The following is a 56,544-nucleotide window of genomic DNA, read 5'->3' on the forward strand; positions in this document are numbered from 1 at the left end:
TTCGTTCTGGATGCGCTCGAACAGGCGCTGTACGCGCGCCAACCGGGCGACGATGGGACCTTGATACACCACTCCGATAGGGGGGCTCAATACGTCAGCATTCGGTATAGCGAACGTTTGGCCGAGGCGGGTATCGAGCCGTCCGTCGGCAGCCGTGGCGACAGCTACGATAACGCGCTGGCTGAAACGATCAACGGTCTCTACAAGACGGAACTGATTCATCGGCGCGCTCCTTGGAAAACGAGGGAATCCGTCGAACTGGCAACGCTGGAATGGGTCGCCTGGTACAACCATCATCGGCTGATGGAACCGCTCGGCTATATCCCGCCCGCCGAGGCTGAGGCAAACTACTACAGGCAACTCAGAAATGCTGCTGAAGTGCCTGCATTAACTTAAACCAACCGGCCTCCACGATTCCCGGTGCGGTTCAGAGAGCTTGGGACCAAACTCTGAGGTGTTCAGATGAGCTGGGAGAAAAATGAACAAATACCGCTCGGATTGCCAGAGCAGGTCAATGGACTTGCGACTGCGCCCTCGGACCGGGGCGACGAAACGCAGGAGCGATTTCGCTATCAATGGGCCATTGGCGTGTCGCTACTCGCGCAAAGCCTCACGGGCGAACGTGCGATCCGTGCTCTGTGGTGCGAGCATCATGAAGACTACCTGCTGGAGTTGCCGACCGGACGCTACATCGCAGTCCAGGTCAAGACGGATAGCCGCGAAAATGCGCACTGGCGTTGGAGCGACGATGCGCTAGTCAACTCCGTTGCACGATTCTGTGCTTTCGAGAAAATGCATGGAGCCGAGATCGACAACTACGAATTTGTCTCGAATGCAGCGCCCTATGTGCCGGCGGCGACTGCCAAAAGACCAGACTCACTTGCGGCAAGCCCTGGCCGCCTCATTCAGTGCTGTTCCCGGGCGTCGACCCATTCTGAATTAGAAGAACCGTACATCGCGGCCTTCTCTGCACTTGTCGCGAAGACCGGCGGTGATGCGGCCGCACTGTTCCAAGTCCTGCGGAAGCTCAAATTCGCGCTGGGGCCAGTCCTGCGCGGGTATGACGACACGTTAGCCGCTTCGATCGTTCCAAAGCTACCTGGCTGCGCGGGTCTAACAATGATCTCGTGTTGCCGGCTAAGGGACGAACTGATAGGACTCGTTCAAGCCGCTTGTAGGTTGCGATTCGACTGGATAGACGGCGCTATTGCTTACCTCGCTACAAACGGCCGGCCCGAAGCTGCTATTCGAGGCAAATGCATAACTCCTGAGGCGGCAGCCGAATTGATGATTCGAGTACGGCAGCCAACCTTCCGGTTTGTGAGCAGTGGCGCAGGCATCGATATCGGTGCCACGGTTGGTCGAACGGAAGTGCTCAACAGAAAAATGCGCAATGCCTATTTAGGCAGTCAATTCGAGCCATTACGCATGCGCATGGATGCCGCGGACCAACGCTTGATGGAGCGGGCCTTGTTGGAGCCCGATGGCTTTGATGCCATCGCCAACCAGCTTGTCAGTACCGTACTTGTCGAATGCAAAGATGTCGAGGCAATGACCTTCGACCATGCAGACGAGAAAACGCGTGGACTCGCGATTTACAAGCAAATCTTGCAGCGTATGGAAACCCTTGCGAAAGAGGAACCCGAGCGCGTGTGCCGCGAGCCCAAAGACACGCTGATGGGCATCGCCGGAATGCTTTCGGGCGAATGCAAGTTTGCATGGGGCTCCCCTCTCGAAGAGGAGGCCCCAGATGGCACTTGAACTCGCCCGCGCCCTTGCCGCAAGCGAGCGAGACGACAACCTCCACATGGCTCGCCTGCTGCTGTTGATGGCCTCGCACGCGGGCGACAAAGCTCGGCCCGTCGAGGGGCTAACGAAGCTCGCGAAGCTCGACTTCCTACTGCGCTACCCCAATTGCCTAGAGCGCGCGCTGACGTCCGCCGGAAAGAACCCCGCGAAGGCTGAGGTAGCCGATTTCGAACGAACGACTATCGAAAGCAAGATGGTTCGGTTCCGATACGGCCCATGGGATCACAGATATCGCAGATGGGTCGCGTTGATGGCGGCCCGGGGGCTCGTAGCAGTAGAGGTCAAAGGCAGGACCGTTCATCTTTGGCTTACGCCAGAAGGGCAAGCCGTGGCCACAGCTCTCGCTGACCAACAGCCGCTCGGGGATCTTGCCACCCGGGCGAAACTTGTAACGACGAACTTCGGCAGTCGAAGCGGGACAAATTTGAAAAACTTCATCTATGCCACCTTCCCTGAACTGACCGACATGAAGTGGGGAGAGGAAATCGCTATATGAAACTATCATTAAAGACACTGCATCTTTCCCTCCATAAATCGGTAGAGAGAATCGATCTACCGAAAATCGTCTATTTCTTCGGCCCAATCGGGTCCGGTAAATCTAGCATTGGTCGCCTCATCGACTTTTGCCTTGGCGGCAATCACGCCTGGACGCCTGCCCTGCAAGCGGAAATGGTCTCAGCGGGTTTGGAAATGTCGGTCTGCGATGTCCCGGTGACATTGCATCGTGACAGGGATTCCAATCAGGTGATGGTGTCGTGGCAAGAAGCCGATGAAACACTTCAGGTTTTGATTCCAGCACGAACAGGGACGAACGAAGTTCTGCCGAGCTCCGGGGTCACGATATTGTCGGACCTGCTATTTCACCTTGCAAAAGAGGAGCCGCCGTACGTGCGCCGGCGGAAGGGAACACCGGAAGAGCGGCTTGAGCGTTTGAGCTTTCGGGACTTATTTCGCTTTTGCTACCTCGACCAAGAGGGGATGGACAACGACCTGTTCAGACTAGACTCAGACAACTACGCGATTCGTGCAAAAAGCGTCGATGCGTTGCGATATGTGCTCGGCTATCGCACAGAACAGGTAGCCGAATTAGAGTCGCGCCTTCAGGACGTCCGCGAGCGGCGCTTAGCGCTGTCGTCCGGCGCGCAGGCGCTCGCAAAAGCATTGATGGATGCCGGTCTCGACGACATCACAACCTATGATGCGAAGCTTGAGTCGATCAAGGCCGAGATCGACCGTGCGCGCGCCGCCGCGCGAGCCGCCAGAGAGCAACGTTCGCCGGCCCCGCACGCCGCCGAGGAACTACGGGATCACGCGCGGCGCCTTGCACAAGAACAGATTGCACTGGAGCAAGCCTCTTCCGATATCGATCTCCGTATTAGAGAGCTTGAGCGTCACGCCAACGAACTGCAGATGCTTTCCGTTCGTTTTCAACGAACGGCGTCTGCGCGGATGGTACTTGGGGGCGTTGATTTTTCCTCGTGCCCGCGATGCACGCAAGTCCTTCCGAGCCGTGAACCCGGCCTCTGTTCAGTTTGCGGACAACGGGAGCACATCACCGAAGCAGCGGGTTCGCTCCGCGAGTCAGTCATCGACGAAGACCTCCGCGCTCGTCAAACCGAACTGAAGGAAACGCTATTGCGTATGCACGCGCAAAAGCGAGCTGTTCAGCTCCGTGCTGCCGAGATAGCGGCGGAGCGCAGCGCAGCGGATCGTTCGCTGGAAATCAGGCTCAAAGAATACGATTCGGCCTTCCTCTCTCAAGCATTGCAGCATGAGCGCAATATCGCGACCTTGGAGCAGCGACTTGATGCAATGTTGAAATATCGAAAGCTGCCGGACGTGCTGCAAGAGCAACGGGCCCAGGCGGAGTCATTGAAGATTGACGAAGCTGCGCTACGGGTCGAACTTGAGTCCGCAAAGAAGTCAGCTTTTAACGATAGAAAGAACATTGCGTTGCTGAGCGAATTGTTCCTTGACTGCTTGGTACGGGCCAAGTTTCCCGATGTCAGGGCTGACTACCGAGTGGAGATCGACCCTGCGACGTTCTACCCGCGTATTCCTTTAGGTCCGGGCGAAGCGCTCGTGGTGCTTTCCTTCGACAACGCGGGAAGCGGCGGGATGAAGGCGTTATTTAAGACCTGCTACGCCCTTGCGTTGCATCGACTCTGCGCCCGAATAGGGGACGCCAGGTTGCCGCCTGTGCTCCTGATCGATACGCCGACAAAAAACGTTAGCTCGGTCGAGAACCCCGAAGTCATTGCAGCATTCTTCCGATTGGTCTACGAGCTTGCCGCCGGGGAGTTGGCCCAAACGCAGATCGTCATCATTGACAACGAATTTAACGCCGTGCCTGACGACGTCAACCTTCAGATAAGCAGTCGGCACCTCATCAATGGTGACCCTAACAACCCGCCACTAATTCCCTATCTGGTCGGAGACTTTTCGTAGCGCCGCGCATGTGGACAGCGCAATCTCGACCGTGCCGCGTTAATCGCGTCCACATAGGGGTATCTATCACGGGGGCTTCGCGCGAACGCCGACTGCGAACGCAGGCGCAAGCCCATGCCGGCACGGCGCAAGCCGCGCCCGCTACGTTATTGCATCCCCGCCTGCCCCACATCCTTCGCCGCATGCCAGACGCGATACCGCACCTCAAACCCTTCCGGCACATACACGACCAACGGCAACCGGCTGTTGTACCGCAGCAGCTGACCATCGCCGCGCACCTGCACGAAGCGTTGCTGCGGCGCTTGAGCGGGGCATGCCATCAGCGTCGACGCCGGCCCCTTCACGTCGGTGAGCCGATAGTAGGTATAGCCCCAGCCCTTCACGTCCTCGGCGGTAAGCTCGCCGCCGAACCACTGCTGGTTGCAGTCGGTCGGCAGTGTCTTGCCGATCATCAACTCGACGCGCGCGTCGGCCTCGTTGTCGAGCGCGGGCAGCGCGATCACCGCGCGCTGCTGGCCGGCGGCCGGTTGCGGGAACATCTTGATCGACTCGGCCGACACGGCAGGCGCCGATGCCGGCCCCGCCGCCCACGCACCGGCGGTCGTCACGCAAAAGGCGGCCAAAGCGGCCCGGATCGCGTATTTCATCGATGTGCTCCTGTCTGACGAATAGGCTCCCGATGCTAACACTTTCACCTCAAGACCTTACGGCACCGTAATTTCGCGACACAATTGCAAACAGCCGCCGATCTCCGCCCGCGGTATTCATAGCGGAACCAACGGAGATCATCATGCTGAAGCTCATTGCCACCGCCAGCGTCGCCACGCTGCTCGCCGGTTGCGTCGTCGCCCCGGACGCCGGATACAGCTACGGGCAGCCGTACTATTCCGATCCCGGCTATGCCTACGGGCCGGCCTACGGCGCCGCGCCGGTCTACGGCACCGTCAATATCTGGGGCGGCGGCGGCGACTGGGATCGCGGACACCGCGACAACCGCCACTGGGACCGCGACCGTGGCGGCTGGGGCAACCGTGGCGGCTGGGGCCGCGGCGGCGGACGCCGGGGCGACTGGAACGACGGCGGACGCGGTCCGGGCGACGGCGGCGGCCACCGCCACTGATCGTCGCGCCGCGCAATTGCAACCGTTTGTATCCTCACACCGGCCGCCCGCGCTCCTCCGGCCCCCCATCAAATGACGAAAGGCCCTCGCATCGTGCGAGGGCCTTTCGCCTTCCGTGACGTGATGCTGCACGCGGCGCCCCGCTCGGCGCCGCGTGCAGCGGTGAAATCGCTCACCATCCGCCCGGCTGCGCATACCCGCCCGACACCGGCGCGCCGCACACATACGCGCGCTGATACCGGTCGTAGCAATAGTTCGGTCCGTCGTCCTGATACTGCGCCTGCTGATAGGCCGGATAAGCGGGCTGCTGATACGCCGGCGCCTGATAGTAGGTCGGCGGCTGGTAAGCCGGCGCCTGATACGCGACGGGCGGATTCATCGCCGACGTCACGATCGCCCCGAGCACCGCGCCGCCGATCAACGCGCCGATCACTGCACCGCCGTCGCGGCCGTGCGCGGAGGCCGGCCCCGCCGCGACGAGCGAACCGGCGAGCACACATACTGCGGCAATCTTCTTCATGATGGACTCCCACGCGAAGTGGTACTGAATGCGATGCATTGTGGCTGCGCCCGCCCGTAATAGATGCAGCAAGTGGTAACGCGCGATTACCGGGCACGCGCCCAGCGAAACGCTGCGCTGCCGTGCTACGATTTTCGGCATACAGGAGACGCCCCGCATGCAGCCCGAAACCGCCCGCCGTTTCGATACCGAATTCGCGCCGCGCATCGCGCACGCGATCGCCGCTTTCTTCGCCGAACACGTGCACGCCGACGTCGTCCCGTATGGCGGCCACGGCCAACCGACCCGCGTACACATCAGCAGCGCACCGCACGAGCACGTCAGCGGCTTCGCCTATCCGCTGAACCTCGAACTGACCTGGGACACCGACGAAATCGAACGGCTGATGGAGCCCGACGGCGCGGCGCGCTTCGAACATTACCTGAGCGCGCTGCCGAAGAAGCTGAATGCCTGGGAAAGCGCACGCGACATCGATCTCGCGTCGCGCACGCAGGCGGAACCGCTGGTACGGCTCGGCGGGCTCGACTTCGAAGGCTGAGTGCGCGCGCCGGCAAGCGGCTCGGTACGCCGGCGTCGCGCAACGCGGCCCGGTGATACACTCGACCGGCCCCGCTTCGGCGCCGTCGTGCCGGCCGGGTCATTCCCCATCGCCAGCGCCCGCGAGCATGGTTGCGCACGCAACCGGCGCCCGGGCGCGCGGACAACCACGCTTTCGCTCCCGACATGAACGCCGATACCGGCCTGCCGCTTCCGCAACGCTACTGGGCGATCGTCTGCGTCGCACTGGGCATCACGCTCGCCGTGCTCGACGGCGCGATCGCGAACGTCGCGCTGCCGACGATCGCGCGCGACCTGCACGCCTCCGACGCCGCATCGATCTGGATCGTCAACGCCTATCAGCTCGCCGTCACGATCACGCTGCTGCCGCTCGCATCGCTCGGCGAGCGCATCGGCTATCGCCGCGTCTACATCTCCGGGCTGGCGGTTTTCACCGCGGCGTCGCTCGGCTGCGCGCTGTCCGGCTCGCTGCCGACGCTCGCCGTGATGCGCGTGATCCAGGGCTTCGGCGCGGCCGGCATCATGAGCGTGAACGCGGCGCTCGTGCGGATGATCTACCCGTCGTCGATGCTCGGACGCGGGCTCTCGATCAACGCGATGGTGGTCGCGCTGTCGTCGGCGATCGGGCCGACGGTCGCCTCCGCAATCCTGTCGTTCGCGTCGTGGCCGTGGCTGTTCGCGGTCAACGTGCCGATCGGCATCGCGGCAGTGTTCGGCAGCGTGCGCGCGCTGCCGGCGAACCCGCTGCACGACGCACCGTACGACTTCGCGAGCGCGCTGATGAACGCGTGCGTGTTCGGGCTGCTGATCATGGCCGTCGACGGGCTCGGCCACGGCGAAAGCCGCGCATACGTCGCGGCCGAACTCGCGGTCGCGCTCGGCATCGGCTACTTCTTCGTGAAGCGCCAGTTGTCGCAGCCGGCGCCGCTGCTGCCGGTCGACCTGATGCGCATTCCGATGTTCGCGCTGTCGATCGGCACGTCGGTCGCATCCTTCACGTCGCAGATGCTCGCGTTCGTCGCGCTGCCATTCTGGCTGCAGCATTCGCTCGGCTTCTCGCAGGTCGAAACCGGGTTGTACATGACGCCGTGGCCGCTCGTGATCGTGTTCGCCGCGCCGCTCGCGGGCGTGCTGTCCGATCGCTACTCGGCCGGCATCCTCGGCGGCATCGGGCTCGCGCTGTTCGCGGCCGGCCTGCTGTCGCTGGCGACGATCGGCGCGCATCCTGGCACCGTCGACATCGTGTGGCGGATGGCGCTGTGCGGCGCGGGCTTCGGGCTGTTCCAGTCGCCGAACAATCGCGCGATGCTGTCGTCGGCGCCGCGCGAGCGCAGCGGCGGCGCAGGCGGGATGCTCAGTACCGCACGGCTGACCGGCCAGACGCTCGGCGCCGCGCTGGTCGCATTGATTTTCGGCGTGGCGCCGCAGCACGGGCCGACCATCGCGCTCTATGCCGCGGCGGCCTTCGCAGCCGTCGCCTCGGTGGTCAGCACGCTACGCATCGCGTCGCCGCGGGCCGATACCGCGGCGTGACGCCGCCGCTCGCCGCTCGCGCCGCTCACGCGGCGTCGAGCGCGTCCATCACGAACCGCACGCGCGCCTTCACGCTCGCGCGCGGCAGCTCGATCGGCCGATAGCCATACGCCGTATAGCACGCAACCATCACGTCGAAGGTACGCACGGCCTCGTCGAAATCCTGCCGCCGTTCGGCGTCCTGCGTGTAGATCTCGCGCCACGGCGGCGCGACGAACACGCGCCGGTGATAGCGAAACCGCCGCGCCGCGGCCTCCGCGTGCGCGGGCACCTCGAGGCCCGTCAGCCGCAGGTAGCCGAGCACGTCCGGCACGCCGCGATCGAAGAACACCGGCCCGCGTGCGCGTCGCGCCAGCTCGTACGAACGCAGTTCCCAGTTCAGCATCAACTCGGCGAACGCGGCGCGGTCGCGCCACGGCAGCGCCGGGCCGTCGATCGCCATCTGGTCGCGAATCACGCCGCGCCCGGCCTCGTGCGAGCGCGCGAAGCCGCTGCGCTCCAGCGCATCGAGCAAGGTCGTCTTGCCGGAGCCCGGGCCGCCCGTGACGACGAAGAAGCGCGCGCACGCCTGGTCGAGGCTTTCGCCGTCGACGCGCTCAAACATGCGCGGTCCGCCGGCCCGCGCGCTGGGTGACCGAGGCGGCGGCGGCGACGCTGCGCAGATCGGCGACGAACGTGTCGCGCCACACCGACAGGTCGTTGTTGCGCAACTGGGCGAGGTTCTCCTCATGGCGCGCCTGCCGCTCGGCGAGCGGCATCGCCAGCGCGCGGGCGAGCGCATCGGCCATCTGCGCGTGGTCGTACGGATTGACGAGCAGCGCGCCGCCCAGCTCGGCGGCCGCGCCGGCGAATTCCGACAGCACGAGTACGCCGGGATCGGCCGGGTCCTGCGATGCGACGTATTCCTTCGCGACCAGATTCATCCCGTCGCGCAGCGGCGTCACGTAGCCGACCTGCGACATCCGGAAGAACGCCATCAGCAGATTGCGTTCGTACTTGCGGTTCAGATACTGGATCGGCGTCCAGTCGAGTTGCGCGAAGCGGCCGTTGATGCGGCCGGCCTCGCGTTCGAGCGTCTCGCGAATGCGCTGGTAGGTCTGCACGTCCGAGCGCGTCGGCGGCGCGATCTGCACGAACGACACACGCCCTTGCCAGTCCGGCGCGCCGGCGAGCATACGCTCGAACGACTGGAAACGTTCGACCAGCCCCTTCGAATAGTCGAGACGGTCGACGCTCATCACGAGCTTGCGGCCGCCGAGCGCGTCGCGCAGCATCTTCACCGGCTTGCGCCCGCCGTACTGGACGGCCGCCTCGGCAATCGCGTCCGGATACACGCCGATCGGATAGGCCGCGACCTTCACGACCCGGCCGTGCGCATGCAGCATCCCGTCGTCGCTCGCCGTGCCGATCCCGCGCCGCTCGATGTAGTCGGTGAACGCGCGCTTGTCGGCGTCGGTCTGGAACCCCGCGATGTCGTACGCGCACATGAACTTCACGAGCTCGTCGTGCGGCGGCACGACGCGCAGCATGTCGGGCGACGGAAACGGGATGTGCAGGAAGAAGCCGATCGGGTTCTTCACGCCGAGCTCGCGCAGGCAATGCGCGAACGGCAGCAGATGATAGTCGTGCACCCAGATCAGATCGTCGGGCCGCAACAGCGCGGCGAGTTGCCGGGCGAGCATCGCGTTCACGCGCAGATAGCCCGCGTACTCCTGCCGGTCGAAGCGCGCGAGATCGCTTCGGTAGTGGAATACCGGCCACAGCGTCGCGTTCGAGAAGCCGCGATAGTACTGATCGTAGTCGCGCCGGGTGAGGCCGAGCGTCGCATACGTGACGTTGCCGTCGCGCCGCACCGCGGGCGCGGCGTCGGGCGTCCCGACGATCTCGCCGTTCCAGCCGAACCACACGCCGCCGGTTTGCTTCAGCGCGTCCATCACGCCGACCGCCAGGCCGCCGGCGCTCGGGCGCGTGTCCTCGCCGGCGGCGACACGGTTCGATACCACGATCAATCTGCTCATGCGACTTCCCTCCTCGATTCGATAGGTCGCCGCGCAGCGCAAGCCGCGGCGGACGCGGGCCGCCCGCAGGCGGACGCGCGGCGATTCAGTTGCGGGAAATGCCGGGAACTACGGCAGTGGAATGCGCCGACGAAATCAAGCGTCCTGCTCGTGGCCGAGGTCGCGCTGATAGTCGAGCCCTTCCGGGCGGGCGCCGCCCTGGTTGTGATCGCCGTCGGTGGGTGCATCGTCGGGCGCGCCGGCCGGCGGCGCCGCTGGCCCGTCCGGCGGCGGCGGGGGCTCGGCGCCCGTATCGGACGACCGAGGTGAAAACCGTTTCGAACGGTGCATGGCTGGGTGTCTCATGGTCGGCGCGGCTCGAAGCCGTCGTTGAAACATTCCACAGACAATGAGTCTAGGTCGCTTCATTGCGAGCGAAGGTAACAATTACCTTCAATTTGTAACGATTCGACCCTGCGCCGGCGGCCTGTCCGACAATAGCGCCGCGCGTCCGCGCGCGAGCCGTCGCACGGCGATTTGTCAAAGCTTTGCAGTTTTCGTATGACAATTGCGAAACAATGATGCGGCACGGGACGCGCATGCGGCGCCGCCCATCCAGACAGGACTTGCACTCAGGGATGAAGATTCGTTTCGAACCGCGGCGCCCGGTCATGCCGGCGCGCGTCGCACTGGCCGCGCTCGCCGCGGCCGCACTACTGTCCGGCTGCAACTCGCTGTACAGCGAGGGCGCGACGGCCAGCGCCGGTATCGCGGGCGCCGCAATCGCGTCCAAGGTCACCAACAACGCGGCCGTCGCGACGGGCATCGGCCTCGGCGCCGTGGCCGGCGCGCGTGCGGGCGTGCAGTACACGCAGCGCGTCGCGCACCGCTACACGCAGGAGCAGATCGCGAAGGCTGCCGGCCCGCTCGAGGTCGGCGGCGTCGCGCCATGGTCGACGCACCATTCGTTTCCGATCGAAGACGACGAACAAGGCCGCGTGACGGTCAGCCGGATGATCAGCGTCGGCCCGCTCGACTGCAAGGAGATCGTGTTCGCCGTCGACACGCCGGCCAAGGCCGACAAGACTGCGCAATCGGCGTTCTACGTCGCCACGATCTGCCGCGACGGGCCGGTGTGGAAATGGGCGTCGGCGGAGCCCGCCACCGGACGCTGGGGCGCGCTGCAATGAGCGTCCCGATCCGTATCGCGGCGCTCGGCCTGCTGTGCGCGGCGGCGAGCGCGGCGTTGTCGGGCTGCGGCTCGGTCGGCGCGGCGAGCGGCGCGCTCGCCGGTGCGGCCACGGGCCTCGTGACCGCGAACCCGGCCGTCGGCATCGGTGTCGGCATCGCGGTGCAGGCGGCGACCGACGAAGCCGTCAATCGCACGATGAAACAGCTTCACCAGAACCAGCAGGACGCGATCGCGAACGCGGCCGGCAGCCTGGCCGTCGGCGAAGCGAAGCCGTGGAAGGTCAGCAACACGCTGCCGCTCGAGAACGGCGAAGGCGAAGTGCGCGTGACGCGCGCCTATTCGACGGCGCTCGCGCTGTGCAAGGAGTTCGCGTTCTCGGTGAAGGATGGCGACAAGGCCGACTGGTATTTCGCGAACGCGTGCCAGCAAGGCAAGCAATGGAAATGGGCGTCGGCCGAACCGGCCGTGGACCGCTGGGGCGCGCTGCAGTGATGTTGCGCGGCGCGGCGGTCGGACGCCGCCGCGCTGCGGTGTGCCGGGCCGCGCGGCCCGGCCTGGCGAATCAGGACTCGACGTCCTCGAGACTGAAGATTTCGGTCTGGTCGTTGTACGAGAAGATCTCGCCGTAACGCCCCCAGTCGATCACCGCGTCGAGCGTTTCCTCGGCCGCGCCGTCGGACAGGAAATCCTCCAGCTCCTGCTCGAAGCGCACGCGCGGCGCGCGATGGCCCGGGCGCTCGTTCAGCACCTTCTTGATCCGCGCGGCGAGCGGCACGTGCTTGAGCAAATGATCGGCGAACATCAGCTTGCGTTCCTGCGTGCCGAACTCGGCGAACACGCGGCCCGGCGGCGTCAGGAACACGTCGCCTTCGCGCACGTCGGCAAAGCCCAGGTACTGCAGCACTTCGGCGATCGGGAACAGATCGTCGACCTCCAGATGCAGCGTGCGCGCGATTTCGGGCATGTCGGCGCGGCCGTGGTACGGCGCCATCGCCAGCGTTTCGATCAGACCGGCCATCAGGTTGGTCGACACCTGCGGCAGCCAGCTGCCGAGCTCGAGCCCCTTCTTGGTCGCCTCGCCGGTCTGGCGCGCGGTCATCTTCGCGTAGATGTCGTCGACCAGCTTGCGGAACGCCGGGTCCAGCCGGTTGCGCGGATGCTTGAACGGCACCTTGATCTCCGCGATCACGCGCCCCGGATTCGACGACAGTACCAGAATCCGGTCGCACATGAACACCGCTTCCTCGATGTTGTGCGTGACGATCAGCACCGACTTGATCGGCATGCGGCCTTGCGTCCACAGGTCCAGCAGGTCGGTACGCAGCGTCTCGGCGGTCAGCACGTCGAGCGCGGAGAACGGCTCGTCCATCAGCAGGATGGTCGGATCGACGACGAGCGCGCGCGCGAAGCCCACACGCTGACGCATGCCGCCCGACAGCTCGCGCGGGTACGCGTTCTCGAAGCCGTCCAGGCCGATCAGGTCGATCGCGGCCAGCGCGCGCTCGCGGCGCTCGCGCGCGCCCACGCCGAGCGCTTCGAGGCCGGCTTCGACGTTCTGCAGCACGGTGAGCCACGGGAACAGCGCGAAGGTCTGGAACACCATCGCGACGCCCTCGGCCGGTCCGGTCAGCGGCTTGCCGAGATAGGTCACTTCGCCGCCGGTCGGCTCGATCAGCCCGGCGATGATCCGCAGCAACGTGGACTTGCCCGAGCCCGAACGGCCGAGCAGCCCGACGATTTCGCCTTCGCGCAGCGACAGGTTCGCGTCGTCGAGCACGAGCAATTCGCCCTGCGTCTTGTTGAAGCCGCGGCTCACGTGGTCGACGCGCAGGATTTCGGCGCCGGGCCGCGGCGGCTGAAGCGGCTGGGACGTCTGGACGGGGGCGTTTACAGCATTCGGATTGTGCATCGCGTTTCGCTCTCAATCGGTCTCAGTCGAGCCGCAGCTTCGCTTCGGCAAAGGCATACAGCGGGCGCCACAGCAGGCGGTTGAACAGGGTAACGAACAGGGACATCACGGCGATACCCAGGATGATCTTCGGAAAGTCGCCCGCGGCGGTGGTCTGCGCGATGTACGCGCCGAGGCCGTGCGCCTCGATCCTCGTCGTGCCCCACTGCACCGCTTCGGACACGATGCTCGCGTTCCACGCGCCGCCCGAGGCCGTGATCGCGCCCGTCACGTAGTACGGGAAGATGCCGGGCAGAATGGCCTGGCGCCACCACTGCCAGCCGCGGATGCGGAAATTCGTCGCGGCTTCGCGATAGTCGTTCGGATAGGACGTCGCGCCCGCGATCACGTTGAACAGGATATACCACTGCGTGCCGAGCACGATCAGCGGCGACAGCCAGATGTCGGGGTTCAGGTGAAAGCGCGCGATCACGATCACGAACACCGGGAACAGCAGGTTGGCCGGGAACGCGGCGAGGAATTGCGCGAGCGGCTGCAGCTTCTCGGCGAGCTTCGGGCGCAGCCCGACCAGCACGCCGATCGGCACCCACACCACCGACGCGATCGAGATCAGCACGACCACCCGCAGCAGCGTGATGAGCCCGAGCACGATCACGTGGCCGACCTCGGCCAGCGTGACGCCGGTCGCCACGAAGCTGACGACGCGCCACACGATGTACACGGTGGCGAGCACCACGAGCACGGCCCACGCGATGTCGACGGTGCGCGACGCCTTCTTCTCGACTTTCGGCAGCGAGAAGCGCATCGCGCCGGACACCGGCAGGCGCAGCGGAATCCGCGCGGCCTTCGCGAAGAACCAGCCGGCCGGCACCAGCAGCTGGTGGATCAGACGCGTGCGGCGCACGAGGTCGAGCAGCCAGGATTGCGGCGCGTCGCCCGACGCGGTGTTCTCCATCCGGAACTTGTCGGCCCACGCGATCAGCGGCCGGAACAGCAACTGGTCGTAAGCGAGGATCACGACGGTCATCGTCAGGATCACCCAGCCGATCGCGCCGAGGTTCTTGTCCGAGATCGCCTGCGCGAGATACGCGCCGATACCGGGCAGCGTGATCGTCTGGTTGCCGACGGTGATCGCCTCCGACGCGACGACGAAGAACCAGCCGCCCGACATCGACATCATCATGTTCCAGATCAGCCCCGGCATCGAGAACGGCACCTCGAGCTTCCAGAAGCGCTGCCACGACGTCAGATGGAAGCCGCGCGAGACTTCGTCGAGGTCGCGCGGCACGGTGCGCAGCGACTGATAGAAGCTGAACGTCATGTTCCACGCCTGGCTCGTGAAGATCGCGAAGATCGCGGCGAGCTCCGCGCCGAGCACGCGGCTCGGGAACAGCGCGAGGAAGAACGTGACCGTAAACGAGATGAAGCCGAGCACCGGCACCGACTGCAGGATGTCGAGGATCGGAATCAGCACCATGCCCGCGCGCCGGCTCTTCGCGGCCAGCGTGCCGTAGATGAGCGTGAACGCGAGCGACGCGACCATCGCGGCGAGCATCCGCAGCGTGGTGCGCAACGCGTATTCGGGCAGGTTCGACGGGTCGAGCGAGATCTTCTGCGTCTGCAGCGTCGCGATCGGCGCCATCGTTTCGTGGAAGCCGACGACCGCCATCGCGATCAGACAGATGATCAGCGGGAACGCGATGAAGTCCCATCGGTTCGGCAAGACGCGCCACGCGGACGCGTTGGCGGTCCGGTTCGGATTGAAGAATCCGACGTCCATCAGGCGCCCTCCCCGGTAAGGCCGAACGAAGCCGGCAGACGATGTTGATTCATGGCAAAGCGCACGGGCGCGGTAATTCGACGCGGTAATTCGATTGATTCACGATCTCACGCCGGCGCGATGCGCCGTGCGTGCACGCTGCGCCCCGGCGGAGCCGAGTCGGGCCGCGACGGCACGACACTACACCAACCTGTATTTCAGGTACAACCGTGCGGGAGCGGCACGGCGCCGCGCGGGCAGCGCACGGTGCGTGCCCGGCGCGCACGCGGCGCCGTATGCGGCGGCCCCGCGGCGCGAGGCAGCGCGGCCGCAGTCTTTCAGCCAGCATGCAGGCCCGAATTATGCCGTGATCCGGGCCGGGCGGGAACCCGCCCGCCGCACTCGGCCGCAAACAGCGTCGGGCGTCACGGGCGATCGCGACGAAGCGGGTATGATCGGGGCTGGCCCCCGGGCGTCGGTCGACCGACCGCTGCCGGGGATCGACCGACCAGCGGGAGGAAGGGAATGGCAGGAAACTTGGTGATCGTCTGCCGCGATCAGGACGCCGATGCGTTCTACGAGCTGATGCAGGAATACGGGTCGTTCCAGACCCGGCTGTCGTCGACGGCGTGGTACCTGAACATGAACGTCGTGCCGGAATCGCTGCAGGAGGAAATCCTGGAGCGCCTCGGCCGCTATACGACCGTCTATATCTTCGAGGCCACGAGCGTGACCTACAACACGATCGACAGCAACGCCGCCGAAACGCTCGGCTCACTGTTCGGCGAATGATGCCGCGCGGCGCCTGCCGGGCAGGCGCCGCATCGGGTGCTTACGCGCCTGGTGCGCGCAGATCGTCCTTCGGCACCGCGTCGAACGGGAACGTCATCGCCACGCGCAGGCCGCCCTCCGGGCGGTTGCCGATCTCGCACGCTCCACCCAGCCTCAGCACGAGCCGCTCGACGATCGCGAGCCCGAGCCCGCTGTGGCCGTTCCCGCCGCGCGCCGGGTCCAGCCGCACGAACGGCCGCGTCGCAACCGCGAGGTCGCGCGGCGCGATCCCGCCGCCGCTGTCGCTGACCGACAACAGATACCCCGCCTGAGTCCGCGCCGTCTCGATCAATACGGGCGGCGCACCATACGCATGCGCATTGTCGAGCAGGTTCGACAGAATCCGGTCGAGCGTCGCGGTCGGCAGCAGGAAGCCTGCGCCGGCCGTCAGACGGGTCTGGACTGGCGGTGCGTTCGGCGCGACCGCGCGATAGCTGCGCGCCATCCGCTCGCATGCCTCGTCGACCGGCACGGGCTCGCTGCGGTCCGCGCCGCCGTGCGCGAACACCAGGAACTGATCGACGACGTGCGACATCGAGTCGACATCGCGCACCACGCCGTCGCGCAGCCGCGCGTCGTCCATCATTTCCGCGCGCAGGCGCATCCGCGCGAGCGGCGTGCGCAGATCGTGCGCGACGCCGGCCAGCATCACCGCGCGGTCGTTCTCCGCCTGCGACACCTGTTCCACCATCTGATTGAAGCCGTGCGTGAGCTGGCGCAGCTCGCGCGGGCCGCGCTCGCGCAGCGGCGGCACCGGCTGGCCGCGGCCGAAGCGTGCGACCGCACGCGCCAGCGAACGCAGCGGCTGCTGCAGCTGCCACGCGGCGAACAGCGCGGCGATCACGCCGGCCGAGAAGATCGTGCCGAGCCACAGCAGCATGCGGTCGAGCGAGCGCGGCGGGCGCAACGGCTGCACCGGCACGACGATCCAGTTGCGGTCGGTCGGCTCCTTGACCCACAGCACCGGCGGATGGCCCGGCGCGCCGATCTCGACCTGCGTGCCGCGCGGCATCCGCTCGCTCACGTCGTCGCGGAAACGCTTGAGCGGCACCGGCAGATTCGAATCGTCGGTCTTCGGCACGTCGGGGCTGTCGGGCGCCACCAGCCGCACGCGCGACGGCAGCGGCTGGTCGGGCGTGCGCTGGATGTGCTGGCGCACTGCATCGACGAGGAACGCGGCCTCCTCGACCGCATAACGCGTCTGCATCTGGCTGCGTTCGAGCCGGATCGCGAAGAACCACGCGAAGTGCGACAACAGCAGCACGCCGATCACGAGCAGCGCGAGCCGCCCGAACAGCGAATCAATGGGTTTGCGCATGGGCCTCGCCGTCGGGCACGAACACGTAGCCGCGCCCGCGGACGGTCTGGATGAAACGCGGCGTCGACGGATCCGTTTCGAGGATGCGCCGCAGGCGCCACACCTGGACGTCGATGCCGCGGTCGGTGCCGTCGTACTCGGGCCCGTGCAGCAGCTCGAGCAGCCGCTCGCGCGTGAGCGTGCGCAGCGCATGGTTCACGAAGATCTTGAGCAGCGCGAATTCGCTGCTCGACAGCGTGGCCGGCTTGCCGTCGACCGACAGCGTGCGCGCCTGGAAGTCGAGCACGAAGCGGCCGAAGGCGAACGGCTCGCGCTGTTCGGGCGCCGCCGCCGACGGCGTCGCGCGGCGCCGGCGCAGCACCGCCTGCACGCGCGCGAGCAGTTCGCGCGGGTTGAACGGCTTGCCGAGGTAGTCGTCGGCGCCGAGCTCGAGGCCGACGATGCGATCGACGTCGTCCGCGCGTGCGGTGAGCATGATCACGGGGATGTCGTCGCCGGCCGCCCGCAGCTGGCGCAGCGCGGTCAGCCCGTCCACGCCGGGCATCATCAGGTCCAGCACGATCAGGTCGGGGCGCTCGCGCTCGAGGCGCTTTTCGAGCGTCGCCGCGTCGTGCAGCACGGACACTTCCATCCCCTGCCGCACGAGATAGTCGCGCAGCAGGTCTCGGAGTTCTTGGTCGTCGTCGACGATGAGGATCTGGGTAGTCATGGCCGCAAGTTTAGCGCGCGAGCGCGGCATGAAAGAACGGGACAAACGCGCGAAAGGGTTACTGCGGGTTACCGCGCAAGCCAACTGTAATGCGCGGTAACCCGCCAACCTCCCCGCGTAACACCGGCCTGCGGACGCCCCGCTAACCTGCGTCTTACCGGATGCGGCACGCGGGCCACCCCGCGCATCGCATCGCCGGACCCGTTCGATTCAAGGAGTTTCCGAAATGTACAAGACTTCCCGCGCGGCCCTCGCAGCCGCCACCGTGCTCGCTCTCGCCTTCGGCACTGCGCATGCCGCGCCGCCCGCCGACATGCCGCCGCCCGGTGGCCCCGGCATGCACATGATGCATGGCGGTCACGACGGCGGCCCGTTCGGCGCGATCATGAAGCTGCACGATCAACTCAAGCTCAACGCGTCGCAGGAACAGCAGTGGCAAGCGGCCGTCAACACGATGAAGCAGAACCACGAGGCGATGCGCAAGAGCCACGAGCAATTGCGCGAGCAGTTCAGCGCGCAGCAGAACCAGCCGATTCTCGACCTGAACGCGATGCACGCGGCCCGCCAGCAGGCCGAGCAGCAGAACGCGCAGCTGCGCGAGCAGAGCGCCGCCGCATGGCTCGCCTTCTACAACGGGCTGAACGACCAGCAGAAGACCACCGTCAGCACGGCGCTCAAGCAGCAATTCGCGCGGATGGAGCAGCGTCACGAGAAGATGAAGGAGCGCTGGGAGCAGCACCGCGCGGCGAAGGCCGCGTCGGCACCGGCGCAGTAAGCCGGCCCGCAGTAAGTCGGCCGCTCGCCGGCGGCATTGCAGGAGACGCGTGGCTTCGTGCCCGCGTCTCCTGTTTCATTTCAGGCAGCGTCGAACCGGCCAAGTCCGAACGCGTCTCGGTCCGGAGCGGGCTTCGCGCGCGTTTCGCCCGCCCTGCCCGCACCGCCGTCGCCTTCCTTGCCCCGGGGTTTACGTGGAGCCCACGAGCGCCGCAATCGAATCGTTGCACTGACGAGCCCAATCGACGCGCTGCTCGTTATCAATACATCGATTGCCGCAACAGCCGGTTCGAAGAATCAGTCGATCGAGCCGGATTGCCGTTTTCCGGCTTTCGCGTTCGGGTAAAATACCGCCCTTTTGGCGTTCGCCCGTGCGGCGAGCGCCGATGTCAGCGCGCCGAAACACGAATTTTGGCCGTCTAGAATACGCCGCGGCGCCCGGCACGACCACCGGCCGCGAGCGTCACCCGGAAGTGAGCGACAAAAGGATGGAAATGAAGAAGGCCGCCCTGTGCGCCGCCCTCGCCCTCGTGGCGGGAAGCGCCTTCGCGAAAGAGTGGAAGACCGTGCGGATCGGTGTCGATGCCAGCTACCCGCCGTTCGAGTCGACCGCGCCGAGCGGCGAGATCGTCGGTTTCGACGTCGACCTCACGAAGGAAATCTGCAAGCGGATCAACGTGAAGTGCGTGTGGGTCGCGCAGGATCTCGACGGGATCATTCCGGCGCTGAAGGCGAAGAAGTACGACGTGATCGTGTCGTCGCTGACCGTCACCGACAAGCGCCGCGAGCAGATCGACTTCTCGGACAAGGTCTACGACGCGCCCGCGCGAATGATCGCGAAGGCCGGCTCGCCGCTGCAGCCGACGGTCGCATCGCTGAAGGGCAAGCGCGTCGGCGTCGAACAGGGTTCGACGCAGGAAAGCTACGCGAAGGCGTACTGGGAACCGCAAGGCGTGACGGTCATTCCTTACCAGAACCAGGACCAGGTCTATACCGACCTCGGCTCGGGCCGCCTCGACGCGACGCTGCAGGACGAGCTGCAGGCCGACTACGGTTTCCTGCGCACGCCGCGCGGCAAGGGCTTCGCGTTCGCCGGGCCGGAAGTGAAGGATCCGAAGACGATCGGCGACGGCACCGCGATCGGCCTGCGCAAGCAGGACACCGACCTGAAGCTGAAGATCAACAACGCGCTGGCCGACATGCACAAGGACGGCACCTTCGACCGGCTGTCGCACAAGTATTTTTCGTTCAGCGTCTATTCGGCTCGCTGAGCCCGGACAATGACGGGAAGCGGATGCGGGGGCGGCCCCGCATCCGCGCAACACAGGCTGTCGACCACGCGCCGCCCGCCTCCGCCGCCTGCCGCCCGTCATGGGTCGCGGCAGGCCGGCCCGGCATCGCTGCCGGGGCGGACGGTCATGATATGCACGGGGCGTTCCGCGCAGCTTGGCGGGCGCGTCTTTCGCGGCGCACGACGTGCGCCTTCTGGGACCACACCAGGGACCACATATGTTTCTACAAGGTTACGGCCCGCTGATCCTCGCGGGCACCTGGCAAACCATCAAACTGTCGGTGCTGTCGCTCGCGCTGTCGTTCCTGCTGGGCTTGCTCGGCGCGGGCGCGAAGCTGTCGCGCAACCGCCTGACGAACGGCATCGGCACCGTCTACACGACGCTGATTCGCGGCGTCCCCGACCTCGTGCTGATGCTGCTGCTGTTCTACAGCCTGCAGATCTGGCTGAACATGGCGACCGACGCGCTCGGCTGGGACCAGATCGACATCGATCCGTTTCTCGCCGGCGTGCTGGTGCTCGGCTTCATCTACGGCGCCTACTTCACCGAGACCTTCCGCGGCGCGTTCCTGTCGGTGCCGCGCGGCCAGCTCGAGGCCGGCAGCGCGTACGGGATGACGAACTGGCAGGTGTTCACGCGGATCATGTTCCCGCAGATGATGCGCTTCGCGTTGCCGGGCATCGGCAACAACTGGCAGGTGCTCGTGAAATCGACGGCGCTCGTGTCGATCATCGGCCTCGCCGACGTCGTCAAGGCGTCGCAGGACGCCGGCAAGGGCACGCTGCGGTTCTTCTTCTTCACGCTGATCGCCGGCGCGGTGTATCTCGCGATCACGACGATGTCGAACTTCGTGCTGATGTGGCTCGAAAAGCGCTACTCGACCGGTGTCCGCAAGGCTGACCTATGATCGAACTCATCCAAGAATACTGGCGCAACTACCTCTATACCGACGGCTTCCGCACCACCGGCGTCGCGATCACGCTGTGGCTGCTGGTCGTGTCGATCGGCCTCGGCTTCTGCCTGTCGGTGCCGCTCGCGGTCGCCCGCGTGTCGAAGCGCAAGTGGCTGTCGGGCGCGGTGTGGCTCTACACCTACGTGTTCCGCGGCACGCCGCTGTACGTGCAGCTGCTGCTCTGCTACACGGGCCTCTACAGCCTGCAGATCGTGCGCGGCACGCCGCTGCTCGATGCGTTCTTCCGCGACGGGATGCGCTGCACGCTGCTCGCGTTCACGCTGAACACCTGCGCGTACACCACGGAGATCTTCGCCGGCGCGATCAAGGCGACGTCGTACGGCGAGATCGAAGCGGCGCGCGCGTACGGGATGTCCACCTTCACGATGTACCGTCGCGTGATCCTGCCGTCGGCGCTGCGGCGCGCGCTGCCGCTGTACAGCAACGAAGTGATCCTGATGCTGCACGCCACCACCGTCGCGTTCACCGCGACCGTGCCGGACATCCTGAAGATCGCGCGCGACGTCAACTCGGCGACCTACATGTCGTTCCATGCATTCGGCATCGCCGCCCTGCTCTATCTCGTGATCTCGTTCACGCTCGTGTGGCTGTTCCGCCAGGCCGAGCGCCGCTGGCTCGCGTATCTGCGCCCGCAAGGCAAGTAAGTTTTCGCAGGACTATTGATGAATTCCCAGACTCAGAAGCTTTTCGTCGACGATCTGCACAAGCGGTACGGCGACAACGAGGTGCTCAAGGGCGTGTCGCTGAAGGCGAACTCCGGCGACGTGATCAGCGTGATCGGCTCGTCCGGCTCCGGCAAGAGCACGATGCTGCGCTGTATCAACTTCCTCGAGCAGCCGAACGCGGGCCGCATCGTCGTCGACGGCGAGGAAGTGCGCACCACGCCCGACAAGACCGGCGCGCTGCGCGCGGCCGATGCGAAGCAGCTGCAGCGCGTGCGCACCAAGCTGGCGATGGTGTTCCAGCACTTCAACCTGTGGTCGCACATGAACGTGCTCGAGAACGTGATGGAAGCGCCCGTGAACGTGCTCGGCATCCCGAAGAAGGAAGCCGAGGACCGCGCGCGCGAATACCTCGAGAAGGTCGGCCTCGCGCCGCGCGTCGAGAAGCAGTATCCGTCGCATCTGTCGGGCGGCCAGCAGCAGCGCGTCGCGATCGCGCGCGCGCTCGCGATGCATCCGGACGTGATGCTGTTCGACGAGCCGACCTCGGCGCTCGATCCGGAGCTCGTCGGCGAAGTGCTGAAGGTGATGCAGAAGCTCGCCGAGGAAGGCCGCACGATGATCGTCGTCACGCACGAGATGGGTTTCGCGCGCAACGTGTCGAACCACGTGATGTTCCTGCATCAGGGGCGCGTCGAGGAACAAGGCGTGCCGGCCGACGTGTTCGCCAACCCGAAGAGCGAGCGACTGCGCGCGTTCCTGTCGGGCAGCCTCAAGTAAGCCCGCCACGCGCGGCGTAAACTCGAAGCGGGCGCCCACGCGGCGCCCGTTTTTGCGTTTACGCGGCGTCGACCGGCGCGCCGTCGGCGAACGCGCGCAGCGCGTCGCCTGCGAGGCGGTAGCGCACCCATTCGTCCTGCGGCGCCGCGCCGACGCTCTCGTAGAAACGGATCGCCGGCTCGTTCCAGTCGAGCACGCTCCATTCGAACCGCCCGCAGCCGGTGTCCACGGCGATCCGCGCGAGCGCCTTGAGCAGCCGCCGGCCGGCGCCCGCGCCGCGAAAGCGCGGCGACACGTACAAGTCCTCCAGATACAGCCCCTGCCGGCCGAGCCACGTCGAGTACGAGAAGAAATACACGGCGAAGCCGGCCGGCTCGCCGTCGACGTCGCAGATCAGCGCACGCGCGGGCGAGCCTTCGCCGAACAGGCTGCGCTCGAGCGACGCGGGCGTCGCGACCACTTCATGCTCGGCCTTCTCGTAGACGGCCAGTTCGGTGATGAAACGCAGGATTTGCGGCACGTCGGCGACGGTCGCGGAACGGATGTCGATTTGCACGGCGGGGAGCCCTCCTTCGGCCCGGATTGACGGCGGATTGCAGCGAGCGCGCGGTTGCACGTGGCGCTGCGCGTAGCGACATGCTACGGTCGCGGCACTGCTGCAGGAAGTGCAGTTTCTTCATCCGGATCTGAACATGATGCATCCCGACCTGCGCCGTCTCGATCTGAACCTGCTGCTCGCGTTCGACGCGCTGTACCGCCACCGCTCGGTCGCCGCTGCCGCGCACGAACTCGCGATGAGCCCGTCGGCGCTGAGCCACGCGCTCGCGCGGCTGCGCGACGCGATCGGCGACGCGCTGTTCGTGCGGCTCGGCAACGAGATGCAGCCGACCGTGCGCGCCGACGATATCGCCGGCTGGGCCGCCGAGGCGCTCGACACGATGTCGAAGGGGCTCGCCCGCGCGCGTCGCTTCGATCCCGCGGAGAGTGACCGCACGTTCGTGCTCGCCGCCAGCGACTACACGGCGTTCGCCGTGCTGCCGGCGCTGCTCGCGCGCATCGAGCGCGTCGCACCGCATCTGCGCTTCCGCATCGTTCACTCCGACCGCAAGATCGCGACCGACGAGCTGGCGGCAGGCCGGATCGACTTCGCGCTCGGCTATCACGAGGAATCGTCCGCCGCCGCGCCGGGCATCGACGACTTCGACTGGCTCTCCGACGACTACGTGGTGATCGCAAGCGCGACGCACCCGGACGTGGGCAGCCGGCTGACGCTCGATCAGTACCTCGCAGCCCGCCACGTGGTCGTCACGCCGTGGAACGAGCCGCGCGGCGTGGTCGACTACGTGCTCGACCGGCTCGGCCTTGCCCGGCAGGTGGCTATGCAGTTGCCGAGCGTGCTGGCCGCGCCGTTCGTGATCGCCGGGTCGACGCTGCTGATGACGGTGCCGAACCGCGCCGCGCAGGTGCTGCAGCACGCGGCGCCGATCCGCATCTACGCCGCGCCGTTCGACATCCCGCGCTACACGGTGAAGATCTACTCGCACGCGAAGCACGCGCGCACCGACGCGCATCGCTGGCTTCGCGCGCAACTGCTCGCCGCGCGGCCGGCGCCCGACTGACCCGACACGCACCCAAGCCCCCGCCTCGCGCGCCGCCGACGGGCGCCGACGGCCGTGCGCGGCCGCGTCGACACGACGTCGAAGCGCCGCCAACTTATTACGAATTACTTACCAATCCTGCCTTCCCGCCGCTTACGCCGACACCCGCTGCGTCGTCAATAGTGGCAATCCTTGACCCATGTCTGGAGAATCCATGTATCCCTTGCAGGACAAGGGTTTTCCGGCGATCGACGGTAGTCCTTGCCACCGTGACGACCCGTGTTGCATGGCAATTTGGCGACATGCGCTAGTCAAACAACGATTTCCATCGCCACAAAATTGTATTTTTGCTAAATTAGTAACCAAAGTAGCAAAACGAAGTTCGTGAAATGTAGTTTAGCTTCACGACACAACAAGGAGACCCCGCAAGCCCACCCGGCCGCGCGGGACCGCTCAACGGTTTTCCGTCTGCTTGCCCGCGTGCGGCGCCGAACCGGCCTTGCACGAGGTCTCCCTGGTTATCCCGCTTTTCGCTTTTGCCCGGCGCTCGCTGCAACGGGCATCTCGTGCAGTCTGGGTTGACTTTTTGACAGGGTATGGAGGAGATGATGAAGAAAGCTTTGGTCGCGGCCGCGCTGATGGCTGCTGGGGTGGTGACGGCGCACGCGCAGAGCAGCGTGACGCTGTATGGTCGCCTGGATGCCGGCATTGAGTACCTGAACGGCCTTCAGAACGGCCACCAAGTGCGCGCGGAAAGCGGCGACTGGGGCACGAGCCTGTGGGGCTTGAAGGGTAGCGAGGACATCGGCGGCGGCAACAAGGTCCTGTTCCACCTCGAAGGCGCGTTCAACACGATGAACGGCGGCCTGGGCACGAGCGGCTCGATCTGGGATCGTTTCGCGACGGTCGGGATCTCGAACGATCGCTACGGTACGCTGCTGTTGGGTCGCGAACTCGCGATCGCGAACGGCGTGTGGGACTTCGACCCGTTCGGCCAGTCGGCCTGGTCGACGGCATCGCTGGTGCGCGGCCGCAACTGGAACAAGACCAGCAACAACGTGTCGTACCAGTCGCCGTCGCTCTACGGCCTCGACTTCTACGGCCAGTTCTCGTTCTCGAACTCGACCAGCTTCAACGGCAACACGACGGCCGGCCAACCGGGTCGTGCAATGGGCGGTCAGGTCACCTACACGAACTCGCTGTTCCAGTTGCGCGGCATCTACGACGAAACGCGCGACAGCAACGGCCGCTTCTCGGACGTGTTCAACTACTCGCGTGAATACTTCGCGGGCGTAAACGTGTTCCTCGGCCAGTTCAAGGTTCAGGCGGCCTACCAGGCATCGCGCGCCGACGGCAGCGGCGGCCCGGCAGTGAACGCCGGCGTGACGGGTACGCAACAGGTGTGGGGCGGCGTGACGTGGCAGGCCACGCCGGCAGCGGCGCTGATCGCGGCCGTGTATCACGTGAACGCGAACCACGGCGGCGGCAACGCGAACATCTACACGATCGGCGGTTCGTACAACATCTCGAAGCGCACGCTGTTCGACCTGCAGGCCGCGACGGTGCGCAACAGCTCGACGGCCAACTTCGGTCTGAACGCGAACGGTGCAGGCACCGCCGTGTCGACCGGCAACCCGCATCCGGGCGGCAGCCAGACCGGCGTCTACGCCGGCATCCAGCACCTGTTCTGATCGGGCGCCGTCAAAGAACGAATCGACAACACTTTCCACGCTGCTGCGAGAGGCGCGTATCGGTGCGGTACCCAACCGGGTATCCGCACCGTTTTTTATTGGGCGGCCCGCAATCGTGCGCCCCGCTGCGCGGTACGACCGCGCGGGCCGGCGGCGACGCTCAGACCGCCGCTTCGTTCTCTTCGCCGGTGCGGATGCGGATCACGCGTTCGACGTCGGACACGAAGATCTTGCCGTCGCCGATCTTGCCCGTGCGCGCGGCGCCGATCACCGCATCGATCACCTGATCGACCTGCGCTTCCGCGACGACCACCTCGATCTTCATCTTCGGCAGGAAGTCGACGACGTATTCGGCGCCGCGGTACAGCTCGGTGTGGCCCTTCTGGCGGCCGAAGCCCTTCACTTCCGTCACCGTCAGGCCGGTGAGGCCCACTTCGGCGAGCGCTTCGCGGACTTCGTCCAGCTTGAACGGCTTGATGATGGCGGTGATGCGTTTCATGATGGTTGTCCCTCAATGCTCGTTTGGATGCAGAATCGCGATCCCGAATCGCGATCCCGATTGTAAGCGCTAGTAAGCGCTAATCAGGGCTAAGCCGGGCGCCGGTCAGTCGACCCGCTCGGTGAAGCGCGACGTGATCGGATAGCGCCAGTCGCGTCCGAATGCCCGGTGCGTGACGCGAATGCCGATCGGCGCCTGGCGGCGCTTGTATTCATTGATCTTGATGAGCCGCGTCACCCGCGCGACGTCGGCCTCGGCGTAGCCGGCCGCGACGATCTCGCCGAGCGGCCGGTCCTCTTCCATGTACATCCGCATGATCGCGTCCAGCACGTCGTACGGCGGCAGGCTGTCCTGGTCGGTCTGGTTCTCGCGCAGCTCGGCCGACGGCGCGCGCGTCAGGATCCGTTCGGGGATCACGTCGCGCGTGCCGTAATCGGGCGTCGCGTTGCGGTAGCGGCACAGCTGGTACACCTGCGTCTTCGCGATGTCCTTGATCACCGCGAAGCCGCCGGCCATGTCGCCGTACAGCGTGCAGTAGCCGACCGCCATCTCGCTCTTGTTGCCGGTCGTCAGCACGATCGAGCCGAACTTGTTCGACAGCGCCATCAGCAGCGTGCCGCGAATGCGCGCCTGGATGTTCTCCTCCGTCGCGTCCTCCGCGCGGCCGGCGAACTCGCCCGCGAGCGCCGCGCGGAACGCGTCGAACATCGGCGCGATCGCAATCTCGTCGTAGCGCACGCCCACGCGCCGCGCCATCTCCGCCGCGTCGGTCGTCGAAATGTCGGCCGTGTAGCGCGACGGCATCATCACCGCGCGCACGCGCTCGGGGCCGAGCGCATCGCACGCGACGGCCAGCACCAGCGCCGAATCGACGCCGCCCGACAGCCCGATCAGCACGCCGGGAAAACCGTTCTTGCCGATGTAGTCGCGCACGCCGGTCACGAGCGCGCGATAAACCTGCGCGTCGACCGGCAACTCGGGGGCGATCGCGCCCGGCAGCGGCCGTGCGCCGTCGAATTCGACGATCGCGTGGCCTTCGTCGAACAGCGGCATCTTCGCGACCAGCACACCGTCGCCGTCCAGCACGAACGAGCCGCCGTCGAACACGAGCTCGTCCTGGCCGCCGACCAGGTTCACGTACACCATCGGCAAGCCGGTCTCGCGGATCCGCGCGCGCAGGATGTCGATGCGCAGCGCCTCCTTGTTCATGTGATACGGCGAGCCGTTCGGGATCAGCAACACTTGCGCGCCGGCGGCCTTGGCGATCTGCGCGGCCGATGCGTGCCACGCGTCCTCGCAGATGATCACGCCGTATTTCACGCCGTTCAGCTCGAACACGAGCGGCTCGGTGTCGGTCGCGAAGTAGCGCTTCTCGTCGAACACGTCGGCGTTCGGCAGATCCTGCTTGCGGTAGGTGCCGACGATCTTGCCGCCGACGATCAGCGACGCCGCGTTGTACGTGTCGACCGGCGGCACACCGCGCTCGATCGGGCGGTTTGCATTACCATCGACGGCGGGCTCGCCGCCGGCCGCCTCGCCCGCCGCGCTGCGCAGCGGATGGCCGACCAGCACCGCGAGCCCGTTGAACTCGCGCAATGCGTCGGCGAGCGCGTCGAGTGCGGCCGCCGCCGCCGTGTAGAACGCGGGCCGCAGCAGCAGGTCTTCGGGTGGATAGCCCGACAGCGCGAGTTCGGGCGCGATCATCAGATGCGCACCATCGTTGTGCGCTGCGCGGGCGGCCGCGACGATCCGCGCGACGTTGCCGGCGAAATCGCCGACGGTGACGTTGATCTGGGCAAGAGCGAGTCGGGTCTTCATGACGGCATCGGCGCAGCCGGGCGGCGCGCGCTGAACGGTTGACGAAACGCCCCGGACGCGAGCCACCGCGGCACGCTTCCGGCGGCATCCAACAGTACGGATTCACGCTTGAAACACGAACGCATCGATTATCGCACGGGCATCCTGTCGTCTCCCGCGGAGGTGCCGGCCGACGAATGGAACGCGCTGCTAGAACGCGACGCGCAGCCGACGCCGTTCCTGCGCCACGAGTTCCTCGACGCGCTGCACGTCGCGCGCTGCGCAGTGGACGACACCGGCTGGTCGCCGCACTTCGTCACACTCACCGACGCGCACACGGGCCGCCTCGCGGCCGCCGCGCCCGTCTACGCGAAGCAGCATTCGTACGGCGAATACGTGTTCGACTGGGCATGGGCCGACGCGTACCAGCGCAACGACCTGCCCTACTACCCGAAGCTGCTGTGCGCGGTGCCGTTCACGCCGGTGCAGGGCACGCGCCTGCTCGCCGCCGACGAAGACGCGCGCCGCCGCCTCGCGGCCACGCTGCTCGCGTTCGCGGAGCAGAGCGACGTGTCGTCGCTGCACGTGCTGTTTCCGACCGGCGACGAGGCCCGCCTGCTCGAATCGATGGGCATGATGCTGCGCGAGGGCGTGCAGTTCCACTGGCTCAACGACGGCTATCGCGACTTCGACGACTTCCTCGGCACGCTCGAGCAGAAGAAGCGCAAGAACATCCGCGCGGAACGGCGCAAGGTGCGCGACGCCGGCATCACGTTCCGGCGGCTCGCCGGCGAGCAGATCACCGATGCCGACTGGCGCTTCTTCACGCGCTGCTACCGGCAGACCTATCGCGAGCACTATTCGAGCCCGTACCTGAACCTCGAGTTTTTCCGCACGATCGGCGCGACGATGCCCGAGAATCTGCTGCTGGTCATCGCCGAAGCAGACGGGCGGCCGATCGCGAGCTCGCTCGCCGTGTACCGGCGCGGCGCCGACGGCCGCGGCGGCACGCTGTACGGCCGCTACTGGGGCGCGCTCGAACACGTGCCGTGCCTCCATTTCGAGACGGCGTACTACCAGTTGCTCGAGTTCTGCATCGAGGCCGGGCTCGATACCTTCGAGGGCGGCGCGCAAGGCGAGCACAAGCTCGCGCGCGGCTTTCTGCCGACCGTCACGCATTCCGCGCACTGGCTCGCGCATCCGGCGTTCTCCGATGCGGTCGCGCGCTTTCTGGAGCGCGAGACCGAGCATATCCACGCCTACGTCGACGAATTGCGCGAACACGATCCGTTCCGCCGCGGCACGTGACGACGCTCGCGCCACGCGTGTTTCGCGGCGGCCGCCTTCATTTCTGAGACACTGACGGCTTCGCAGCCTGCCGCGTTCCCATGTCCTGGTTTCTGTATCTGATCGAGTGCGCCGACGACAGCGTCTACACGGGCATCACGACCGACGTCGCCGCCCGCTTCGACGAGCACGCGTCCGGCAAGGGCGCCCGCTACACGCGCTCGCGCAAGCCGCGCGCGGTGCTCGCGTCGTTCCCGTTGCCCGACCGGTCGAGCGCATCGCGCGCCGAGTATTGGGTGAAACGCCTCACGGCCGCGCAGAAACGGGAGCTGGCGGCTGGCGGGCGGACGCTCGCTTCGGTATTGCCGGATGGGATATCGAGCGACGGGGGCGCCGAGGCACGCGTCGCGTCGGGCGGTGCGAAGAACGCGAAAGAGAGCGAGGTGTCGGCCGGCGACGCGCGGAAGTCGCGAGCGAAGTCCGGGGTGAGGCGCGGTGCCAAGTCAGATGCGAAGCCCGACGCCAAGTCCGACAAGAAGTCCGATGCGAGGCCCGGTTCGAAGCCCGCCGCCAAGCCGCAGGCCAAGTCCGACGCCAAGCCCGGTGTGAAGTCCGGCAGGAGGCCAGGTGCGAGGCCCGCTGCCAAGCCGCAGGCCAACTCCGACGCAAATCTCCGAGCGAAATCCGACGAGAAGTCCGGCGCAAGGTCGGGTGCGAAGCCCGACACCAAACCCGCTGCGAAGGACGCCGCAACCCCACCCGTCACCACCGCCCCCCGCCGCACGACCGCCGCGAAACGCGCGCAATCCGCACCGCCCTCCGCCGCACCGCGCCCGCCCGGCGCCCGCGGCAAACCGCACACAAAACAAAACCGCGCGGCCTCCTGACGAGACACGCGCGGTTTGCGATGCTAGCGAACCGGCCGCGAAGCCGGCCATTCGGCTTACTTCTTGTAGTTCGCAGCGCCGTCGGCGATTTCCTTGTGCGCGGCGTCGATGCCGGCCCAGCCTTCGACCTTCACCCACTTGCCCTTCTCGAGCGCCTTGTATTGCTCGAAGAAGTGCTTGATCTGGTCCTTCAGATACTCGGGCACGTCGTCGATCGACTTCAGGTTCGCCGTCATCGGGCAGACCTTGTCGTGCGGCACCGCGACGAGCTTCGCGTCGACGCCCGACTCGTCGGTCATCTGCAGCATGCCGAGCACGCGCGAACGCACGATCGAGCCGGCCAGCAGCGGGAACGGCGTGATCACCAGCACGTCCACCGGATCGCCGTCGCCCGACAGCGTCTGCGGGATGTAGCCGTAGTTCACCGGATAACGCATGCCGGTACCGATGAAGCGGTCGACGACGAGGAGGCCCAGCTCCTTGTCGGCTTCGTACTTCACCGGATCGCTTTGCGCGGGGATCTCGATGATCACGTTGAAATCGTGCGGCAGGTCCTTGCCGGCCGGAACATGATTGAAGCTCATAGCGCTCTCTGTTGGTCGATGGGAATGCGGCGCAGGGTGCCTCGACCGGTGCGCGGCCGCGGGCCTCCCCGCAGGGAATGCGCCATTATAGCCAATCGACCGGTGGCGTCCGGATGACGATCGGCGTGATAATCGGTCCGGACGTTCTGCCACTGACCGCGAGCGATGCCGCACGGCGGCCGCAATGCACGGCCGCCGCGGCACCCGCGGTACGCGCCCACCCGGAGACAGGAGCACGCATGGAACAGGCGAAGCACTTCATCGCAGGCGAATGGACGCTGCCCGCGCAGCTGGAGCCGATTGCCGTCGTCGACCCGTCCGACGGCCGGCCGTTCGCGACGATCGCGCGCGGCACGGCGCCGGACATCGAGCGCGCCGTCGCCGCGGCGCGCGACGCCTTCGCGGGCCCGTGGGGCGCGGCGAGCGCCGCCGAGCGCGGCCGCGTGCTGATGCGGCTGTCCGCGCGCGTCACCGATTGCATCGAAGAACTCGCGACGATCGAGGCGCGCGATACCGGCAAGCCGCTGAAGCAGGCGCGCGCGGACGCCGCCGCGCTCGCGCGCTATTTCGAGTTCTACGCGGGCGCCGCCGACAAGCTGCACGGCGAGACGCTTCCCTACCAAGCCGGCTACACGGTGCTGACGGTGCGTGAGCCGCATGGCGTCACCGGCCACATCGTGCCGTGGAATTACCCGACGCAGATCTTCGGGCGCAGCGTCGGCGCGGCGCTGGCCGCCGGCAACGCGTGCGTCGTGAAACCGGCCGAGGACGCATGCCTGTCGGTGCTGCGCGTCGCCGAGCTGGCTATCGAGGCCGGGCTGCCGGCCGGTGCGCTGAACGTCGTCACCGGCTACGGTCACGAAGCCGGTGCCGCGCTCGCGCGCCACCCCGGCATCGACCACATCTCGTTCACCGGCTCGCCCGCGACCGGCAAGCTGGTCGCCCAGATGGCCGCCGAGAATCACGTGCCCGTCACGCTCGAGCTCGGCGGCAAATCGCCCCAGATCGTGTTCGCCGACGCCGACCTCGACGCCGCGCTGCCGGTGCTCGTGTCGGCGATCGTGCAGAACGGCGGGCAGACCTGCTCGGCCGGCAGCCGCGTGCTGATCGAGCATGCGGCCTACGAGCCGCTGGTCGAGCGGCTCGCCACCGCGTTCAACGCGCTGCGCGTCGGCCCGAGCCGCGCGGACCTCGACTGCGGCCCGCTGATCAACGCGAAGCAGCAGCAGCGCGTCTGGGATTTCCTGTCCGATGCGCAGCACGACGGCATTCCGATGGCCGCGCAAGGCCAGGTCGTCGCCGACGCGCCGGAAAGCGGCTTCTACCAGGCGCCCGCGCTGCTGCGCGACGTCCCGCCGTCGCATCGGCTCGCGCAGGAGGAAGTATTCGGCCCGGTGCTCGCGGCGATGCGCTTCGTCGACGAGGAAGAAGCCGTCGCGCTCGCGAACGGCACGCCGTACGGGCTCGTCGCCGGCATCTGGACGCGCGACGGCGCGCGCCAGCTGCGCCTCGCGCGGCGCGTACGCGCGGGCCAGGTGTTCATCAACAACTACGGCGCGGGCGGCGGCGTCGAGCTGCCGTTCGGCGGCGTCGGCCATTCGGGCCACGGGCGCGAGAAAGGCTTCGAGGCGCTGTACGGCTTCACCGCGCTGAAGACGATCGCGATCCGGCACGGCTGAATCGCGCCGCGCGGGCGGAAGCAGCCGGCAGCGGCCGGCCGCGCAGCGGCGCACCCTGCACTCTTCCAACACAGGAGACACACCATGCGGTTGAGCGGCAAGACGGCCGTCGTCACGGGCGGCGGCTCGGGCTTCGGCGAAGGGATCGCGAAGACGTATGCGCGCGAAGGCGCGAACGTCGTCGTCAACGACCTGAACGGCGCGGCGGCCGAGCGCGTGGCGAGCGAGATCGCACTGGCCGGCGGCAAGGCGATCGCATTCGCCGGCGACGTGTCGCGCGACGCCGACTGGCGTGCGCTGCTGCAGGCCGCGCTCGACGATTTCCATGCGGTGCAGATCGTCGTCAACAACGCGGGCACCACGCACCGCAACAAGCCGGTGCTCGACGTGACGGAAGCCGAGTTCGATCGCGTGTACGCGGTGAACATGAAGAGCCTGTTCTGGAGCGTGCAGACCTTCGTCCCGTACTTCCGCGCGCAGGGCGGCGGCGTGTTCGTCAACGTCGCGTCGACGGCCGGCGTGCGGCCGCGCCCCGGCCTCGTCTGGTACAACAGCACGAAGGGCGCGATGATCACCGCCAGCAAGTCGCTCGCGGCCGAGCTCGGCCCCGACCGGATTCGCGTGAACTGCATCAACCCGGTGCTCGGCGAAACGGGCCTGATGACCGAGTTCATGGGCTGCGAGGACACGCCCGAAAACCGCCGCCGGTTCCTGTCGACGATTCCGCTCGGCCGCTTCTCGACGCCGCAGGACATCGCGAACGCCGCGCTCTACCTTGCATCCGACGAAGCCGAGTTCATCACGGGCGTCTGCCTCGAAGTCGACGGCGGCCGCTGCATCTAGCACGACGGCAACGGCGCCGCGCCGCCGCTGCCGGCCGGCGCCGGCGTCACGCACCGGCCATGCTTCGCACGACACCGGATCGCGCGCCCGCGCGCCCGATCCGGCCCATCACGACCCACGACAAGAAAGGACAGGAGACAACATGGCAACATCGACGCATTCGCTGCCGGGCTCGTCCGGCGCATTCGAGGAAGCGACCTACCGCAAGGTGTCGTGGCGGCTCACGCCGCTCCTGCTGCTGTGCTACGTGGTCGCGTATCTCGATCGCGTCAACGTCGGTTTCGCGAAGCTGCAGATGGCGAGCGACCTGAATCTGAGCGATACCGTCTACGGGCTCGGCGCCGGGATCTTCTTCTTCGGCTACTTCCTGTTCGAGGTGCCGAGCAACATCATCCTGCACAAGGTCGGCGCGCGCGTGTGGATCGCACGCATCATGGCCACGTGGGGCGTGATCTCGATCCTGACGATGTTCGTCACGACACCCGCGATGTTCTACGTGATGCGCTTCCTGCTCGGCGTCGCCGAGGCCGGCTTCTTCCCCGGCGTGATCCTGTACCTCACGTACTGGTATCCCGCGCACCGGCGCGGCCGGATGACCACCTTCTTCATGACGGCCGTCGCGCTGTCCGGCGTGATCGGCGGGCCGATCTCCGGCTTCATCCTGAAGGCGTTCAACGGCGTGAGCGGCTGGCACGGCTGGCAATGGCTGTTCCTGCTCGAAGGGATTCCGTCGGTGCTGGCCGGCGTGCTCGTGTTCTTCGCGCTCGACGACCGCATCGCGCGCGCGGCGTGGCTCACCGACGAGGAAAAGGCGCTGCTCGCGCGCAACGTCGACGCGGAGGAAGCGACCAAGCAAGACCTCGCGCTCGGCGCGGTGATGTCGAGCCCGCGCGTGTGGCTGATGGCGCTGATCTACTTCTCGTTTGTGATGGGGCTGTACGGCGTGGGCTTCTGGCTGCCGACGATCATCAAGGCGACTGGCGTGACCGACACGCTGAAGATCGGCCTGCTGTCCGCGATTCCGTATGCGGCGGCGGTGGTCGCGATGATCCTGATCGCGCGCAGCGCGGACAAGCGGCGCGAGCGGCGCTGGCACCTCGCGATCCCGGCCGCGATCGGCGCGCTCGGGCTCGTGCTGTCGGTGATGTGGGCGCACGAGACGGCGCTGGCGATGCTCGGCCTCACGCTCGCGACGATCGGCATCCTCACGACGCTGCCGCTGTTCTGGAGCCTGCCGACGGCGTTCCTCGGCGGCGCGGCGGCCGCGGCCGGCATCGCGATGATCAACTCGATCGGCAACCTCGCGGGCTTCCTGAGCCCATACATGATGGGCTGGCTCAAGCAGGCGACGGGCGCCAACGATGCCGGCATGTATCTGCTCGCCGCGTTCCTCGTGCTCGGCGGCCTGCTCGCGCTGTCGGTGCCGAAGCGGCTCGTCGACAAATGAGGCGCGCGGCGTGACGCCGCGGCCGGCCGCCGCCCCGCCGCGCACACGCGCAAAAAAGCCCCGAAGCCGGAAGGCGTTCGGGGCTTTTGATCGTGCGGCGAACGCGCGCCGCGCGCGTCACACCGTCGTGATCGCGAGCGCGCTTTCGCGATAGTGCTTCGCGGCCTTGTCGGTTTCGCCGAGATGCTCGAACAGGCGGGCCAGCGCGCGATGCGTGCGCACCTTCAGCGCGTCGTTGTCGGCCTGCTTCAGCGCGGCCTCCAGGAACGACTGCGCCTTGCCCCACAGCTGCTGTTGCTGGCACAGACGGCCGAGCGCGAACAGCAGGTCGGCATCGTCCGGATGATCCTTCTTCCAGCCCTCGGCCTTCTGGATCAGCGGCAGCGCGTCGTTGCCGGCCGTGTCCGGATAGCGGCGCAACAGCCGAGCATCCCAGTTGTGCGCGAGCGCATCCTCGACGATGCGGCGCGCCTCCGTGCGGCGCTCCAGCGACACCAGCAGCTCGGCCGCGAGATCGGCGAGGCGCGGCGACTGGCGCTCGAGCGCCGACAGCGACTGCCACACTTCGAGCAGCGCGTCCGCATCGTGCCGACGCTCGCGCAGCAGATTCTCGGCTGCCTGCTGGCGCAGCCGGACCGCCGCGGCCGGATGCAGCGCGTCGCGCTTCTCGAGCGCCTTCGCCAGCTTCAGCACCTCGGCCCAGTTCTTCAGCTGCTGCTGCGCACGCAGCGCGACCTGCTGCGCATGGATGCGCTTGCCGCCCGCCTGCAAATCGGCCAGCGCGGCGAGCGCACCGTCGGCGTCGCGTGCATCGGCGCGCATGTCGGCCGTCGCGAGCAGCCGCGCGTCCTGCCATTCGGGCGCGTCGACCTTCGACAGCCAGTCGTCGCGACGCGTGTACTCGTGCATGCGGTGCGCGGCGGTCGCGGCGACGAGACTCGCCGCACCCTGGTTCGCGTCGACCGCCATCGCATCGCGCGCGGCCTTCTCGGCGCGCGAGAAGCGGCCCGCGTACAGGTTCGCGATCGCATCGCGCAGCGACGACTGCGCCTTCTCGTTGCGCGCACGCGCACGATACGCGGCGACGCGCCGCGGCATCAGCCAGATGTTGCGCACGATGCGCATCAGCGCATAGACGACGATGAACAGCACGACGATGCCGATCACGAACAGGTTCAGCGACACGTCGACACGGTACGGCGGATAGACGAGCAGCACCTGCCCCGCGTCGAAGCGGCCGACGGTGGCGAGTGCCGCGGCGATCGCGAACAGGATCGCGAGCCAGACGATTCCTCGAAGCGTCATCGTTACCCCCGGCTCTTGAACTGCTGAACGGCGTTCAGGCTCGTGTTCAGGTTCGGCACCGCGACCGTCAGCGATGCGCCGTCGACCTGCTTGAGCAGATCCTCGACCGATTGCGTGTCCTTCGAGGCCTGATCGAAATACTTGCCGAGCGACGCCTGCGCAGCATGCAGGTCGGACTTCATCGCCGCGTCGTTGCGCGCGAGCAGCGACAGCCGCGCGGAGAGCAGGCGCAGCTTCACGTTCTCGCGCACGAAGTAGCCCTGGTCGGGCGACGCGAGCATCGCGTCCGCGTTGTCGATGCGGCGCACCTGCACGAGGCCCTTCAACTGCTGGCCGAGGCCCGCCGAGAAATCGTGCCACCACACCTTCCAGCGCGGCTCGCCGGCCGCGGCGGCGGGCGCAGCGGACGACGCGGCGGCCGGTGCGGCCTGCGGCGCCGCGTGCGCAACGATCGCCTCGCCCGACAACGGCAGCGCGTCGATTTTCGCGATCGCGTCGTCGAGCTTGATCGCGAGGCCCGTGAGGTCGGCCGACGGCGCGGCCTTCAGCTTCTCGATGTCCTGCGCGAGCGCCTTGCGCACGGTGACGGCCTGGGCGCTCTGCGACGTCGCGAGGCGCGCGTCGGCATTCTGCAGCGCGATCAGCGCGAGCTGCGTGTTGCCGGTCAGCTGCAGCTGCTGGCTCGCGCTCGACAGCATCTGGTCGACTTCCTCGAGCATCCATGCGTCGCGGTTGCGCGACAGGTCCTGGTATTGCTGCTGCAGCGCCTGCTGGGCGCTCTGCGCGTCGGCGAGCTTGCCGTCGAGCTGCGCGAGCTGCGTGTCGACCTGGTGCGTGCCCGTGAGCGCCTGTTCAGTCTTCGTCCGCAGCTCGGCCGTCTGCGCGTCGAGCGACTTCTGGCGTGCGACGAACGAAGCGTCGAGCCGGTCGACTTTGCGGTTCAGCGCATAGCCGCCGACGCCCGCCGCGCAGCCGAGCACGACGATGACGAACCACAGCGCCGCGCTGCCGCCGCGGCGCGCCGGCGGTTCGGACGCAACGTAAGAGGGACTGCGCGGCGGCGCGGAGGCAGCGGCCGGCTGGGAAGCGACGCTTTTGGAATCGTTGGTATCTGTCATGCGTTTAGTCACCGGTGCGGCTGTCGCCGGTTGGACGGCCTCGTCGGCCATCGTTCGAAACGCGCGGACGATGCGCTCATCGCCCGCGCCGGTCAGCGTAATCCTATCAAAACCGAGTGCGCGCGCGGTCTGCTCGATCCGCGGGTGCGGCGCGAGGAGCCGCGCATGCTTCAGGGCGTCGATCTCGGCGTCGTTCAAATGGGTCCGCGCGAGTTCGTGCAGGTTGCGCACGCCTTCGGAACTCGTGATGAGCCACGCGTGCGGTGCGCCGGCCAGCAGCGCATGCACGCGCTCCCACGCGCCGACCCGCGGCTCGGGCACGACGCGCCGGTATGCCGCGACCAGTGTGACTTCGGCGCCGGCTTCGCGCAGGCGCTCGGCGAGCCATTCGCGGCCGCCGTCGCCGCGCACGATCAGCACGCGCTTGCCTGCGAGCGCCTGCGCGCCGCCGAAGGCGGCCTCGATGCAGGCGAACAGGCTTTCCGAATCGTAGCGCGGCACGCCGCCGTCGGCGCCCGCCTGCGGCGCGATCACGCGATGCGCGGGCGCCGCGATCCCGTGACGCGCGAGCGCCGCGACGCTGCCGGGGCCGACGACGCCGACCGGCAGCGCATTCGGCCAGATCGCGCCGTAGTGCGCGAGCGCACGGTCGATCGCGTTCGGCGACACGAAGATCACGAGCGCGTAGTCGGCCAGCGTCGCGAACGCGGCGACGAGCGGCGCCGGATCGTCGAGCGGCGCGATGTCGATCAGCGGAAATTCGAGCACGTCGCAGCCGGCGTCGGCGAGCTGCGCCGCGAGGGCGGCCGACTGGCCGTCCGGGCGGGTCAGGACAGCGGTGAACGCGCGCGCGCCGCCCGCCATCAGGCGTCGCCCTTGCCGACCTGCGAGCCGGCGAGCAATGCATTGACGATGTCGCGCGCGCCCTGCGCGTCGAGCTCGTCGGACACCGCGCGGCCGAGCGCGAGCGCATCGGCGGCGGTCATGACCGCGCCGCACGCTTGCGCGCTCAGCACGCGCCGGCCGTCGGTGGTCGACACGCGGCCGGTCAGGTACAGCTCGCCGGCACGCCACACCGCATGCGCGGCGAGCGGCACTTCGCAGCTGCCGCCGAGCGCGCGCGACACCATCCGCTCCGCTTCGACCGCGAGCGCGGTGTGCGGGTCGTGCAGCGGCGCGAGCCATTGCGCGACGTCGCTGCGGTGCGCGGCGATCTCGATGCCGAGCGCACCCTGGCCGGCGGCCGGCAGGCTGTCTTCGACGTCGATCAGCGCGCGGATCCGCGCCTCGAGGCCGAGACGCTTCAGGCCGGCGGCCGCGAGGATGATCGCCGCGTAGTCGCCGCGGTCGAGCTTCGCGAGGCGCGTGTCGAGATTGCCGCGCAGCGGCAGCACGTTCAGATGCGGATAGCGGGCGCGCAGCATCGCTTCGCGGCGCAGGCTCGACGTGCCGACGACGGCGCCCGCCGGCAGCGCGTCGAGCGATGCGTAGTCGTTCGACACGAACGCGTCGCGCGCGTCCTCGCGCGCCATGATCGCGGCCAGCGCGAAGCCGTCGGGCAGCGCCATCGGCACGTCCTTCAGCGAATGCACGGCGAGATCGGCACGGCCGTCGGCGAGCGCATTCTCCAGCTCTTTCACGAACAGGCCCTTGCCGCCGACCTTCGACAGCGTGCGATCGAGAATCTGATCGCCGCGCGTCGTCATCCCGAGGATTTTCACGTCACAAGCTGGATATAATTTGCGCAGCGCATCACGCACGTGTTCGGCTTGCCACATCGCCAGGCGGCTCTCGCGCGACGCAATCGTCAACGTCGCGGGGGCTGGCGCCGATTTCGGCCCGGCCGAAAAGGTCTCGGAATTCATTGCTGGAACATCGAAGGACGGGATTGAAGACCGAACAATGGTAGCACGCAGGCCCCCGCCCGCCCGGGCGCGGCGCCTGCATCCGCGGCGCCCGGGCGCGCGCGGCGCCACCAATGCGCGGATGTGCCGCACGTAGCTGGTTGCTTGATCGCAGTTCCGCAGTCCCCGCAGTCCCTTTTGACTCGAGCTTTCCCAAGGAAACCCATCGTGAAGTCTTCCGGATCGGCGCGTACGGCGCGCCGCAATGCTGCCCTGCCCTCCACCGACGCCCAGACGGGCGCCCTCGCCACCGTCGCGAACGGCCGTGCGAAACCGGCAACGAAACCGAAAGACTCGATACGTCAGACAAAACGCACGACGAAGGCGGCCGGCGCGTCGAAGCCCGCCGCGCGCACGCGCGAGGACAAGGACGGCCCGCTGTTCGAGGACATCCGCTTCCTCGGCCGCCTGCTCGGCGACGTCGTGCGCGAACAGGAAGGCGACACCGTGTTCGACGTCGTCGAAACGATTCGTCAGACCGCGGTGAAGTTTCGCCGCGAGGACGACAGCCAAGCCGCGCAGACGCTCGAGAAGAAGCTGCGCAAGCTGACGCCGGAACAGACGGTGAGCGTGGTGCGCGCGTTCAGCTACTTCTCGCATCTCGCGAACATCGCGGAAGACCGCCATCACAACCGCCGCCGCCGCATTCACGCGCTCGCGGGCTCCGCGCCGCAACCGGGCACCGTCGCGTACGCGCTCGAACAGCTGAAGACGAGCGGCAACGCATCGAAGCGCGTGCTGCAGCGCTTCTTCGACGATGCGCTGATCGTGCCGGTGCTGACTGCGCACCCGACCGAGGTGCAGCGCAAGAGCATCCTCGACGCGCAGCACGACATCGCGCGCCTGCTCGCCGAACGCGACCAGCCGCTGACCGCGCGCGAACGCGCCTACAACGAATCGATGCTGCGCGCGCGCGTGACCGCGCTGTGGCAGACGCGCATGCTGCGCGACGCGCGCCTGACGGTCGGCGACGAGATCGAGAACGCGCTGTCGTACTACCGCGCCACCTTCCTCGACGAACTGCCCGCGCTGTACGGCGACATCGAAGCCGCGCTCGCCGAGCACGGCCTGCCCGCACGCGTGCCCGCGTTCTTCCAGATGGGCAGCTGGATCGGCGGCGATCGCGACGGCAACCCGAACGTGACGGCCGCGACGCTCGACGAAGCGATCAACCGCCAGGCCGCGGTGATCCTCGAACACTATCTGGAACAGGTGCACAAGCTCGGCGCCGAACTCTCCGTGTCGAACCTGCTGGTGGGCGCGAACGACGCGGTGAAGGCGCTCGCCGCCGCGTCGCCGGACCAGTCGCCGCACCGCGTCGACGAACCCTACCGCCGCGCGCTGATCGGCATCTACACGCGGCTCGCGGCGAGCGCGCGCGTGCGCCTCGGCGAGGGCACCGTGCCGGTGCGCAGCGCCGGCCGCGGCGCGCCGCCGGTGCGCGCGGTGCCGTACGCCGATTCCGAAGCGTTCGTCGCCGACCTGAAGGTGCTGACCGCGTCGCTCGAAGAACATCACGGCGCGTCGCTCGCCGCGCCGCGCCTCACGCCGCTGATGCGCGCAGCCGAAGTGTTCGGCTTCCACCTCGCGAGCATCGACCTGCGCCAGAGCTCCGACATCCACGAAGCCGTGGTCGCCGAGCTGTTCGCGCGCGCGGGCGTGCATGCCGACTACGCGTCGCTGTCCGAGGACGACAAGCTGATCGCGTTGCTGGCCGCGCTCGCCGATCCGCGCCCGCTGCGCTCGCCGTACATCGAATACTCGGTGCTCGCGCAAAGCGAGCTGGGCGTGTTCGAGAAGGCGCGCGAGGTACGCGCGCAGTTCGGGCCGCGCGCGGTGCGCAACTACATCATCTCGCACACGGAGACGGTCAGCGACCTCGTCGAGGTGCTGCTGCTGCAGAAGGAAACGGGCCTGCTCGAAGGTGCGTTCGGCGCGGCGCACGACAGCGCGCGCAACGGCCTGATGGTGATCCCGCTGTTCGAGACCATTCCCGACCTGCGCGACGCCGCGCGCATCATGCGCGAATACTTCGCGCTGCCGGGCATCGAGGCGCTGATCGCGCATCAGGGCGCCGAGCAGGAAGTGATGCTCGGCTATTCGGACAGCAACAAGGACGGCGGCTTCCTGACGTCGAACTGGGAGCTGTATCGCGCGGAGCTCGCGCTCGTCGACCTGTTCCGCGACCGCAAGATCACGCTGCGCCTGTTCCACGGCCGCGGCGGCACGGTCGGCCGCGGCGGCGGCCCGACCTATCAGGCGATCCTGTCGCAGCCGCCGGGCACCGTGAACGGCCAGATCCGCCTCACCGAACAGGGCGAGGTGATCGCGAGCAAGTTCGCGAACCCGGAGATCGGCCGGCGCAACCTCGAAACCGTGGTGGCCGCGACGCTCGAGGCGTCGCTGCTGCCGCAGTCGAACGCGCCCGCGCAACTGCCCGCGTTCGAAGCCGCGATGCAGGCGCTGTCCGACGCGGCGATGGCGTCGTATCGCGCGCTCGTCTACGAAACGCCCGGCTTCACCGACTACTTCTTCGCGGCCACGCCGATCACCGAGATCGCCGAGCTGAACATCGGCAGCCGCCCGGCGTCGCGCAAGCTGCAGGACCCGAAGAACCGCCGGATCGAGGATCTGCGCGCGATTCCGTGGGGCTTCTCGTGGGGCCAGTGCCGCTTGCTGCTGACCGGCTGGTACGGCTTCGGCAGCGCGGTGAGCGCGTATCTCGACGGCGCGCCGGACGTGGCCGCGCGCACGAAGCGCGTCGCGCTGCTGAAGAAGATGAACAAGACCTGGCCGTTCTTCGCGAACCTGCTGTCGAACATGGACATGGTGCTCGCGAAGACCGATCTCGCGGTCGCGTCGCGCTACGCGCAGCTGGTCGCCGACCGCAAGCTGCGCAAGCACGTGTTCGAGCGGATCGTCGCCGAATGGGAGCGCACCGCGCAGGCGCTCGCGGAGATCACCGGGCACGAAGGGCGCCTCGCGACCAACCCGCTGCTCGCGCGCTCGATCAAGAACCGCTTCCCGTATCTCGATCCGCTGAACCACCTGCAGGTCGAGCTGATCAAGCGTCACCGCGCGGGCGACACGAACGCGCGTCTGCGCCGCGGGATTCATCTGACGATCAACGGGATCGCGGCCGGGCTGCGCAACACGGGCTGATCCGCATCCGGCGCGGTGGCTGGGGCGTGGCGCATAGCTTCGCGCCGGCTTCGCGCCACGGCCGGCACGGTCGCCGCGAACGGCCAGCGGCAGCGGTCAAACGAAAGCCGCGATACGCGCTCTTGCGTATCGCGGCTTTTTTCATCGCGCGGCGCGGCGCGTTGCGCGCGCCGGTCGGTGCGGGCGTTGCTCAGTGGGCTTCGGTCACTGCGCGCCGATCAGCACGCTTCGATCAGCAGCGCATCGTGCTCGAACGAGCCGTCCGGCTGCACCGCGTAGTAGCCGCGCACTTCGTCCGGTGCATGCGCCCACAGCGCGCGGATGCCCGCGACGCTGTCGGCCGGCGTGCGGATCCGCTGCACCCACGTGTCGAAATCGATCGGCAGACGCCAGCGGCGTTGCACCTGCGCGTCGAACCCGGCGCCACGGAACATCGCGAGCCACTCGTCGGCGCGGTAATCGCGCACATGGGACGCATCGCGCAGCACTTCGGCCGCCTGCAGATACGTGTCGAGCAACGGATGATCGTTGCCCGCGATGTCGATCATCAGCACGCGCCCGCCCGGCTTCAGCACGCGGCGCATGTCGGCGAGCGCCGCCGGCACGTCGTGCCAGTGATGCGCGCTCATCCGGCTGATCACCCAGTCGAAGCTGCCCGCCTCGAACGGCAGCCGCTCGGCCGGCCCCTGCTGCGTGCGGACGTTCGCGAGCCCGCGCTCGCGCGCGGCGGCGTCGACGGTCGCGAGCATCGGCGCCGCGAGATCGTACGCGACCACGTCGCGCACGTGCGGCGCCACCGCGAAGCTCGCATGGCCCGCGCCGCAGCCGAGATCGAGCACCGCGGCCGCCGGCATCGCGCGCACGGCGGCCGCCAGCATGTCGAGATCGGCGCCCGTCGCGTGGACCGTGCTCGTCAGATAGGCGGCAGCCGTCGTGCCGAATGCGTCGGCGACCTGGTCGTGGTGTTTCATCGTTCGCTCCTTGGTTGGATGCGCCCGCTGCCTGCCAGCGCGCGAATCGCTACAATAGGGCCGCGTTGGTACCAGTACAAGTTAAGCGGTTATTCTGGTATTCGTTACACCTGCCTGGCGCTTGCCGCGCCCGGCGTGCCCTTTTACGTCGATCCGTTCGCACGAGTCGTTTCAGCCGCATTCGCATGAACCAGCCGTCCACTGCCCCTCACCCGCCGCTCGATGCCACGCCCGCCCGTGCGCTCGGCGAATTCATCCGCGCGCACCGCGAACGTCTGTCGCCGCAGGCCGTCGGCCTGCCGCCCGGCCCGCGCCGCCGTACGCCGGGGTTGCGGCGCGAGGAAGTCGCGCAGCTGTGCGGCGTCAGCCCGACCTGGTACACGTGGATCGAGCAGGGCCGGCCGGTGTCCGCGTCGGCCGACGCGCTCGCGCGCATCGCCGTCGCGCTGCAGCTGTCGAAGGCCGAGCGCGCCTACCTGTTCGAGCTGGCCGCGCAGCGCGACCCGGCCGAGCCCGACGTCGCGGCGGGCGACCTGCCGCCGACGCTCGCGGCGACCGTCGCCGCGATCGCCACGCCCGCGTACGTACTCGACCGGCAATGGAACGCGCTCGCGTGGAACGCGCCGGCCGCCGCGTTGTTTACCGGCTGGCTCGACGGCGAGCACGATCGCAATCTGCTGCGCTTCACGTTCATGGCGCCGTCCGCGCGTACGCTGATCGTCGACTGGGAGACGCGCGCGCGCCGGCTCGCGGCCGAATTCCGCGCGGACTCGATCCGCCACCTCGCCGATGCGCCGACCCGCGCGCTGATCGATGCGCTGATGGCCGGCAGCGAGGCGTTCGCGCAGTACTGGGCGTCGCAGGACGTGTTCGAGCGCGAGGGCGGACGGCGCGAATTCGATCATCCGGCCGACGGCCGCGTCGTCTATCAGCAGATCACGCTGAAACCCGCGCACCGCGAAGATTTGAAGCTGGTCGTGCTCGTGCGCGACTGAGGCGGGGGAGGCGCGCGGGCGGCGGTGCTTGGTGCTTGGTGCTTGGTGCTTGGTGCTTGGTGCTTGGTGCTTGGTGCGCGGTCTGCGGTCCGCGACTTGCGATCTGCGACACCGGCATCGGCGCCCGGGCCTGATATGTCAGCGCGGCAGGGCGCCCGACGCCTGAACCCCGGCGCGTCCGTACGCCTGCACTCCTGAGCGCGTCTGCACCTCTCTGGCGTCTGCGCATCTGCACGCTGGCCCACTGCACGGCTGCACGTCCCGGCCTCCGCCCCACGCCGCCCCATGCCCCGCGCGGCCGCGCGAGTCACGAATGCTAGAATTGCGGGATTCCCTCGGCGGCATACGGCCGCCCAACTCCCCTTCGAAGAATCGCCATGACGTCCCAACTGCACAAAAAGGGCGAGGCCTGGTCGGCCCGCTTCTCGGAACCGATGTCGGAGCTGGTCAAGCGCTACACGTCGTCGGTGTTTTTCGACAAGCGCCTCGCGCTCGTCGACATCGCCGGCTCGCTCGCGCACGCGAGCATGCTCGCCGCGCAGAAGATCATCAGCGCCGACGACCTCGCCGCGATCGAACGCGGGATGGCGCAGATCAAGGGCGAGATCGAGCGCGGCGAATTCGAATGGCAGCTGGATCTCGAGGACGTCCACCTGAACATCGAGGCGCGCCTCACCGCGCTGATCGGCGACGCCGGCAAGCGTCTGCACACGGGCCGCTCGCGCAACGACCAGGTCGCGACCGACATCCGCTTGTGGCTGCGCGGCGAGATCGACCGGATCGGCGGGCTGCTCAACGACCTGCGCGGCGCGCTGCTCGATCTCGCGGAGCAGAACGCCGACACGATCATGCCGGGCTTCACGCACCTGCAGGTCGCGCAGCCGGTCACGTTCGGCCACCATCTGCTCGCCTATGTCGAGATGTTCACGCGCGACGCGCAGCGCATGCGCGACTGCCGCACGCGCGTGAACCGTCTGCCGCTCGGCGCGGCCGCGCTCGCCGGCACCAGCTATCCGATCGACCGTCATGCGGTCGCGAAGACGCTCGGCTTCGACGGCATCTGCGCGAATTCGCTCGACGCGGTGTCGGATCGCGACTTCGCGATCGAATTCACGGCCGCGTCCGCGCTCGTGATGACGCACGTGTCGCGCTTCTCGGAAGAGCTCGTGCTGTGGATGAGCCCGCGCGTCGGCTTCATCGACATCGCCGACCGCTTCTGCACCGGCAGCTCGATCATGCCGCAGAAGAAGAACCCCGACGTGCCCGAGCTCGCACGCGGCAAGACGGGCCGCGTCAACGGCCACCTGATGGCGCTGCTCACGCTGATGAAGGGCCAGCCGCTCGCGTACAACAAGGACAACCAGGAAGACAAGGAGCCGCTGTTCGACACGGTCGACACCGTCGCCGACACGCTGCGGATCTTCGCCGAGATGGTCGCGGGCATCACCGTGAAGCCGGACGCGATGCGCGCGGCCGCGCTGCAGGGCTTCTCCACCGCGACCGACCTCGCCGATTACCTGGTGAAGCGCGGCCTGCCGTTCCGCGACGCGCACGAAGCCGTCGCGCACGCGGTGCGGATCTGCGACGATCGCGGCATCGATCTCGCCGACCTGACGCTCGACGAGATGAAGCAGGAACTGCCGAACGTCGCGCACCTGATCGGCGACGACGTGTTCGGCTACCTGACGCTCGAAGGTTCGGTCGCGAGCCGCAACCATCCGGGCGGCACCGCACCCGACCAGGTGCGTGCGGCGATCAAGGTCGCGCGCGCCGCCCTCGGCGAGTAAGCGCCCGTCGCGCACGGACGCTTCGGCGTCCCGTTCCCATGATCCGGGCGGCCGTCGCGCCGCCCGTTGCCTGCCCCGCTTCGCCGCTTCCCGGAAACCGCCGATGACCTTCTCCGCCGCGCTCTTCGACATGGATGGCCTGCTCGTCGATTCCGAGCGGACCATCATGAACACGTGGATCGACGTGTCGACCGCGCACGGCGTGGTGCTCACCGAGATCGACTACCTGCAGATCGTCGGCCGTTCGTTCGCCGAAGGCCAGGTGATCCTCGCGCGATTGATCGGCGACGCCGACACGTTCGACGCCGTACGCACCCGCGTGCGCGAGCAACTCGCCGCGCCCGAGCCGCATCCGAAGTTTCCGCTGAAGTCCGGTGCGCGCGCGCTGCTCGACACGCTCGCGCAGGCCGGCATTCCGTGCGCGGTCGCGTCGTCGTCCGCGCGCGACGTGATCCGTGCGCGCCTCGACGCCGTCGGCGTGCTGCCGTACTTCCACGCGATCGCGGGCGGCGACGAAGTCGCGCGCGGCAAGCCCGACCCGGCCGTCTACCGGCTCGCGGCCGAGCGCCTCGGCGTGCCCGCGCACGCGTGCGTCGCGTTCGAGGACAGCGACTTCGGCGCGCAGTCGGCGGCCGGCGCCGGCGCCGCGGTCGTCACGGTGCCCGACCTGAAGGCGCCCACGCCCGAGATCGTCGCGCTGAGCCTGCACGTGCTGGCGTCGCTCGACGACGCGCTCGCGCTCGTGCCGTCGTGGTTCGGCCGTCTGGACACGCAGCAACCGGCTTGACGCCCGGCACCGCGCGGCTCGCGCGGTCCATATGCAAACGGGCACCCGCAGGTGCCCGTTCGTTCATGCGTGACGCGCGCGCCGGCCGGCTGCGCAACGCGCGTTACTTGTTCCCCGCCGTCTCCGACAGCCGCTTCATCGTCGCGATCCGCGCGCCGATCAGATCGACACGCCCTTCCTCGCCGACGAGCGGCGCGGTCGCGTCGCGGAACGCGACCCACGCGCGCTGCGCGCGCACCAGCGTCGCCGCCGAATGCGCGGGCATCTTGCGGCGCAGCTTCTGGTAATAGCGGTTCAAGTCGAACAGCGCGTGCTCGCACGAAGCATCCTGCGCGCACGGCCGCACGCGTGCGAGCGCGGCATCGCGCGGCGCCGCGTTCGCCGGCTTGCCGCCGGTTGCCGCGGCGGCCGTTGCCGCGGCGGCCGCTGCCGCGCCGCTCGTGGCCGCGACCGGCACCGCCGCTGGCGGCGGCGCGTAGCGGTCGGCCGCCGCCCGCAGCGCCAGCGCGCGATCGCGCACCGGTTGCAGCTGCATGTCGGCGCTCGACATCGCATACGACGTGCCGCGCGTCGTGTCGTACACGGCCTTCAGCAGTTGAATCTCGTCCTTGCGCCACGTGACCCAGCGACGCTGGCTATCCTGCCAGCCGCGCTTCACGTCGGCCGGCGCGTCGTTCGACAGGCGCTGGTACGCGCCGTCCATCACCGTCTGCCACTGCCGTTGCGCTTCGCCCATGCACTGGATCTGGCCGGCCGTCGACGACCGGTCGCGCCGCGCGAGGCATTGCCGCATCGCGACGTCGATCGGGTCGGCGGCCGCGACTTCCGCGTGCGCGGCGCCCTGCCCGGCGATCCCCGCCGCCCAGACGACGAGCGCGGCCGCCGCCGCGCGCATCGTCCGGATTCGTCCGCGCGTCGCCATCAGTCGCGCACGCAATCGACGAAGTACTCGACGCGGCCGTTCACTTCTTCCGCGACGAGACCGTGGATGTCGGTATGGAAGCCGGGAAAGCGCTCGTTGAAGTCGCGCGCGAACCGCAGGTAGTTCACGATCGTCTTGTTGAAGCGCTCGCCCGGAATCAGCAGCGGGATGCCCGGCGGATACGGCGTGAGCAGGATGCTCGTCACGCGGCCTTCGAGCTCGTCGAGCGGCACGCGGTCGATCTTGCGGTGCGCGAGCTTCGCGAACGCGTCCGACGGCTTCATCGCAGGCTCCATGTCGGACAGGTACATCTCCGTCGTCAGGCGGGCGATGTCGTTCGCGCGGTACACGTCGTGGATCTGCGTGCACAGGTCGCGCAGGCCGACGCGCTCGTAGCGCGGATGCTGCGCGACGAACTCCGGCAGCACGCGCCACAGCGGCTGGTTGTTGTCGTAGTCGTCCTTGAACTGCTGCAGCTCGGTGACCATCGAGTTCCAGCGGCCCTTCGTGATGCCGATCGTGAACATGATGAAGAACGAGTACAGGCCCGTCTTCTCGACGATGATGCCGTGCTCGGCCAGATACTTCGTGACGATCGCGGCCGGGATGCCCGTGTCGCCGAACTCTCCGTCGACGTCGAGCCCCGGCGTGATGATCGTCGCCTTGATCGGGTCGAGCATGTTGAAGCCTTCGGCCAGCGAGCCGAAGCCGTGCCAGTGATCGTTCGGCTTGAGCATCCAGTCTTCGCGCGAGCCGATGCCCTCGGCCGACAGGTCGTCCGGGCCCCACACGCTGAAGAACCAGTCGTCGCCGTATTCGGCGTCGACCTTGCGCATCGCGCGGCGGAAGTCGATCGCCTCCGCGATCGATTCCTCGACGAGCGCGGTGCCGCCCGGCGGCTCCATCATCGCGGCCGCGACGTCGCACGACGCGATGATCGCGTACTGCGGGCTCGTCGACGTGTGCATCAGATACGCCTCGTTGAAGCGGTGCTTGTCGAACGTGCGATTCTCCGAATCCTGCACGACGATCTGCGACGCCTGCGAGATGCCGGCGAGCAGCTTGTGCGTCGAGTGCGTCGCGAACACCAGCGCGCCGGTGCGCGGCCGGCCGTCGCCGATCGCGTGCATGTCGCGGTAGAAGTCGTGGAAGGTCGCGTGCGGCAGCCACGCTTCGTCGAAGTGCAGCGTGTCGAGCAGGTCGCCGAGCAGGTCCTTGATCATCTCGACGTTGTAGATCACGCCGTCGTAGGTGCTCTGCGTGATCGTGAGGATGCGCGGCTTCATGTCCGGGTTCTCGCGCAGCGCCTCGCGCGCGAACGGGTTGGCCTCGATCTTCTTGCGGATGTTCTCCGGCTTGAATTCGTCGCGCGGGATCGGCCCGATGATGCCGAAGTGGTTGCGCGTCGGCGTGAGGAACACCGGAATCGCGCCGGTCATCGTGATCGCGTGCAGGATCGACTTGTGGCAGTTGCGGTCGACCAGCACGATGTCGCCGGGCGCGACCGTCGCGTGCCACACGATCTTGTTCGACGTCGACGTGCCGTTGGTCACGAAGAACAGGTGATCGGCGCTGAAGATCCGCGCGGCGTTGCGCTCGGACGCGGCGACCGGGCCGGTGTGATCGAGCAGCTGGCCGAGCTCGTCGACCGCGTTGCACACGTCGGCGCGCAGCATGTTCTCGCCGAAGAACTGATGGAACATCTGGCCGAGCGGGTTCTTCAGGAACGCGACGCCGCCCGAGTGGCCGGGGCAGTGCCACGAGTACGAGCCTTCGTCGGCGTACTTCACGAGTTCCTTGAAGAACGGCGGCGCGAGCGAGTCGAGATAGACCTTCGCCTCGCGGATGATGTGCCGCGCGACGAACTCCGGCGTGTCCTCGAACATGTGGATGAAGCCGTGCAGCTCGCGCAGGATGTCGTTCGGCAGGTGGCGCGACGTGCGCGTCTCGCCGTACAGGAAGATCGGGATGTCCGCATTGCGGCGGCGCACTTCGGTGACGAACGCGCGCAGCTCGATGATCGCGGTCGCGAGTTCGGGCAGCTCGCCGTCCGGGCCCGTTTCGCCGAGCATGAGTTCGTCGTCGTCGATCGACAGGATGAAGCACGACGCGCGGCTCGACTGCTGCGCGAACGACGTCAGATCGCCGTAGCTCGTGAGGCCGAGGACTTCGACGCCCTCCTTCTCGATCGCTTCGGCCAACGCCCGGATGCCGGAGCCCGAGATGTTCTCGGAGCGGAAATCTTCGTCGATGATGACGACGGGGAAACGAAACTTCATGGGCGATTCTCCAAAAAGAACGACCGCGGCGCGTCACGCGCAGCGGTCACCCGGAAACTGGTGAGACGTTATGCAAGCAGATCAGGTTTTCGGCAGCGTGACACCGCGCTGACCCTGATACTTGCCGCCGCGATCGGCGTACGACACGTCGCACACTTCGTCGCTTTCGAAGAACAACACCTGCGCGACGCCTTCGTTCGCGTAGATCTTCGCGGGCAGCGGCGTGGTATTCGAGAATTCCAGCGTGACGTAGCCTTCCCATTCGGGTTCGAACGGCGTCACGTTGACGATGATTCCGCAGCGCGCGTACGTCGACTTGCCGAGGCAGACGGTCAGCACCGTGCGCGGGATGCGGAAATATTCGACGGTGCGGGCCAGCGCGAACGAGTTCGGCGGGATGATGCACACGTCGCCCTTGAAATCGACAAACGAACCTTCGTCGAAGTTCTTCGGATCGACGATCGTCGAGTTGATGTTGGTGAAGATCTTGAATTCGTCCGCGCAGCGGATGTCGTAGCCGTAGCTCGACGTGCCGTAGCTGACGATCCTGCGGCCGTCCTCGGACGCGCGAACCTGATCGGGCACGAACGGCTCGATCATCTTGTGTTCTTCGGCCATGCGCCGAATCCACTTGTCGGACTTGATGCTCATAACGGGGCGCCAGGAAACGGTGCGTGACGGTGACAGACGGCGGCCGCCGCGTCGACGCGGCAGCCGGGAAAACCGGACATTTTACGCGATGATCGCCGCGTATACGCGGCGGCGCTCAACGGATCACGCCGCAGGCCAGCGCGGGCCCCGCGCCGTGCTGCGCGAACGCCGGATCGCTCGGGTCGCGGTAGACCAGCGCCGCGCGGTTCAGCGCGGAGCGCACGCCGTCGAGGGCCAGATCGGGCGCGACGATGAAGCCGGCGGCGACGCCGTTCGCGTCCGCGTGGATGTTGCCGAGATCGCCGGCGACGCGCGCGCCGGCGCGCAGCCGGTCGGCGGCCGGCGCGAACACCTGGCCGGCGCTCGAGCCGTCGCCGGCGTTGCAGTCGCCGCGTTCGTGCACCTGCAGCGCGTGATCGGTGTTCGGCGGCAGCCCGACCAGGTTGTAAGTGACCTGGACGCCGTCCGGGCGCTCGACGAACGTGACCGCGCCGCGCGCCTGCGAGCCGACGGTCGGCTGCAACTGGGCGTCGGCGCGCTTCTCGTGCGTCGAGGAAAAGGAGGTACAGCCGGCCAGCAGGCCCAGCGCGGCGGCGGTCAGCAGCGCGCGCCGCGCGCGGCCGACGCGCGCGCCGTGGTGTCGTTGGTTCATTCGATCCTCATGCCGGCTGGCAGCCGTTATCACACGGCGGCCATACCGGGCGGGTAAAGGGACCCGGGAAAAGTCGCCATGATACCGCGCCTCGCGGCGCCGTAAACAGCGTGCAGGCCCGCCCCGCAAGGGCTTTAAGTATTCTGAACAACGATCGACGGGAACTTCGACGTCATGTCGCGCGCCCGTTCCGCGATCGCCAGCGCGACGCCGCGCGCGATGTCGCGATAGCGCCGCGCCAGCGCGCCGTCCGGGTCGGCCACGACCGTCGGCGTGCCGCTGTCGGCGCGCTCGCGGATCGCGATGTCGAGCGGCAGGCTGCCGAGCACGTCGACGTCGTAGTCCTTCGCCATCCGCTCGGCGCCGCCCGCGCCGAAGATGTGCTCCTCGTGCCCGCAGTTCGAGCAGACGTGGATGCTCATGTTCTCGACGATGCCGAGGATCGGAATGCCGACCTTCTCGAACATCTTCAGCCCCTTCTTCGCGTCGAGCAGCGCGATGTCCTGCGGCGTCGTCACGATCACCGCGCCCGTCACCGGCACGCGCTGCGCGAGCGTGAGCTGGATGTCGCCGGTGCCCGGCGGCATGTCGACGATCAGGTAGTCGAGCTCGCGCCAGTTGGTCTGCCGCAGCAGCTGCTCGAGCGCCGACGTCGCCATCGGGCCGCGCCACACCATCGGATTGTCCTCGTCGATCAGAAAGCCGATCGAGTTCGCCTGCAGCCCGTGGCCGACCAGCGGGTTCATCGACTGGTTGTCCGGCGACTCGGGGCGCTGGCCGTGGATGCCGAGCATCGTCGGCAGCGACGGGCCGTAGATGTCGGCGTCGAGAATGCCGACCGACGCGCCTTCGGCGGCGAGCGCGAGCGCCAGGTTCACGGCCGTCGTGCTCTTGCCGACGCCGCCCTTGCCCGACGCGACCGCGACGATGTTCTTCACGTTCGGCAGCAGCTTCACGCCGCGCTGCACCGTGTGCGCGACGATCTCCTGCGACACGGCGACACGTGCGTCACGCACGCCCGGCACGGCCTGGAGGGCCGCCGCGACGCGCGCGCGCACGTCATCGTGCTGGCTGCGCGCCGGATAGCCGAGCACCACGTCGACCGCCACGACGTCGCCATCGATCGCGACGTTGCGCACGCCCTTGTTGGCCGCATACGGACGGCCGGTGTTGGGGTCGACGACAGCCGCCAGCGCGGCGTCGACTTGTGCCCGGTCAATGCTCATCGAAACTCCGTGAAATCGTTTTTCCACGCGCAATCGTCAAAAAAGATCAAATTACGCAGCAAAAATCAGGAAAAGTGAAAGAATCTGTTGCACGCCATTGCGCGAATGCGCACGACGGCGCAATCTTCGCGTGCGGTATGCTATGGGGCCAAATCGGCCGCGAACCGCCTATATTGTAGAGGCTGATGCGTCGCCCTGTACGAACAGCCCCGCTGGCGAACAGGGCATGCAGCCGCCTTCGCGGCAACCGTCTACACGGGCCTGCCCGCCGTTTTCCGGGCGTCCGTGCAACGGAGCCGCACCTGATGTTTGTCGTCGTTGTCGACTCGTTCAACCAACAGAGGAATCCAAGATGAACATGAAAATCGCGACTCGCCTGTCCGTCTTCGCACTCGCCGGCGCACTGCTCGCCGGCTGCGCCACGCAGCAAGGCAACAACACGGCCGTCGGCACCGGCACGGGCGCGGCGCTGGGCGCGGGCATCGGCGCGCTGGCCGGCGGCGGCAAGGGCGCGGCGATCGGCGCGGGCGTCGGCGCGCTGGTCGGCGGCGTGACGGGTTACAACTGGCAGGCGATCAAGAACAAGCTCGCGCCGTCGGCAGCGAAGACGGGCACGCAGGTGACCGAGCAGCCGGACGGCTCGCTGAAGCTGAACGTGCCGAGCTCGGTGACGTTCGCCACCAACCAGTACGCGATCACGCCGGCATTCACGCCGCTGCTGAACGATCTGGCGACGACGCTGAACCAGAACCCGCAAGTGACGGCCTCGATCGTCGGCTACACGGACAGCACGGGCTCGGCACAGCTGAACCAGACGCTGTCGCAGAACCGCGCGCAGAGCGTCGTCAATGCGCTCGTGCAGCGCGGCGTCGCCGGCGGCCGCCTGTCGGCACAGGGCATGGGCGCGTCGAACCCGATCGCGGACAACGCGACCGAAGCCGGCCGCGCGCAGAACCGCCGCGTCGAAATCTACCTGCGCGCAGCGCAGCAGTAAGCGGCACGACGACCGGAGACGAGGCCGCGCATTCGGCGCGCGGCCGCGTGCCACAAGGCTTGCCGCGGGCTCCGTAACAAATCGAAAAAAATTTCGAACTTCTGTCGCGACCCGCGGTCTGTCTTTACGGTACGCGGCTGGCGCAGCCGGCGCGTCACCATTCTCCTCTTGTCGTTGTTGCTCCGGGGCCGTATCCGCCCCGGTTTTTTTTGCCCGGAATTTTCGTGCTGCGATGCAACATCGCAGTGCCGGGCACGGCACTTCATGGGCGCCGCACGCCGCGCCCGCCCTCGCACCGCCCCGGCCCGACTGGGCGACCCGCGCCCCTGCTAGAATCGCAGTTTCCGTCGTTTAGCCGTTCCTTCTACAGACCCTATGTCCGCAACCGACCTCGCTTCCGTGCAGGCCGCGGCGCCGCAAGGCAGCCGCCAGATCCTCGTTACGTCCGCCCTTCCCTATGCCAACGGCCAGATCCACATCGGCCATCTGGTCGAGTACATCCAGACCGACATCTGGGTGCGGACGCTGCGAATGCACGGGCACGAGGTCTACTACATCGGCGCCGACGATACGCACGGCACGCCGATCATGCTGCGCGCCGAGATGGAAGGCCTCACGCCGAAGCAGCTGATCGACCGCGTGTGGGCCGAGCACAAGCGCGACTTCGACAGCTTCGGCGTGTCGTTCGACAATTTCTATTCGACCGATTCGGACGAAAACCGCGTGCTCAGCGAGAAGATCTACGTCGCGCTGAAGGAAAACGGCCTGATCGCCGAGCGCGAGATCGAGCAGGCGTACGACCCGGTCAAGGAAATGTTCCTGCCGGACCGCTTCATCAAGGGCGAATGCCCGAAGTGCCACGCGAAGGACCAGTACGGCGACAGCTGCGAAGTGTGCGGCTCGACCTACCTGCCCACCGAGCTGCTGAATCCGTACTCGGTCGTGTCCGGCGCGACGCCGGTGCGCAAGACGTCGACGCACCACTTCTTCCGCCTGTCCGACCCGCGCTGCGAGTCGTTCCTGCGCGACTGGGTCAGCGGCCTCGCGCAGCCCGAAGCGACCAACAAGATGCGCGAATGGCTCGGCGACGCCGGCGAAGCGAAGCTCGCCGACTGGGACATCTCGCGCGACGCGCCCTACTTCGGCTTCGAAATCCCCGGCGCGCCCGGCAAGTATTTCTACGTGTGGCTCGACGCGCCGGTCGGCTACTACGCGAGCTTCAAGAACCTGTGCGAGCGCAAGGGCATCGACTTCGACGCGTGGGTCCGCCCGGGCGCGACGGCCGAGCAGTATCACTTCATCGGCAAGGACATCCTGTATTTCCACACGCTGTTCTGGCCGGCGATGCTCGAATTTTCGGGCCACCGCACGCCGACCAACGTGTTCGCGCACGGCTTCCTGACCGTCGACGGCGCGAAGATGTCGAAGTCGCGCGGCACGTTCATCACCGCGCAGAGCTACATCGACACGGGCCTGAACCCCGAGTGGCTGCGCTACTACTTCGCCGCGAAGCTGAACGCGACGATGGAAGACATCGACCTGAACCTCGACGACTTCCAGGCGCGCGTGAACAGCGATCTGGTCGGCAAGTACGTGAACATCGCGAGCCGCGCGGCCGGCTTCCTGATCAAGCGCTTCGACGGCCGCGTGCAGGACAGCGCGATGAATCATCCGCTCGTCGCGAAGCTGCGCAGCGCGATCGACTCGATCGCCGCGCACTACGAAGCCCGCGAATACAGCCGCGCGCTGCGCCAGACGATGGAGCTCGCCGACGAAGTCAACGCGTACGTCGACGGCGCGAAGCCGTGGGAACTCGCGAAGGATCCGGCCAACGCGGTCGCGCTGCACGAGACCTGCAGCGTGAGCCTCGAGGCGTTCCGCCTGCTGTCGCTCGCGCTGAAGCCGGTGATGCCGCGCGTCGCGCAGGCCGTCGAGGCGTTCTTCGGGATCGCGCCGCTCGCATGGGCCGATGCCGCGAAGCCGCTGTCGTCCGCGCAGCCGATCAACGCGTACCAGCATCTGATGACGCGCGTCGACGCGAAGCAGATCGACGCGCTGCTCGCCGCGAACCGCGGTTCGCTGCAGGCCGACGGCGCTGCTGCGGCGGCCGCTTCGGGCGCGACCGGCGCCGCCGCCGCGAAGGACGCGAAGCCGGCCAAGGCGAACGCGAAGGCCGCCGCCGCGAACGCCGCGAACGACGGCCCGATCTCGATCGACGACTTCGCGAAGATCGATCTGCGCATCGCGAAGATCGTCGCGTGCCAGGCCGTCGAAGGCTCGGACAAGCTGCTGCAGCTCACGCTCGACGTCGGCGAGGAAAAGACCCGCAACGTGTTCTCGGGCATCAAGTCGGCGTATCAGCCCGAGCAGCTCGTCGGCAAGCTGACGGTGATGGTCGCGAACCTCGCGCCGCGCAAGATGAAGTTCGGGCTGTCCGAAGGGATGGTGCTCGCCGCGTCGGCCGCCGACGAGAAGGCCGAGCCGGGCCTCTACATCCTCGAGCCGCACAGCGGCGCGAAGCCCGGCATGCGCGTGAAGTAAGCGGCCCGCCGCACCCGCCACAACGAAAAAGCCCCGCACGATGACGTGCGGGGCTTTTTTCATGGTCGCGCCACGGGCCGTGCGTGCGTGGGCTCGGTCAGCGCTGGCTGAACCAGCGGTCGAAGCGCCGCGTGTAGTTCAGATCGACGCCCTGGAACGTGCCGCCGTACGCGGACACCGACCAGAAGCGCGTCAGGTTGATGGTCGCCTTGAACGCGTTGCTGGCCGACTGCAAGCCCTGCTCGAAGCCGAGCACGAAGCGCTCGTTGATCGCCTTCGACACCTGGATCACCTGCGGATCGGTCAGGCCGACGTCGCTGCGGCCGATCGAGAATTCGTCGAGGCCGAAGGTCTGCGCGACCCGCTTGCCCGTCACGCTGCCGAGCAGCGCGAGCGCGGCCGTCATCGTGCCCTGCTGGCCGACGTTGTTGCCCTGGTCGGTGCCATGCCCGAACAGCAGCCACGACAGCTTCTCGTTGTCGGTGACGTTCGGCTCCGACACCAGTTTGACCGTCAGCGACTGGATCGTGCCGGTCACCTGCACGCCGGCCTCGACCTCCTGATTGCGCCGCATCGCGAGGATGTTCACGCCGGGGTTCGACACGGGGCCGTTGAACGTGAAGAAGCCGTTCTCGATCGCGAGCTTGCGGCCGAACGACGTATAGGTCGAACCTTCGGTCACGCGCACGTTGCCGACCGCGCGCAGCGGTACGCCCGGCGCGCTCATCACCGTGATCGTGCCGCGCAGGCCGAG

At 67.5% G+C, this 56,544-nt stretch carries 51 protein-coding genes (1 of these 51 only partly in view); 28 read left to right on the forward strand and 23 right to left on the reverse strand.

Going from position 1 to position 56,544, the window contains the following annotated elements; genetic code table 11:
* The 4 genes from EX20_RS02230 to EX20_RS02245 form a co-directional block, all read left to right on the forward strand.
* A partial coding sequence (locus EX20_RS02230; RefSeq protein ID WP_034192580.1) for an integrase core domain-containing protein occupies positions 1–396 on the forward strand: 396 nt, incomplete at its 5' end.
* Between the two features lie 66 nt (positions 397–462).
* Entirely contained in the window at positions 463–1,761 is a 1,299-nt protein-coding gene (locus EX20_RS30115; protein ID WP_072465381.1) for a dsDNA nuclease domain-containing protein, read from the forward strand.
* Positions 1,751–2,305, forward strand: a complete 555-nt coding sequence (locus EX20_RS02240) for a hypothetical protein (protein WP_034192582.1) — start codon at positions 1,751–1,753, stop codon at positions 2,303–2,305. The genes EX20_RS30115 and EX20_RS02240 overlap by 11 nt, the downstream gene beginning before the upstream one ends.
* Positions 2,302–4,257 carry a hypothetical protein gene (locus tag EX20_RS02245; RefSeq protein ID WP_034192583.1) on the forward strand — a complete coding sequence of 652 codons (1,956 nt, stop codon included), beginning with the start codon at positions 2,302–2,304 and terminating at the stop codon, positions 4,255–4,257. The genes EX20_RS02240 and EX20_RS02245 overlap by 4 nt, the downstream gene beginning before the upstream one ends.
* A 146-nt stretch (positions 4,258–4,403) precedes the next feature.
* On the opposite strand, the gene eco is transcribed toward EX20_RS02245, so the two are convergent.
* Complete coding sequence (eco, locus tag EX20_RS02250) at positions 4,404–4,904, reverse strand: serine protease inhibitor ecotin (protein WP_034192584.1); 501 nt, start codon at positions 4,902–4,904, stop codon at positions 4,404–4,406.
* Between the two features lie 143 nt (positions 4,905–5,047).
* On the opposite strand from eco, the gene EX20_RS02255 reads away from it, so the two are divergent.
* Positions 5,048–5,377, forward strand: coding sequence for a hypothetical protein (locus tag EX20_RS02255; protein ID WP_011885670.1), 330 nt, complete (start codon positions 5,048–5,050; stop codon positions 5,375–5,377).
* 172 nt (positions 5,378–5,549) lie between these two features.
* Here the strand turns inward: EX20_RS02255 and EX20_RS02260 are convergent, their stop codons facing one another.
* Positions 5,550–5,936 (reverse strand): hypothetical protein, encoded by a 387-nt coding sequence (locus EX20_RS02260; protein WP_034192585.1) that lies wholly within the window; start codon positions 5,934–5,936, stop codon positions 5,550–5,552.
* Between the two features lie 118 nt (positions 5,937–6,054).
* On the opposite strand from EX20_RS02260, the gene EX20_RS02265 reads away from it, so the two are divergent.
* The gene (locus EX20_RS02265) at positions 6,055–6,435 is read left to right on the forward strand and encodes a DUF5594 family protein (protein ID WP_014723435.1); all 381 of its coding nucleotides are present in this window, start codon (positions 6,055–6,057) and stop codon (positions 6,433–6,435) included.
* A gap of 185 nt (positions 6,436–6,620) precedes the next feature.
* Positions 6,621–7,988: an MFS transporter gene (locus tag EX20_RS02270; RefSeq protein WP_034192586.1), complete on the forward strand. Its 1,368-nt coding sequence runs from the start codon at positions 6,621–6,623 to the stop codon at positions 7,986–7,988.
* A 25-nt stretch (positions 7,989–8,013) separates the two neighbouring features.
* Here the strand turns inward: EX20_RS02270 and EX20_RS02275 are convergent, their stop codons facing one another.
* The 3 genes from EX20_RS02275 to EX20_RS30120 form a co-directional block, all read right to left on the reverse strand.
* A complete protein-coding gene (locus tag EX20_RS02275) occupies positions 8,014–8,592 on the reverse strand; it encodes an AAA family ATPase (RefSeq protein WP_034192587.1) in 579 nt (192 codons plus the stop codon).
* The gene (otsA, locus tag EX20_RS02280) at positions 8,585–10,006 is read right to left on the reverse strand and encodes an alpha,alpha-trehalose-phosphate synthase (UDP-forming) (protein ID WP_014723438.1); all 1,422 of its coding nucleotides are present in this window, start codon (positions 10,004–10,006) and stop codon (positions 8,585–8,587) included. Before otsA ends, EX20_RS02275 begins: the two co-directional genes overlap by 8 nt.
* A gap of 135 nt (positions 10,007–10,141) precedes the next feature.
* Entirely contained in the window at positions 10,142–10,336 is a 195-nt protein-coding gene (locus tag EX20_RS30120) for a hypothetical protein (protein ID WP_072465380.1), read from the reverse strand.
* A gap of 248 nt (positions 10,337–10,584) precedes the next feature.
* On the opposite strand from EX20_RS30120, the gene EX20_RS02285 reads away from it, so the two are divergent.
* Complete coding sequence (locus EX20_RS02285) at positions 10,585–11,175, forward strand: hypothetical protein (protein WP_011885676.1); 591 nt, start codon at positions 10,585–10,587, stop codon at positions 11,173–11,175.
* Complete coding sequence (locus tag EX20_RS02290; RefSeq protein WP_011885677.1) at positions 11,172–11,669, forward strand: hypothetical protein; 498 nt, start codon at positions 11,172–11,174, stop codon at positions 11,667–11,669. Before EX20_RS02285 ends, EX20_RS02290 begins: the two co-directional genes overlap by 4 nt.
* Positions 11,670–11,739: 70 nt before the next feature.
* Here EX20_RS02290 and EX20_RS02295 read toward each other — a convergent pair whose 3' ends face one another.
* Positions 11,740–13,086 (reverse strand): ABC transporter ATP-binding protein, encoded by a 1,347-nt coding sequence (locus tag EX20_RS02295; RefSeq protein WP_014723441.1) that lies wholly within the window; start codon positions 13,084–13,086, stop codon positions 11,740–11,742.
* Positions 13,087–13,108: 22 nt separating this feature from the next.
* The gene (locus tag EX20_RS02300; RefSeq protein WP_034192588.1) at positions 13,109–14,866 is read right to left on the reverse strand and encodes an ABC transporter permease; all 1,758 of its coding nucleotides are present in this window, start codon (positions 14,864–14,866) and stop codon (positions 13,109–13,111) included.
* Between the two features lie 504 nt (positions 14,867–15,370).
* Between EX20_RS02300 and EX20_RS02305 the strand changes: the two genes are divergently transcribed.
* Complete coding sequence (locus tag EX20_RS02305; protein WP_011885680.1) at positions 15,371–15,637, forward strand: double-stranded DNA-specific endonuclease; 267 nt, start codon at positions 15,371–15,373, stop codon at positions 15,635–15,637.
* A gap of 40 nt (positions 15,638–15,677) precedes the next feature.
* Here the strand turns inward: EX20_RS02305 and EX20_RS02310 are convergent, their stop codons facing one another.
* Both EX20_RS02310 and EX20_RS02315 read right to left on the reverse strand, forming a co-directional pair.
* Positions 15,678–16,994, reverse strand: coding sequence for an ATP-binding protein (locus EX20_RS02310; protein ID WP_011885681.1), 1,317 nt, complete (start codon positions 16,992–16,994; stop codon positions 15,678–15,680).
* Positions 16,978–17,703 (reverse strand): response regulator, encoded by a 726-nt coding sequence (locus EX20_RS02315; RefSeq protein WP_009693256.1) that lies wholly within the window; start codon positions 17,701–17,703, stop codon positions 16,978–16,980. The genes EX20_RS02310 and EX20_RS02315 overlap by 17 nt, the downstream gene beginning before the upstream one ends.
* Before the next feature lie 226 nt (positions 17,704–17,929).
* Here EX20_RS02315 and EX20_RS02320 point away from each other — a divergent pair, with 226 nt between their 5' ends.
* From EX20_RS02320 to EX20_RS02340, 5 genes are all read left to right on the forward strand, one after another.
* Positions 17,930–18,478, forward strand: coding sequence for a Spy/CpxP family protein refolding chaperone (locus tag EX20_RS02320; RefSeq protein ID WP_034192589.1), 549 nt, complete (start codon positions 17,930–17,932; stop codon positions 18,476–18,478).
* A 493-nt stretch (positions 18,479–18,971) separates the two neighbouring features.
* Positions 18,972–19,748 carry an ABC transporter substrate-binding protein gene (locus EX20_RS02325; protein WP_034192590.1) on the forward strand — a complete coding sequence of 259 codons (777 nt, stop codon included), beginning with the start codon at positions 18,972–18,974 and terminating at the stop codon, positions 19,746–19,748.
* Between the two features lie 238 nt (positions 19,749–19,986).
* Complete coding sequence (locus EX20_RS02330; protein WP_011885684.1) at positions 19,987–20,676, forward strand: ABC transporter permease; 690 nt, start codon at positions 19,987–19,989, stop codon at positions 20,674–20,676.
* On the forward strand, positions 20,673–21,386 hold the full coding sequence (locus tag EX20_RS02335) for an ABC transporter permease (protein ID WP_011885685.1): 714 nt from the start codon (positions 20,673–20,675) through the stop codon (positions 21,384–21,386). The genes EX20_RS02330 and EX20_RS02335 overlap by 4 nt, the downstream gene beginning before the upstream one ends.
* Positions 21,387–21,404: 18 nt before the next feature.
* Complete coding sequence (locus tag EX20_RS02340; protein WP_034192591.1) at positions 21,405–22,184, forward strand: ABC transporter ATP-binding protein; 780 nt, start codon at positions 21,405–21,407, stop codon at positions 22,182–22,184.
* A 58-nt stretch (positions 22,185–22,242) separates the two neighbouring features.
* Here EX20_RS02340 and EX20_RS02345 read toward each other — a convergent pair whose 3' ends face one another.
* Positions 22,243–22,740: a GNAT family N-acetyltransferase gene (locus EX20_RS02345; protein ID WP_034192592.1), complete on the reverse strand. Its 498-nt coding sequence runs from the start codon at positions 22,738–22,740 to the stop codon at positions 22,243–22,245.
* A 136-nt stretch (positions 22,741–22,876) separates the two neighbouring features.
* Here EX20_RS02345 and EX20_RS02350 point away from each other — a divergent pair, with 136 nt between their 5' ends.
* Together EX20_RS02350 and EX20_RS02355 are read left to right on the forward strand one after the other, a co-directional pair.
* Positions 22,877–23,803, forward strand: coding sequence for a LysR family transcriptional regulator (locus EX20_RS02350; RefSeq protein ID WP_011885688.1), 927 nt, complete (start codon positions 22,877–22,879; stop codon positions 23,801–23,803).
* Positions 23,804–24,387: 584 nt separating this feature from the next.
* Entirely contained in the window at positions 24,388–25,473 is a 1,086-nt protein-coding gene (locus tag EX20_RS02355) for a porin (protein ID WP_011885689.1), read from the forward strand.
* 160 nt (positions 25,474–25,633) lie between these two features.
* On the opposite strand, the gene EX20_RS02360 is transcribed toward EX20_RS02355, so the two are convergent.
* Both EX20_RS02360 and EX20_RS02365 read right to left on the reverse strand, forming a co-directional pair.
* Positions 25,634–25,972 carry a P-II family nitrogen regulator gene (locus tag EX20_RS02360; protein WP_006398637.1) on the reverse strand — a complete coding sequence of 113 codons (339 nt, stop codon included), beginning with the start codon at positions 25,970–25,972 and terminating at the stop codon, positions 25,634–25,636.
* A 105-nt stretch (positions 25,973–26,077) separates the two neighbouring features.
* Positions 26,078–27,790 carry an NAD+ synthase gene (locus EX20_RS02365; RefSeq protein WP_034192593.1) on the reverse strand — a complete coding sequence of 571 codons (1,713 nt, stop codon included), beginning with the start codon at positions 27,788–27,790 and terminating at the stop codon, positions 26,078–26,080.
* Between the two features lie 108 nt (positions 27,791–27,898).
* Between EX20_RS02365 and EX20_RS02370 the strand changes: the two genes are divergently transcribed.
* Positions 27,899–29,077, forward strand: coding sequence for a GNAT family N-acetyltransferase (locus EX20_RS02370; protein ID WP_034192594.1), 1,179 nt, complete (start codon positions 27,899–27,901; stop codon positions 29,075–29,077).
* Positions 29,078–29,157: 80 nt separating this feature from the next.
* A complete protein-coding gene (locus tag EX20_RS30125) occupies positions 29,158–29,943 on the forward strand; it encodes a GIY-YIG nuclease family protein (RefSeq protein WP_059991323.1) in 786 nt (261 codons plus the stop codon).
* A gap of 56 nt (positions 29,944–29,999) precedes the next feature.
* Here EX20_RS30125 and ppa read toward each other — a convergent pair whose 3' ends face one another.
* A complete protein-coding gene (gene ppa / locus EX20_RS02380) occupies positions 30,000–30,527 on the reverse strand; it encodes an inorganic diphosphatase (RefSeq protein WP_011885693.1) in 528 nt (175 codons plus the stop codon).
* 239 nt (positions 30,528–30,766) lie between these two features.
* Between ppa and EX20_RS02385 the strand changes: the two genes are divergently transcribed.
* The 3 genes from EX20_RS02385 (at position 30,767) to EX20_RS02395 (ending at position 34,496) form a co-directional block, all read left to right on the forward strand.
* Positions 30,767–32,206: an aldehyde dehydrogenase family protein gene (locus EX20_RS02385; RefSeq protein WP_034192595.1), complete on the forward strand. Its 1,440-nt coding sequence runs from the start codon at positions 30,767–30,769 to the stop codon at positions 32,204–32,206.
* A gap of 84 nt (positions 32,207–32,290) precedes the next feature.
* Complete coding sequence (locus tag EX20_RS02390; RefSeq protein WP_011885695.1) at positions 32,291–33,049, forward strand: SDR family oxidoreductase; 759 nt, start codon at positions 32,291–32,293, stop codon at positions 33,047–33,049.
* 142 nt (positions 33,050–33,191) lie between these two features.
* Positions 33,192–34,496, forward strand: coding sequence for an MFS transporter (locus EX20_RS02395; protein ID WP_014723453.1), 1,305 nt, complete (start codon positions 33,192–33,194; stop codon positions 34,494–34,496).
* 117 nt (positions 34,497–34,613) lie between these two features.
* Here EX20_RS02395 and EX20_RS02400 read toward each other — a convergent pair whose 3' ends face one another.
* The 3 genes from EX20_RS02400 to hemC are packed head-to-tail and all read right to left on the reverse strand — an operon-like array spanning position 34,614 to position 38,784.
* Positions 34,614–35,801 carry a heme biosynthesis protein HemY gene (locus EX20_RS02400; protein ID WP_014723454.1) on the reverse strand — a complete coding sequence of 396 codons (1,188 nt, stop codon included), beginning with the start codon at positions 35,799–35,801 and terminating at the stop codon, positions 34,614–34,616.
* 2 nt (positions 35,802–35,803) lie between these two features.
* Entirely contained in the window at positions 35,804–37,783 is a 1,980-nt protein-coding gene (gene hemDX / locus EX20_RS02405; protein WP_034192596.1) for a fused uroporphyrinogen-III synthase HemD/membrane protein HemX, read from the reverse strand.
* A complete protein-coding gene (gene hemC / locus EX20_RS02410) occupies positions 37,783–38,784 on the reverse strand; it encodes a hydroxymethylbilane synthase (RefSeq protein ID WP_011885699.1) in 1,002 nt (333 codons plus the stop codon). The genes hemDX and hemC overlap by 1 nt, the downstream gene beginning before the upstream one ends.
* Positions 38,785–38,991: 207 nt before the next feature.
* Between hemC and ppc the strand changes: the two genes are divergently transcribed.
* On the forward strand, positions 38,992–41,985 hold the full coding sequence (gene ppc / locus EX20_RS02415) for a phosphoenolpyruvate carboxylase (RefSeq protein ID WP_034192597.1): 2,994 nt from the start codon (positions 38,992–38,994) through the stop codon (positions 41,983–41,985).
* Between the two features lie 218 nt (positions 41,986–42,203).
* Here ppc and EX20_RS02420 read toward each other — a convergent pair whose 3' ends face one another.
* On the reverse strand, positions 42,204–42,956 hold the full coding sequence (locus tag EX20_RS02420; protein ID WP_034192598.1) for a class I SAM-dependent methyltransferase: 753 nt from the start codon (positions 42,954–42,956) through the stop codon (positions 42,204–42,206).
* Positions 42,957–43,141: 185 nt separating this feature from the next.
* Here EX20_RS02420 and EX20_RS02425 point away from each other — a divergent pair, with 185 nt between their 5' ends.
* The 3 genes from EX20_RS02425 (at position 43,142) to EX20_RS02435 (ending at position 46,525) form a co-directional block, all read left to right on the forward strand.
* Positions 43,142–43,951 carry a helix-turn-helix transcriptional regulator gene (locus tag EX20_RS02425; RefSeq protein ID WP_011885702.1) on the forward strand — a complete coding sequence of 270 codons (810 nt, stop codon included), beginning with the start codon at positions 43,142–43,144 and terminating at the stop codon, positions 43,949–43,951.
* 377 nt (positions 43,952–44,328) lie between these two features.
* Entirely contained in the window at positions 44,329–45,738 is a 1,410-nt protein-coding gene (gene argH, locus EX20_RS02430) for an argininosuccinate lyase (protein ID WP_014723457.1), read from the forward strand.
* Between the two features lie 103 nt (positions 45,739–45,841).
* Positions 45,842–46,525: an HAD family hydrolase gene (locus EX20_RS02435; protein WP_034192599.1), complete on the forward strand. Its 684-nt coding sequence runs from the start codon at positions 45,842–45,844 to the stop codon at positions 46,523–46,525.
* A 103-nt stretch (positions 46,526–46,628) separates the two neighbouring features.
* Here the strand turns inward: EX20_RS02435 and EX20_RS02440 are convergent, their stop codons facing one another.
* From EX20_RS02440 to apbC, 5 genes are all read right to left on the reverse strand, one after another.
* A complete protein-coding gene (locus EX20_RS02440; RefSeq protein WP_034192600.1) occupies positions 46,629–47,447 on the reverse strand; it encodes a lysozyme inhibitor LprI family protein in 819 nt (272 codons plus the stop codon).
* On the reverse strand, positions 47,447–49,726 hold the full coding sequence (locus EX20_RS02445) for an arginine/lysine/ornithine decarboxylase (protein ID WP_011885706.1): 2,280 nt from the start codon (positions 49,724–49,726) through the stop codon (positions 47,447–47,449). The genes EX20_RS02440 and EX20_RS02445 overlap by 1 nt, the downstream gene beginning before the upstream one ends.
* An 81-nt stretch (positions 49,727–49,807) precedes the next feature.
* Complete coding sequence (gene dcd / locus EX20_RS02450; RefSeq protein ID WP_006398615.1) at positions 49,808–50,377, reverse strand: dCTP deaminase; 570 nt, start codon at positions 50,375–50,377, stop codon at positions 49,808–49,810.
* 115 nt (positions 50,378–50,492) lie between these two features.
* Positions 50,493–51,029, reverse strand: a complete 537-nt coding sequence (sodC, locus tag EX20_RS02455) for a superoxide dismutase [Cu-Zn] (protein WP_011885707.1) — start codon at positions 51,027–51,029, stop codon at positions 50,493–50,495.
* Positions 51,030–51,163: 134 nt separating this feature from the next.
* Positions 51,164–52,255: an iron-sulfur cluster carrier protein ApbC gene (gene apbC / locus EX20_RS02460; protein WP_034192601.1), complete on the reverse strand. Its 1,092-nt coding sequence runs from the start codon at positions 52,253–52,255 to the stop codon at positions 51,164–51,166.
* 352 nt (positions 52,256–52,607) lie between these two features.
* Here apbC and EX20_RS02465 point away from each other — a divergent pair, with 352 nt between their 5' ends.
* The gene (locus tag EX20_RS02465; RefSeq protein ID WP_011885709.1) at positions 52,608–53,249 is read left to right on the forward strand and encodes a YiaD family glycine zipper/OmpA-like lipoprotein; all 642 of its coding nucleotides are present in this window, start codon (positions 52,608–52,610) and stop codon (positions 53,247–53,249) included.
* Between the two features lie 375 nt (positions 53,250–53,624).
* Positions 53,625–55,790, forward strand: coding sequence for a methionine--tRNA ligase (gene metG, locus EX20_RS02470; RefSeq protein ID WP_034192602.1), 2,166 nt, complete (start codon positions 53,625–53,627; stop codon positions 55,788–55,790).
* A 97-nt stretch (positions 55,791–55,887) separates the two neighbouring features.
* Here the strand turns inward: metG and EX20_RS02475 are convergent, their stop codons facing one another.
* Positions 55,888–56,544: the 3' portion of a translocation/assembly module TamB domain-containing protein gene (locus tag EX20_RS02475; protein ID WP_034192603.1), read on the reverse strand. Its footprint extends 3,399 nt past the window's final position; the window shows 657 of its 4,056 coding nt (coding positions 3,400–4,056); the start codon falls outside the window, past its right edge; the stop codon is at positions 55,888–55,890.

It is taken from the genome of Burkholderia sp. WP42 (assembly GCF_000745665.1).
GTDB classification, from domain to species: domain Bacteria; phylum Pseudomonadota; class Gammaproteobacteria; order Burkholderiales; family Burkholderiaceae; genus Burkholderia; species Burkholderia vietnamiensis.

What these genes read in the sequence shown, in the direction of transcription:
- EX20_RS02325 (WP_034192590.1), top strand. Translation starts at nt 18,972, where the DNA reads ATGAAGAAGGCCGCCCTGTGCGCCGCCCTCGCCCTCGTGGCGGGAAGC.
- EX20_RS02435 (WP_034192599.1), top strand. Translation starts at nt 45,842, where the DNA reads ATGACCTTCTCCGCCGCGCTCTTCGACATGGATGGCCTGCTCGTCGAT.
- EX20_RS30115 (WP_072465381.1), top strand. Translation starts at nt 463, where the DNA reads ATGAGCTGGGAGAAAAATGAACAAATACCGCTCGGATTGCCAGAGCAG.
- EX20_RS02395 (WP_014723453.1), top strand. Translation starts at nt 33,192, where the DNA reads ATGGCAACATCGACGCATTCGCTGCCGGGCTCGTCCGGCGCATTCGAG.
- apbC (WP_034192601.1), bottom strand. Translation starts at nt 52,255, where the DNA reads ATGAGCATTGACCGGGCACAAGTCGACGCCGCGCTGGCGGCTGTCGTC.
- EX20_RS02350 (WP_011885688.1), top strand. Translation starts at nt 22,877, where the DNA reads ATGATGCATCCCGACCTGCGCCGTCTCGATCTGAACCTGCTGCTCGCG.
- EX20_RS02425 (WP_011885702.1), top strand. Translation starts at nt 43,142, where the DNA reads ATGAACCAGCCGTCCACTGCCCCTCACCCGCCGCTCGATGCCACGCCC.
- argH (WP_014723457.1), top strand. Translation starts at nt 44,329, where the DNA reads ATGACGTCCCAACTGCACAAAAAGGGCGAGGCCTGGTCGGCCCGCTTC.
- sodC (WP_011885707.1), bottom strand. Translation starts at nt 51,029, where the DNA reads ATGAACCAACGACACCACGGCGCGCGCGTCGGCCGCGCGCGGCGCGCG.
- EX20_RS02400 (WP_014723454.1), bottom strand. Translation starts at nt 35,801, where the DNA reads ATGACGCTTCGAGGAATCGTCTGGCTCGCGATCCTGTTCGCGATCGCC.
- dcd (WP_006398615.1), bottom strand. Translation starts at nt 50,377, where the DNA reads ATGAGCATCAAGTCCGACAAGTGGATTCGGCGCATGGCCGAAGAACAC.
- EX20_RS02290 (WP_011885677.1), top strand. Translation starts at nt 11,172, where the DNA reads ATGAGCGTCCCGATCCGTATCGCGGCGCTCGGCCTGCTGTGCGCGGCG.
- EX20_RS30125 (WP_059991323.1), top strand. Translation starts at nt 29,158, where the DNA reads ATGTCCTGGTTTCTGTATCTGATCGAGTGCGCCGACGACAGCGTCTAC.
- EX20_RS02255 (WP_011885670.1), top strand. Translation starts at nt 5,048, where the DNA reads ATGCTGAAGCTCATTGCCACCGCCAGCGTCGCCACGCTGCTCGCCGGT.
- EX20_RS02310 (WP_011885681.1), bottom strand. Translation starts at nt 16,994, where the DNA reads ATGCGCAAACCCATTGATTCGCTGTTCGGGCGGCTCGCGCTGCTCGTG.
- EX20_RS02320 (WP_034192589.1), top strand. Translation starts at nt 17,930, where the DNA reads ATGTACAAGACTTCCCGCGCGGCCCTCGCAGCCGCCACCGTGCTCGCT.
- EX20_RS02340 (WP_034192591.1), top strand. Translation starts at nt 21,405, where the DNA reads ATGAATTCCCAGACTCAGAAGCTTTTCGTCGACGATCTGCACAAGCGG.
- EX20_RS02240 (WP_034192582.1), top strand. Translation starts at nt 1,751, where the DNA reads ATGGCACTTGAACTCGCCCGCGCCCTTGCCGCAAGCGAGCGAGACGAC.
- eco (WP_034192584.1), bottom strand. Translation starts at nt 4,904, where the DNA reads ATGAAATACGCGATCCGGGCCGCTTTGGCCGCCTTTTGCGTGACGACC.
- EX20_RS02360 (WP_006398637.1), bottom strand. Translation starts at nt 25,972, where the DNA reads ATGAAACGCATCACCGCCATCATCAAGCCGTTCAAGCTGGACGAAGTC.
- EX20_RS02285 (WP_011885676.1), top strand. Translation starts at nt 10,585, where the DNA reads ATGCGGCGCCGCCCATCCAGACAGGACTTGCACTCAGGGATGAAGATT.
- EX20_RS30120 (WP_072465380.1), bottom strand. Translation starts at nt 10,336, where the DNA reads ATGCACCGTTCGAAACGGTTTTCACCTCGGTCGTCCGATACGGGCGCC.
- EX20_RS02330 (WP_011885684.1), top strand. Translation starts at nt 19,987, where the DNA reads ATGTTTCTACAAGGTTACGGCCCGCTGATCCTCGCGGGCACCTGGCAA.
- EX20_RS02270 (WP_034192586.1), top strand. Translation starts at nt 6,621, where the DNA reads ATGAACGCCGATACCGGCCTGCCGCTTCCGCAACGCTACTGGGCGATC.
- EX20_RS02335 (WP_011885685.1), top strand. Translation starts at nt 20,673, where the DNA reads ATGATCGAACTCATCCAAGAATACTGGCGCAACTACCTCTATACCGAC.
- hemDX (WP_034192596.1), bottom strand. Translation starts at nt 37,783, where the DNA reads ATGGCGGGCGGCGCGCGCGCGTTCACCGCTGTCCTGACCCGCCCGGAC.
- EX20_RS02275 (WP_034192587.1), bottom strand. Translation starts at nt 8,592, where the DNA reads ATGTTTGAGCGCGTCGACGGCGAAAGCCTCGACCAGGCGTGCGCGCGC.
- EX20_RS02420 (WP_034192598.1), bottom strand. Translation starts at nt 42,956, where the DNA reads ATGAAACACCACGACCAGGTCGCCGACGCATTCGGCACGACGGCTGCC.
- EX20_RS02440 (WP_034192600.1), bottom strand. Translation starts at nt 47,447, where the DNA reads ATGGCGACGCGCGGACGAATCCGGACGATGCGCGCGGCGGCGGCCGCG.
- ppa (WP_011885693.1), bottom strand. Translation starts at nt 30,527, where the DNA reads ATGAGCTTCAATCATGTTCCGGCCGGCAAGGACCTGCCGCACGATTTC.
- EX20_RS02390 (WP_011885695.1), top strand. Translation starts at nt 32,291, where the DNA reads ATGCGGTTGAGCGGCAAGACGGCCGTCGTCACGGGCGGCGGCTCGGGC.
- EX20_RS02305 (WP_011885680.1), top strand. Translation starts at nt 15,371, where the DNA reads ATGGCAGGAAACTTGGTGATCGTCTGCCGCGATCAGGACGCCGATGCG.
- otsA (WP_014723438.1), bottom strand. Translation starts at nt 10,006, where the DNA reads ATGAGCAGATTGATCGTGGTATCGAACCGTGTCGCCGCCGGCGAGGAC.
- EX20_RS02465 (WP_011885709.1), top strand. Translation starts at nt 52,608, where the DNA reads ATGAACATGAAAATCGCGACTCGCCTGTCCGTCTTCGCACTCGCCGGC.
- EX20_RS02315 (WP_009693256.1), bottom strand. Translation starts at nt 17,703, where the DNA reads ATGACTACCCAGATCCTCATCGTCGACGACGACCAAGAACTCCGAGAC.
- hemC (WP_011885699.1), bottom strand. Translation starts at nt 38,784, where the DNA reads ATGAATTCCGAGACCTTTTCGGCCGGGCCGAAATCGGCGCCAGCCCCC.
- EX20_RS02265 (WP_014723435.1), top strand. Translation starts at nt 6,055, where the DNA reads ATGCAGCCCGAAACCGCCCGCCGTTTCGATACCGAATTCGCGCCGCGC.
- EX20_RS02300 (WP_034192588.1), bottom strand. Translation starts at nt 14,866, where the DNA reads ATGGACGTCGGATTCTTCAATCCGAACCGGACCGCCAACGCGTCCGCG.
- EX20_RS02445 (WP_011885706.1), bottom strand. Translation starts at nt 49,726, where the DNA reads ATGAAGTTTCGTTTCCCCGTCGTCATCATCGACGAAGATTTCCGCTCC.
- metG (WP_034192602.1), top strand. Translation starts at nt 53,625, where the DNA reads ATGTCCGCAACCGACCTCGCTTCCGTGCAGGCCGCGGCGCCGCAAGGC.
- EX20_RS02385 (WP_034192595.1), top strand. Translation starts at nt 30,767, where the DNA reads ATGGAACAGGCGAAGCACTTCATCGCAGGCGAATGGACGCTGCCCGCG.
- EX20_RS02295 (WP_014723441.1), bottom strand. Translation starts at nt 13,086, where the DNA reads ATGCACAATCCGAATGCTGTAAACGCCCCCGTCCAGACGTCCCAGCCG.
- EX20_RS02260 (WP_034192585.1), bottom strand. Translation starts at nt 5,936, where the DNA reads ATGCATCGCATTCAGTACCACTTCGCGTGGGAGTCCATCATGAAGAAG.
- EX20_RS02245 (WP_034192583.1), top strand. Translation starts at nt 2,302, where the DNA reads ATGAAACTATCATTAAAGACACTGCATCTTTCCCTCCATAAATCGGTA.
- EX20_RS02365 (WP_034192593.1), bottom strand. Translation starts at nt 27,790, where the DNA reads ATGAAGACCCGACTCGCTCTTGCCCAGATCAACGTCACCGTCGGCGAT.
- EX20_RS02355 (WP_011885689.1), top strand. Translation starts at nt 24,388, where the DNA reads ATGATGAAGAAAGCTTTGGTCGCGGCCGCGCTGATGGCTGCTGGGGTG.